The sequence below is a fragment of the Streptomyces griseoloalbus genome, from assembly GCA_014650015.1.
Classification (GTDB): Bacteria; Actinomycetota; Actinomycetes; order Streptomycetales; family Streptomycetaceae; genus Streptomyces; species Streptomyces griseoloalbus.
In genome coordinates, this window is record BMUD01000004.1 from 1 (window position 1) to 57,671 (window position 57,671).

The 57,671-nt window shown below is 73.2% G+C and carries 30 protein-coding genes (1 of these 30 running past the window's edge); 13 read left to right on the forward strand and 17 right to left on the reverse strand.

Annotated elements, in window-relative coordinates:
* The 3 genes from IE178_RS07260 to IE178_RS07270 all read right to left on the reverse strand — a co-directional run.
* Nucleotides 1-21,121, reverse strand: a 21,121-nt coding sequence (locus IE178_RS07260; RefSeq protein WP_193511667.1) for a type I polyketide synthase, incomplete at its 3' end; no start/stop codon positions are given.
* A 379-nt stretch (nt 21,122-21,500) separates the two neighbouring features.
* Nucleotides 21,501-22,538, reverse strand: a complete 1,038-nt coding sequence (locus tag IE178_RS07265) for a GDP-mannose 4,6-dehydratase (protein WP_184762818.1) — start codon at nt 22,536-22,538, stop codon at nt 21,501-21,503.
* 735 nt (nt 22,539-23,273) lie between these two features.
* Nucleotides 23,274-24,119: a GntR family transcriptional regulator gene (locus tag IE178_RS07270; protein WP_193511668.1), complete on the reverse strand. Its 846-nt coding sequence runs from the start codon at nt 24,117-24,119 to the stop codon at nt 23,274-23,276.
* 360 nt (nt 24,120-24,479) lie between these two features.
* Here IE178_RS07270 and IE178_RS07275 point away from each other — a divergent pair, with 360 nt between their 5' ends.
* The 4 genes from IE178_RS07275 (at nt 24,480) to IE178_RS07290 (ending at nt 28,486) form a co-directional block, all read left to right on the forward strand.
* On the forward strand, nt 24,480-25,895 hold the full coding sequence (locus tag IE178_RS07275) for a cellulose binding domain-containing protein (RefSeq protein WP_193511669.1): 1,416 nt from the start codon (nt 24,480-24,482) through the stop codon (nt 25,893-25,895).
* A gap of 93 nt (nt 25,896-25,988) precedes the next feature.
* Entirely contained in the window at nt 25,989-26,225 is a 237-nt protein-coding gene (locus IE178_RS07280; protein ID WP_193511670.1) for a hypothetical protein, read from the forward strand.
* A 103-nt stretch (nt 26,226-26,328) separates the two neighbouring features.
* Nucleotides 26,329-27,081 carry an IclR family transcriptional regulator gene (locus IE178_RS07285; RefSeq protein ID WP_184762814.1) on the forward strand — a complete coding sequence of 251 codons (753 nt, stop codon included), beginning with the start codon at nt 26,329-26,331 and terminating at the stop codon, nt 27,079-27,081.
* A gap of 109 nt (nt 27,082-27,190) precedes the next feature.
* Nucleotides 27,191-28,486, forward strand: coding sequence for a PP2C family protein-serine/threonine phosphatase (locus tag IE178_RS07290; protein WP_193511671.1), 1,296 nt, complete (start codon nt 27,191-27,193; stop codon nt 28,484-28,486).
* Between the two features lie 18 nt (nt 28,487-28,504).
* Here IE178_RS07290 and IE178_RS07295 read toward each other — a convergent pair whose 3' ends face one another.
* The 4 genes from IE178_RS07295 to IE178_RS07310 are packed head-to-tail and all read right to left on the reverse strand — an operon-like array spanning nt 28,505 to nt 32,973.
* Complete coding sequence (locus tag IE178_RS07295) at nt 28,505-29,884, reverse strand: GH1 family beta-glucosidase (protein WP_184762812.1); 1,380 nt, start codon at nt 29,882-29,884, stop codon at nt 28,505-28,507.
* Between the two features lie 31 nt (nt 29,885-29,915).
* On the reverse strand, nt 29,916-30,743 hold the full coding sequence (locus IE178_RS07300; protein ID WP_184762811.1) for a carbohydrate ABC transporter permease: 828 nt from the start codon (nt 30,741-30,743) through the stop codon (nt 29,916-29,918).
* A 5-nt stretch (nt 30,744-30,748) separates the two neighbouring features.
* Entirely contained in the window at nt 30,749-31,702 is a 954-nt protein-coding gene (locus IE178_RS07305; protein ID WP_193511672.1) for a carbohydrate ABC transporter permease, read from the reverse strand.
* A gap of 11 nt (nt 31,703-31,713) precedes the next feature.
* Entirely contained in the window at nt 31,714-32,973 is a 1,260-nt protein-coding gene (locus IE178_RS07310; RefSeq protein ID WP_184762809.1) for an ABC transporter substrate-binding protein, read from the reverse strand.
* Nucleotides 32,974-33,267: 294 nt separating this feature from the next.
* Between IE178_RS07310 and yicI the strand changes: the two genes are divergently transcribed.
* Entirely contained in the window at nt 33,268-35,538 is a 2,271-nt protein-coding gene (gene yicI / locus IE178_RS07315) for an alpha-xylosidase (protein ID WP_184762808.1), read from the forward strand.
* Between the two features lie 14 nt (nt 35,539-35,552).
* Here yicI and ppk2 read toward each other — a convergent pair whose 3' ends face one another.
* Nucleotides 35,553-36,560, reverse strand: coding sequence for a polyphosphate kinase 2 (gene ppk2, locus IE178_RS07320; RefSeq protein WP_373301194.1), 1,008 nt, complete (start codon nt 36,558-36,560; stop codon nt 35,553-35,555).
* 171 nt (nt 36,561-36,731) lie between these two features.
* Here ppk2 and IE178_RS07325 point away from each other — a divergent pair, with 171 nt between their 5' ends.
* Nucleotides 36,732-37,526 carry an SDR family NAD(P)-dependent oxidoreductase gene (locus IE178_RS07325; protein WP_184762807.1) on the forward strand — a complete coding sequence of 265 codons (795 nt, stop codon included), beginning with the start codon at nt 36,732-36,734 and terminating at the stop codon, nt 37,524-37,526.
* A 63-nt stretch (nt 37,527-37,589) separates the two neighbouring features.
* On the opposite strand, the gene IE178_RS07330 is transcribed toward IE178_RS07325, so the two are convergent.
* The 6 genes from IE178_RS07330 to IE178_RS07355 form a co-directional block, all read right to left on the reverse strand.
* The gene (locus IE178_RS07330) at nt 37,590-39,050 is read right to left on the reverse strand and encodes a cellulase family glycosylhydrolase (protein ID WP_193511673.1); all 1,461 of its coding nucleotides are present in this window, start codon (nt 39,048-39,050) and stop codon (nt 37,590-37,592) included.
* 118 nt (nt 39,051-39,168) lie between these two features.
* Complete coding sequence (locus IE178_RS07335; RefSeq protein WP_438874359.1) at nt 39,169-39,921, reverse strand: sulfite exporter TauE/SafE family protein; 753 nt, start codon at nt 39,919-39,921, stop codon at nt 39,169-39,171.
* Between the two features lie 194 nt (nt 39,922-40,115).
* Nucleotides 40,116-40,433 carry an SCO5918 family protein gene (locus IE178_RS07340; RefSeq protein WP_184762804.1) on the reverse strand — a complete coding sequence of 106 codons (318 nt, stop codon included), beginning with the start codon at nt 40,431-40,433 and terminating at the stop codon, nt 40,116-40,118.
* Between the two features lie 245 nt (nt 40,434-40,678).
* Nucleotides 40,679-42,325 carry a DEAD/DEAH box helicase gene (locus IE178_RS07345; RefSeq protein ID WP_184762803.1) on the reverse strand — a complete coding sequence of 549 codons (1,647 nt, stop codon included), beginning with the start codon at nt 42,323-42,325 and terminating at the stop codon, nt 40,679-40,681.
* A gap of 246 nt (nt 42,326-42,571) precedes the next feature.
* Nucleotides 42,572-43,363 (reverse strand): SAM-dependent methyltransferase, encoded by a 792-nt coding sequence (locus IE178_RS07350; RefSeq protein ID WP_184762802.1) that lies wholly within the window; start codon nt 43,361-43,363, stop codon nt 42,572-42,574.
* 92 nt (nt 43,364-43,455) lie between these two features.
* Entirely contained in the window at nt 43,456-44,448 is a 993-nt protein-coding gene (locus tag IE178_RS07355) for a LacI family DNA-binding transcriptional regulator (RefSeq protein ID WP_184762801.1), read from the reverse strand.
* 359 nt (nt 44,449-44,807) lie between these two features.
* On the opposite strand from IE178_RS07355, the gene IE178_RS07360 reads away from it, so the two are divergent.
* The 7 genes from IE178_RS07360 (at nt 44,808) to IE178_RS07390 (ending at nt 54,118) form a co-directional block, all read left to right on the forward strand.
* Entirely contained in the window at nt 44,808-45,737 is a 930-nt protein-coding gene (locus tag IE178_RS07360; RefSeq protein WP_193511675.1) for a carbohydrate ABC transporter permease, read from the forward strand.
* Between the two features lie 7 nt (nt 45,738-45,744).
* Nucleotides 45,745-46,695: a carbohydrate ABC transporter permease gene (locus IE178_RS07365; protein WP_184762799.1), complete on the forward strand. Its 951-nt coding sequence runs from the start codon at nt 45,745-45,747 to the stop codon at nt 46,693-46,695.
* A 131-nt stretch (nt 46,696-46,826) separates the two neighbouring features.
* Nucleotides 46,827-48,170 carry an ABC transporter substrate-binding protein gene (locus IE178_RS07370; RefSeq protein ID WP_193511676.1) on the forward strand — a complete coding sequence of 448 codons (1,344 nt, stop codon included), beginning with the start codon at nt 46,827-46,829 and terminating at the stop codon, nt 48,168-48,170.
* A gap of 74 nt (nt 48,171-48,244) precedes the next feature.
* A complete protein-coding gene (locus IE178_RS07375) occupies nt 48,245-50,287 on the forward strand; it encodes a beta-galactosidase (protein ID WP_193511677.1) in 2,043 nt (680 codons plus the stop codon).
* Nucleotides 50,288-50,407: 120 nt separating this feature from the next.
* Entirely contained in the window at nt 50,408-52,447 is a 2,040-nt protein-coding gene (locus IE178_RS07380) for an RICIN domain-containing protein (protein WP_193511678.1), read from the forward strand.
* A gap of 130 nt (nt 52,448-52,577) precedes the next feature.
* A complete protein-coding gene (locus tag IE178_RS07385) occupies nt 52,578-53,171 on the forward strand; it encodes a sugar O-acetyltransferase (RefSeq protein WP_193511862.1) in 594 nt (197 codons plus the stop codon).
* A 491-nt stretch (nt 53,172-53,662) separates the two neighbouring features.
* Nucleotides 53,663-54,118 carry a phospholipase gene (locus IE178_RS07390; RefSeq protein ID WP_184762795.1) on the forward strand — a complete coding sequence of 152 codons (456 nt, stop codon included), beginning with the start codon at nt 53,663-53,665 and terminating at the stop codon, nt 54,116-54,118.
* 154 nt (nt 54,119-54,272) lie between these two features.
* On the opposite strand, the gene IE178_RS07395 is transcribed toward IE178_RS07390, so the two are convergent.
* The 3 genes in view from IE178_RS07395 to IE178_RS07405 are tightly spaced (at most 4 nt apart) and all read right to left on the reverse strand, a layout consistent with a single transcriptional unit that may run on beyond the window.
* A complete protein-coding gene (locus IE178_RS07395) occupies nt 54,273-56,339 on the reverse strand; it encodes an iron ABC transporter permease (protein WP_193511679.1) in 2,067 nt (688 codons plus the stop codon).
* Between the two features lie 4 nt (nt 56,340-56,343).
* A complete protein-coding gene (locus tag IE178_RS07400) occupies nt 56,344-57,321 on the reverse strand; it encodes an iron-siderophore ABC transporter substrate-binding protein (RefSeq protein WP_184762793.1) in 978 nt (325 codons plus the stop codon).
* Nucleotides 57,318-57,671 carry the end of an ABC transporter ATP-binding protein gene (locus tag IE178_RS07405; protein WP_184762792.1) on the reverse strand. 501 nt of this gene lie beyond the right edge of the window, so the window shows 354 of its 855 coding nt (coding positions 502-855); its start codon lies off the right edge, out of view; its stop codon occupies nt 57,318-57,320. Before IE178_RS07405 ends, IE178_RS07400 begins: the two co-directional genes overlap by 4 nt.

Consider the following 57,671-nt stretch of genomic DNA (forward strand, 5'->3'; position numbering starts at 1 on the left):
GCGCGCAGGCGTCCTCCAGCGACAGCACCCCGGCCACGTGCGCGGCCGAGATCTCACCCACGGAGTGACCGGCCACGAACTCCGGCCGCACACCCCACGACTCGACCAGCCGGAACAACGCCACCTCGACCGCGAACAACGCGGGCTGCGTGAACCCGGTCGTGTCGAGAAGCTCCGCCTCCGGCGTGCCCTCCGCCGCGAACAGCACCTCACGCAGCGGACGCTCCAACTCCACGTCCAGCCGCGCCAGCACGGCATCCAGCGCCTCCGCGAACACCGGGAACCGGGCGTACAGCTCACGCCCCATCCCCGCCCGCTGCGCACCCTGCCCCGAGAACAGCACCGCCAGCGACCGCTCGGCGGCACGGCCACGCGCCACCTCGACCGGCGCCCCGCCCTCCAGGCTCGTGCCCGCGAGCAGCACCGCCCGGTGCTCGAACGCGGTGCGGCCGACGGCCAGGGTGTAGGCGGTGTCGAGGGCCGGGACGTCCGGGTGGGCGGCGGTGAACGACACCAGCCGCTCGGTCTGGTCCGTGAGGGCCTCGGTGGTGCGGGCGGAGACGAGCCACGGCACCTCGGCGGGCACCACCGGTGCCGCGTCGCCGCGGGACCCGGTGTCCGCCGGGGCCTGCTCCAGCAGGACGTGGGCGTTGGTGCCGCTGACGCCGAAGGCGGAGACGCCGGCGCGGCGCGGCCGGCCGGTCTCCGGCCAGGCGCGGCGCTCGCGGAGCAGGGAGACCGTGCCGCCGGACCAGTCGACGTGGGTCGACGGGGTGTCGATGTGGAGGGTGCGGGGCAGTTCGCCGTGGCGCAGGGCGAGGACGGTCTTGATGACGCCGGCGACACCGGCGGCGGCCTGGGTGTGGCCCAGGTTCGACTTGACCGTGCCGAGCAGCAGCGGGCGCTCCGGGTCGCGCTCGGTGCCGTAGGCGGCGATGAGGGCGTGTGCCTCGATGGGGTCGCCGAGGGTGGTGCCGGTGCCGTGCGCCTCGACCATGTCGACGTCGGCCGGGGTGAGGCGGGCGTCGGCGAGGGCGGCGCGGATGACGCGCTGCTGGGCGCGGCCGTTGGGGGCGGTGAGGCCGTTGGAGGCGCCGTCCTGGTTGACGGCCGCGCCGCGGACCACGGCGAGCACGGGGTGCCCGTTGCGGCGGGCGTCGGAGAGGCGTTCCAGGACCAGGACGCCGGCGCCCTCGGACCAGGCGGTGCCGTCGGCGGAGTCCGCGAAGGCCTTGCAGCGGCCGTCGCCGGCGAGGCCGCCCTGGGCGGTGAACTCGACGAAGGCGTCGGGGCTGGACATCACCGAGACGCCGCCGGCCAGGGCCAGGGAGCACTCGCCGGAGCGCAGGGACTGGGCGGCCATGTGCAGGGCGACGAGCGCCGAGGAGCAGGCGGTGTCGACGGTGACGGCGGGGCCCTCCAGGCCGAGGGTGTAGGACAGCCGGCCGGACATGACACTGGCGGTGGTGCCGGTGGCGGCGTGGCCCTGCACGTCGGTGGTGCCGCGGCGCAGCATGGTGGCGTAGTCCTGGCCGTTGGTGCCGACGAAGACGCCGGTGGCGCTGGAGCGCAGGCCCGCCGGGTCGATGCCGGCGCGCTCCAGGGCCTCCCAGGACGTCTCCAGGAGGAGCCGCTGCTGCGGGTCCATGGCGAGGGCCTCGCGCGGGGAGATGCCGAAGAAGGCGGCGTCGAACAGGCCGGCGCCGTCGAGGAAGCCGCCCTCCAGGGTGGCGGAGCCGCCGCGGGCGAGGCGGTCGAGGTCCCAGCCGCGGTCGGCGGGGAAGCCGGTGATGGCGTCACGGCCGTCGTACAGCAGGTCCCACAGGTCGTCGGGTGAGTCGACGCCGCCGGGGAAGCGGCAGCCCATGCCGACGATGACCATGGGGTCGTCGTCGCTCGCGCGGCCGGTGGTGTCCACGGCGGCGCGGCCGCCGGCCGGCTCGGGCAGGGTGCCGAGCAGTTCGGTGAGGAGGTGGGTGGCCAGGTCGCGGGTGGTGGGGTGGTCGTAGACGAGGGTGGCGGGCAGCCTCAGGCCGGTGGTGGCGTTGAGGGTGTTGCGCAGTTCGACGGTGGTCAGCGAGTCGAAGCCGAGGTCGGTGAAGGCCTGGTCGGGTTCGACGGCGGCCGGGTCGGGGTGGCCGAGGACGCCGGCGACCTGGGCGCGCACGAAGTCCAGGACGTACCGCTGCCGGGCGGGTCCGGTGAGCGCGGCGAGTTCCCGGCCGAGCGCCGGACCGGCGGTCGTGGCCGCGGCCGTGGAGTCGGCGGTGGTGGCGCGTAGTTCGGGCAGGTCGCGGACGAGGGGGCGGTTGGCGGTGAAGACCGCCGCGTACCGCTGCCAGTCGAGGTCGGCGACGGTGAGCGCGGTGTCGCCGTGCTCGACGGCGGTGTCGAGGGCGGCGAGCGCGTCCTCGGCGCCCATCGGGGTGAATCCGCCGCGGCGGACGCGGTCCTCCACTCCGGTGCCGTCGCCGGCCATGCCGGTGCCGGCCCAGGGGCCCCAGGCGACGGAGGTGGCGGGCAGGCCGGCGGCGCGGCGGTGTTCGGCGAGGGCGTCCAGGTAGGCGTTGGCGGCCGCGTAGTTGCCCTGGCCGGCGGCGCCGAGGCTGCCGGCGGTGGAGGAGAACAGCACGAAGTCGGTGAGGCCGCTGTCGCGGGTCAGTTCGTGCAGGTGGGCGGCGGAGTGGGCCTTGGCCCGCAGGACGGTATCAAACCGCTGCGGGGTGAGCGTGTCGAGGACGCCGTCGTCGAGCACGCCGGCGGTGTGGACCACCGCGGTGAGCGGGTGGTCGGCGGGTACGGCCGCGAGGACGGCGGCGAGGGCGTCGCGGTCGGCGGTGTCGCAGGCGGCGATCGTCACCTGGGCGCCCAGTTCCCGCAGTTCGGCCGCGAGTTCGCCGGCGCCGGGCGCGTCCGGGCCGCGGCGGCTGACCAGCAGCAGGTGCGGGGTGCCGCGGCCGGCGAGGCGGCGGGCGACGTGGGCGCCGAGGGCGCCGGTGCCGCCGGTGATCAGGGCGGTGCCCTCGGGGGCGAACCGCCGGGGGGCGGGTCCCTCGGGCGCGGGGTGGTGGGTCAGGCGGCGGGCGTAGGTGGCGGAGGCGCGGACGGCGAGGTCGGTCTCGTCGCCGGGTTCGGCCAGGAGGTGGGCCAGGCGGCGCACCGCCTGGGTGTCGAGGTGTTCGGGGAGGTCGACGACGCCGAAGCGGCGCTCGGGGTGTTCCAGGGCGGCGACCCGGACGAGGCCGCGTGCGGCGGCCTGTCCGGGGTGGGCGAGGCGGTCGGCGCGGCCGGTGGTGACGGCCCGGCGGGTGAGGATCCACAGCGGGGCGTGGATTTCCGCGTCCCCGAGGGCCTGTACGGCGGTGGCCGTGGGCAGCACACCGCCGAGGCCGGCGGGGTCGTCGGCGTCGGGGTCGTCCGCGCCGAGGGCGAGCAGGGACAGGACGCCGGTGAAGCCGCCGTCGGGCGCCGGGAGTTCCCGCAGGAGGCCGGCGAGGCCCGTGCGGTCCCGGCCCTCGGTGGTCACGCGTACGGCGTGCAGGCCGAGGGCGTCCGGCAGTTCGGCCGTGTCGGTGTCGGGGCCGGTGGCCGGGAGCAGGACGAGCCAGGTACCACCCGGCCGCGCGGTGGGGGCGCCGTCCAGTGGCTTCCACACGGCGCGGTGACGGCGGGCGTCGGCGGCGGCCCGTTCGGTGCGGCGGCGCCGCCACGCGGACAGGGCGGGCACGAGGGCGGCGAGGGTGTCGTCGTCGAGGCCGAGGTCGGCGCCGAGGGCGGGCAGGTCGGCGCGCTCCACGGCGGACCAGAACGCGGCGTCCGCGCCGTCGGCCGGGCCGGCCGCGGTCGCCGGGGCGGGCCCGTAGGTGGTGTCGGGCCAGTAGCGGCTGTGCTGGAAGGCGTAGGTGGGCAGGTCGACGCGGCGGGCGCCGGTGCCGTGCAGGACGCCGGACCAGTCCACCCGGGTGCCGTGGACGTGGACGCGGGCCAGGGCGGCGGTGAGCGCGGTGACCTCGTCGCGGTCGCGGCGCAGCGCGGGCACCGTGGTCACCTCGGCGTGCGCCGGCGTGTCGTCGGCGGCGTCGAGGGTGTCGCGGGCGGCGGCGGACAGGGTGCCGTCGGGGCCGATCTCCAGGAAGGAGGTGTGGCCCTGCCGGGCGAGGGCGCGCACGGCGTCGGCGAACCGGACGGTGGCGCGGACCTGCCGCACCCAGTAGTCGGGGGTGCGCAGCGCGTCGGTGTCGGCGGGTTCGCCGGTGACGGTGGACACCAGCGGGACGGACGGCAGGTGGTAGGTGAGGCCGCGGGCGACCCGGGCGAAGTCGTCGAGCATGGCGTCCATGCGCGGCGAGTGGAAGGCGTGGCTGACGCGCAGGGCGCGGGTCTTGCGGCCGTCCTCGGCGAGCCGGGCGGCGATCCGGGTGACGGCGTCCTCGTCGCCGGACAGGACGACGGAGCGGGGGCCGTTGACGGCGGCGAGGGAGACCTGGTCCGCCAGGCCGTCCAGCAGCGGCAGCACCTCGTCCTCGGCGGCCTGTACGGCGACCATGGCGCCGCCGGCCGGCAGGGCGGCCATGAGGCGGCCGCGGGCGGCGACGAGGGTGCAGGCGTCGTCCAGGGAGAGGACGCCTGCGACGTGGGCGGCGGCGAGTTCGCCGATGGAGTGGCCGGCGACGCTGTCGGGGACGGTGCCCCAGGACTCGACGAGCCGGTAGAGGGCCACTTCGAGGGCGAACAGGGCGGGCTGGGTGTAGGCGGTGTCGTGCAGGAGGGCCGCGTTCGGGGTGCCCTCCTCGGCGAACAGCACGTCCCTCAGCGGGTGTTCGAGTTCCTGGTCGAAGCGGGTGAGGACGTCGTCCAGGGCGTCCGCGAAGGCCGGGTGGCGGCCGTACAGTTCGCGGCCCATGGCGGCGCGCTGGCTGCCCTGCCCGGTGAACAGGAAGGCGAGGCGGCCCCGGGTGGGGGCGCCGGTGACGAGGGCGCCGTCGGGGGTGCCGTCGCGCAGGGCGGTCAGGGCGCGCAGGACCCCGTCGCGGTCGCCGGCCAGGACGGCGGCGCGGTGTTCCAGGGTGCCGCGGGTGGTGGCCAGGGAGTGGGCCACGTCGAGCAGCGGGACGTCCGGGTGGGCCTCGGTGTGGTCGAGGAGCCGGCCGGCCTGGGCGCGCAGGGCGGGTGCGGTGCGGGCGGACAGGACGAGCGGCACGCCGGCCGGCAGGGTGCCGGGGTCCGCGGCGGGCACGGTCCTCGGCTCCCGCGCGTCGGGGGTGTCCGGGGCCTGTTCGACGACGGTGTGGACGTTGGTGCCGCTGAGGCCGAAGGAGGAGACGGCGGCGCGGCGGGGCCGGCCGGTCTCGGGCCAGGGCACGGTGTCGGTGGCCAGGTCGATGGCGCCGGAGTTCCAGTCGACGTGGCTGGAGGGGGTGTCCACGTGCAGGGTGGGCGGGACCGTGCCGTGGCGCATCGCCATGACCATCTTCATGACGCCGGCGATGCCGGACGCCATCTGGGTGTGGCCGATGTTGGACTTCACCGAGCCGAGCAGCAGCGGCCGGTCGGCGGGCCGGCCCTGGCCGTAGGTGGCGAGAAGGGCCTGCGCCTCGATGGGGTCACCGAGCGCGGTGCCGGTGCCGTGTCCCTCGACCACGTCGACGTCGGCCGGGGTGAGGTTCGCGTTGGTGAGGGCCTGGCGGATCACCCGGGCCTGGGAGGGGCCGTTGGGTGCGGTCAGGCCGTTGGAGGCGCCGTCCTGGTTGACGGCGGAGCCGCGGATCACGGCGAGCACGGGGTGGCCGTTGCGGCGGGCGTCGGAGAGCCGTTCGACCAGGACGAGGCCGACGCCCTCGGCGAGGCTCATGCCGTCGGCGCCCTCGGCGTACGCCTTGCAGCGGCCGTCGGGGGCCATGGCGCGCTGGCGGCTGAAGCCGGTGAAGGCGCTGGGGGTGGCCATGACGCTGACGCCGCCGGCGAGGGCGAGGGTGCTCTCGCCGTTGCGCAGCGACTGGCAGGCCAGGTGCAGTGCGACGAGCGAGGAGGAGCAGGCGGTGTCCAGGGTGACGGCCGGGCCCTCCAGGCCGAAGGTGTAGGCGAGGCGGCCGGACATCACGCTGGAGATGGTGCCGGTGATGAGGTGGCCCTCGGCGCCCTCGGTCGAGGCGCCGCCCGCCGTGTAGTCCTGGTAGCTGGCGCCGATGAAGGTGCCGGTGAGGCTGCCTCGGAGGGTGGCGGGGTCGATGCCGGCGCGTTCCAGGACCTCCCAGCCGGTCTCCAGCAGGAGCCGCTGCTGCGGGTCCATGGCGAGGGCCTCGCGCGGTGAGATCCCGAAGAATCCGGCGTCGAAGTCGGCGACGTCGTGGAGGAAGCCGCCCTGGGTGGAGTAGGTGGTGCCGGGCTTGTCGGGGTCGGGGTCGTACAGGGCGTCGGCGTCCCAGCCGCGGTCGGCAGGGAAGCCGGTGATGGCGTCGCCGCCTGCCGCGACGAGGTCCCACAGGGCCTCGGGGCTGGTGATGCCGCCGGGGTAGCGGCAGCTCATGGCGACGACGGCGATGGGCTCGTCGTCGACGGCGGCGGTGGTGCGCACCGGTCCGGCGTCCTCGGTGCCGGGGCCGCCGATGAGGCCGCGCAGGTGCGCGACGAGGGTGAGCGGGTCCGGGTAGTCGAAGACGAGGGTGCTCGGCAGGGTGAGGCCGGTGACGGCGGCGAGCCGGTTGCGCAGGTCGACGGCGGTGAGCGAGTCGAAGCCGACGTCGCGGAAGGCGCGGCGCTCGGACAGCACCTCGGGGGAGGCGTGGCCGAGGACGGTGGCGGCCTCGGAGCGGACCAGGTCCAGCAGCAGGCGGTCCTGTTCGCCGGCGGGCAGCGCGCGCAGCCGGCCGGCGAACTCGCCGCCGTCGGCGGTGCGGGCGGCCGGCTCCTCGGTGAGCCGCCGTACGTCGGGGACGTCCTCGAAGAGGTCGGTGGGCCGCGAGGAGGTGAACACCGGGTGGTAGCGGTCCCAGTCGACGTCGGCGACGGCGAGGACGCCCTCGTCGGCGTCGAGGGCCCCCCGAAGCCCGGCGAGGGCCAGCTCGGGGTTCATGAAGACCAGTCCGCTGCGGCGGATCTGGCCGGGGTCGACGCGGCCGAGCTTCATGTCGTCGGCCCAGATGCCCCACGAGATCGCGGTGGCGCGGGCTCCGCGGGCGCGGCGGTGCTCGGCGAGCGCGTTGAGGTGGGCGTTGGCGGCGACGTACGCGGCGTGCCGGCCGCTGCCCCACAGGCCGGCGGTGGAGGAGTACAGGACGAACGCGTCGAGCTGGTCGTCGTCGAGGAGTTCGTCGAGGTGGGCGGCGCCGGCGGTCTTGGCGTGCACGACCTTGGCGAAGGCGTCGAGGCTTGTCTCGTCGATCGACTGGAGTTCGATGACGGCGGCGGTGTGGAAGACGCTGCGGACGGTGCGGCCCTCGGCGGCGAGCCGGTCCAGGAGCGCGGCGACGGCGTCCCGGTCGGTGACGTCGCAGGCGGTGACGGTGGCGGTGCAGCCGCGTTCGGCGAGGTCGGCGACGAGTTCGGCCGCGCCGGGGGCGCTGTCGCCGCGGCGGCTGGTGAGCACCAGGTCGCGGGCGCCCTGCTCGGCGAGCCAGCGGGCCAGGTGGGGGCCGAGGGTGCCGGTGCCGCCGGTGACCAGGACGGTGCCGCGCGGGCTCCAGCCGGGGCCGCCGGACGGCGCGGGCGCCGGGGCGACGCGGCGGGCGAGGACGCCGGAGGCGCGGACGGCGAGCTGGTCCTCGCCGGTGCTGCCGGTGAGGACGGCGGCGAGCCGCTGGGCCGCGCGGTGGTCGAGGGTCTCGGGCAGGTCGACGGTGCCGCCCCAGCGCTGCGGATGTTCCAGCGCGGCGGTCCAGCCGAGGCCGTGCACCATGGCCTGCGTGGGCCGGGTGAGCCGGTCGGCGCGGCCGGTGGAGACGGCGCCGCGGGTCAGCGCCCACAGGGGCGCGTCGACGCCGGCGTCGCCGAGGGCCTGGATCAGGGTGACGGAGAGCGCGAGCCCGGCGGGCAGCACGGGGTGGAGGGTGCCGGTGTCCTCGGCGGCGGCCAGCAGCGAGACCACGCCGGTGGGTTCGGGCAGGTCGCGCAGGCGGGCGGCGAGGTGGCCGCGGTCGGTGTCGGAGGCGTCCAGGTGCAGCGGTACCGGGTCGGCGCCGTGCGCGGTGAGCGCCTCCCGTACGGCGGCGGTGTGCTCGGGGTCGGTGCCGTCGGCGGTGACCAGCAGCCAGGTGCCGGTGAGGGCGGCGTCCGGCAGGGCGCCGAGCGGCTTCCAGGTGGCGCGGTAGCGCCAGGAGCCGACGGTGGAGCGGTCACGGCGCTGCCGTCGCCAGGTGGACAGGGCGGGCAGGACGGGGGCGAGGGCGTCGCGGTCCAGGTGCAGGCGGGTGGCGAGGGAGTCGACGTCCTCCTGCTCGACCTCGGTCCAGAACTCGGCGTCGGCGGGATCGCCGTCGCCCGCGGCGCGCGGCGGCGCCGCCTCGGTCCACAGGTGCTCGCGCTGGAAGGCGTAGGTGGGCAGGGGTGTCCTGCGGGCGCCGCATCCGGCGTAGACGGCGGTCCAGTCGGCGCGGCCGCCGCGGACCCACTGCTCGGCGAGGGAGGCCAGGAAGCGGCCGGTGCCGCCCTGTTCGCGGCGCAGGGTGCCGGTGACGGCGACGTGGTCGCCGGTCTCCTCGGCGGTGGCCTGCACCGCCATGGTGAGCACGGGGTGCGGGCTGATCTCGACGAACACGGTGTGTCCGGCGCCGAGGAGGTCGCGTACGGCGTCCTCGAAGCGGACGGTCTGCCGCAGGTTGCGGTACCAGTAGGCGGCGTCCGTGGCGGCGGTGCCGAGGATTTCTCCGGTGACGGTGGAGTGGAACGGCACCCGTGCCTGACGGGGCGTCACGGGGGAAAGTAGTTCGAGGAGTTCGTCGTGGATGCGCTCGACCTGCGGGGAGTGGGAGGCGTAGTCCACGGCGACGCGGCGGGCGCGTACGTCCCGGGCGGTGAACTCGGCGTGCAGGGCGTCGAGCGCGTCGGGGGTGCCGGCGAGGACCACGGAGCGGGGCCCGTTGACGGCGGCGACGGAGACGGCGCCGCCGTGGGCGGCCAGGTACTCCTCGGCCTCGGCGGCGGGCAGCTGTACGGACATCATGCCGCCGGCGCCGGCCAGGACGCGGCCGATGGCCTGGCTGCGCAGGGCGACGACGCGGGCGCCGTCCTCCAGGGACAGGGCGCCGGAGACGACGGCGGCGGCGATCTCGCCCTGGGAGTGGCCGACGACGGCGTCCGGGGTGACGCCGTGGGCGCGCCACAGCGCGGCCAGGGACACCATCACGGCCCAGGTGGCGGGCTGGACGACGTCGACGCGGTCGAAGTCGGGCGCGCCGTCGGCGCCGCGGATCACGTCGACCAGGGACCAGTCGGTGAACGGGGCGAGCGCGGCGGCGCACTCGTGCAGCCGCTCGGCGAACACGGGTGAGGTGTCGAGGAGTTCGGCTCCCATGCCGGCCCACTGGGAGCCCTGGCCGGGGAAGACGAACACGGTGCGTCCGTCGGTGTCGGCGGTGCCGCTCACGACCTGGGCGGTGGACTCGCCGTCGGCGAACGCGGTGAGCGCGTCGGTGAGTTCACCGGCGGTGGTGCCGAGGGCGACGGCGCGGTGCTCCAGCACGGAGCGGGCGGTGATCAGGGTGTGGCCGACGTCGGCGGGGTGCGGCTCGGCGGCGGTGACGTGCGCGGCGAGGTTGCGGGCCTGGCCGCGCAGGGCCGCGGGGGCGGCGGCGGACAGGATCCAGGGCAGGGTGCCGCCGGCCGGGAGGGCGGGTTCGGGGGCCTCGGCGGGCTCCGGGTCGGCGGGCGCCTGCTCCAGGATGGCGTGCGCGTTGGTGCCGCTGATGCCGAAGGAGGAGACGGCGCAGCGCAGCGGGGCGTCGTCCTTGTGCCAGTCGGTGGTCTCGGTGACGAGGCGTACCGCGCCGGACTCCCAGTCGACGTGGCTGGAGGGGCGGTCGGCGTGCAGGGTGCGCGGCAGGGTGCCGTGCCGCATCGCCATGACCATCTTGATGATGCCGGCGACGCCGGCGGCCGACTGGGTGTGGCCGATGTTGGACTTCACCGAGCCGAGCAGCAGGGGGCGTTCGGGGTCGCGGTCCTGGCCGTAGGCGGTGAGCAGGGCCTGCGCCTCGATGGGGTCGCCGAGCGCGGTGCCGGTGCCGTGCGCCTCGACCACGTCGATGTCGTCGGCGGCGAGTCCTGCGGCGCCCAGGGCCTGGCGGATGACGCGGACCTGGGAGGGGCCGTTGGGGGCGGTGAGGCCGTTGGAGGCGCCGTCCTGGTTGATGGCGGAGCCGCGGACGACGGCGAGGATCTCGTGGCCGTTGCGGCGGGCGTCGGAGAGGCGTTCCAGGACGAGGACGCCGATGCCCTCGGCGAGGGTCATGCCGTCGGCGTCGTCGGAGAACGCCTTGCAGCGTCCGTCGCGGGCCAGGGCCCGCTGCCGGCTGAACGCGATGAACGACATCGGGTTGGTCATGACGGTGGCGCCGCCGGCGAGGGCGAGGCTGCTCTCGCCGTTGCGCAGCGACTGGCAGGCCAGGTGCAGCGCGACCAGGGAGGAGGAGCAGGCGGTGTCGACGGTGACCGCCGGGCCCTCCAGTCCGAAGGTGTAGGCGAGGCGGCCGGACAGGACGCTGGGGCTGGAGCCGGTGACGGCGTGCCCGGCGGAGCCGTCGTCCATGGCGACGCCGTAGTCCTGGTAGGTGGAGCCGATGAAGGTGCCGGTGGGCGTGGAGTGCACCGCGGCGGGGTCGATCCCGGCGTGCTCGAACGCCTCCCAGGTGGTCTCCAGGAGCAGCCGCTGCTGCGGGTCCATGGTGACGGCCTCGCGGGGCGAGATGCCGAAGAAGCCGGGGTCGAACTCGCCCGCGTCGTGCAGGAAGCCGCCGAGGGTGGAGTAGGTGGTGCCGGGGTTGTCGGGGTCCGGGTCGTAGAGGGCGTCGGCGTCCCAGCCCCGGTTGACGGGGAACTCGGAGATGGTGTCGGTGCCGTCGGCCACGAGTTGCCAGAACGCGTCGGCGGAGCGGGCGCCGCCGGGGAAGCGGCAGCTCATGCCGATGATGGCGATGGGCTCGTCGGTGGCGGCCGGGCCGGCGGTGGCGACGGACGCGCTGTCGCCGCTGCCGAGGAGTTCGGTCTGGAGGTGGCGGGCGAGGGCGGCCGGGTTGGGGTGGTCGAAGACCAGGGTGGTGGGCAGGGCGAGGCCGGTGAGCGCGGCGAGGCGCTTGCGCAGTTCCACGGCGGTCAGCGAGTCGAAGCCCGCGTCGCGGAAGGCGCGCTTGGCGGGGACGCCGTCGGCCGAGGTGTGGCCGAGGACGACGGCGGCCTCGGAGCGCACCAGGTCCAGGAGCAGCCGCTCCTGCTCGTCGCCGGTCAGTCCGCGCAGCCGCCCGGCGAGTTCGGAGACGGTCGCGGTGGTGTCCGCGGGGGCGGCCAGGGCACGGACGGTGTCGATCTCGTCGAACAGGCGGCTGGCGCGTACGGCGGTGAAGACCGGGTGGTACTGCTCCCAGTCGACGTCGGCGACGGTGACCGCGGTGTCCCGCTGGACGAGGGCGCGACGCAGCTCGGTGACGGCGGTGGCGGGGGGCAGCAGGCGCAGTCCGCTGCGTTCGAGGGCGTCGGAGACGGCGTGGTGCGCGTGCGCCATGCCGGTCTCGGCCCACGGGCCCCAGGCGACGGCGGTGGCGGCCAGGCCGCGGGCGCGCCGGTGCTCGGCGAGGGCGTCGAGGTAGGCGTTGGCGGCGGCGTAGGCGCTCTGCCCGGCGCTGCCCCACACTCCGGCGACGGACGAGTAGAGCAGGAAGAAGTCCAGGTCGTGGCCGTCGAGCAGGGCGTCGAGGTGGGCGGCGCCGAGGGTCTTGGCGGCCATCGCGGCGGCGGTGTCGGCCAGCGGGGTGGCGGACAGGGGGGCGGCCTGGCCGACGCCGGCGGCGTGCACCACACCGGTGAGCGGGGCGTCGTCGGGGACGGCGGCGAGGACGGCCGCGAGGGCGTCGCGGTCGGCGCTGTCGCAGGCGGCGAGGGTGACGCGGGCGCCCGACTCCTGAAGTTCGGCGGCGAGTTCGGCGGCGCCCGGCGCGTCGGGGCCGCGCCGGCTGGTGAGGATCAGGTGGGCGGCGCCGGCGCGGGCCAGCAGACGGGCGGTCTCGGCGCCGAGTCCGCCGGTGCCGCCGGTGATCAGGACGGTGCCGGAGGCGGTGAGGGCGTCCTCGCGGGGCAGATCGGCGCCGGGGTGGCGGACGACGCGGCGGGCGAGCACGCCCCGGGCGCGGACGGCGACCTGGTCGTCGCCGTCGCGGGCGGCGAGCACGCCGGCCAGCCGCTGCGCGGCGGGCGCGTCGAGGACGGCCGGCAGGTCGACGAGGCCGCCGGGCTGCTCGGGGCGTTCCAGGGCGGTGACCCGGCCCAGGCCCCAGTGGGCGGCGCGGGCGGGGTGGGTGAGCGGGTCCGCGGTGCCGGTGGAGACGGCGCCGCGGGTGACGGTCCACAGCGGGGCGGTGATGCCGGTGTCGCCGCAGGCCTGGGCGAGGACGACGCCGAGGGCGAAGCCGGGCGGGAGGCCGCCGGCGGTGTCGTCGGGGGTCGTGCCGGTGGGGTGGGGGCCGTCGGCGAGCGGCAGCAGGTTCAGTACGCCGGTGGCGTCGGCGGCCCCGGCGGCGCGCAGGGCGTCGGCGAGCCGCTCGCGGTCGAGGTGGGAGGCGTCGAGTTCGAGGCGCCGGAGCAGGGCGCCGTGGCCGCGCAGCGCGTCGAGGACCTCGCCGGCCTCGTCGCCGGCGGTGGTGACGGCCAGCCAGGTGCCGTCCAGGACGGGGGCGCCGGTGGTCGTGGCGGGCCGCCAGGCGACCTGGTAGCGGGCGGCGTCCAGGACGGACTTCTCCTGCCGGGCGCGCCGCCAGGACGACAGCGAGGGCAGCAGCGCGTACAGGGAGGCGTGCTCCTCGTCGCGCAGGCCGAGCAGTCCGGCGAGCCCGTCGGCGTCGCCGCGTTCGACGGCGGTCCACAGGGCGGCGTCGGCGGGGTCGGGGGCGGCGCGGCGGGCGCCGGGGGCGGTGGTGTCGGGCCAGTACGTCTCGTGCTGGAAGGCGTAGGTGGGCAGTTCGACGGTGGAGGCGCCGGTGCCGGTGTGCAGTGCGGACCAGTCCACGCGGATCCCGCGCACGTGCAGGCGGGCGAGGGCGGCGAGGGCGCTGACGTCCTCCGGGCGGTCGGTGCGCAGCAGCGGCACGGCGTCGGTGCCGGCGTCGTCGCCGAGGGTGTCCTCGGCGAGCGCGGCGAGGGAGCCGCCGGGGCCGAGTTCGAGGAAGGTGGCGGCGCCCGCCTCGTGGGCGGCGCGCACCGCGTCGGCGAAGCGGACGGTGCCGCGGACGTGGCGCACCCAGTAGTCGGCGGTGCGCAGGTCGTCGCCGGCGGCGGGGCGGCCGGTGAGGTCGGAGACGACCGGCACGGCCGGCTCGTGGTAGGTCAGGCCCTCGGCGACCCGGCGGTAGGCGTCGAGCATGGCGTCCATGCGCGGCGAGTGGAACGCGTGGCTGACCCGCAGCCGGCGGGTGGTGCGGCCCTGGCCGGCGAAGTGGGCGGCGACGCGCTCGGCGGCGTCCTCGTCCCCGGCGACCACGACGGAGCCGGGGCTGTTGACGGCGGCCAGGGAGACCTGGTCCTCCAGGCCGGCCAGCAGCGGCAGCACCTCGTCCTCGGTGGCCTGTACGGAGTACATGGCGCCGCCCCCGGGCAGCGCCTGCATGAGCCGGGCGCGCGCGGCGACCAGGGCGCAGGCGTCGTCCAGGGAGAGGACGCCTGCGGCGTGGGCCGCGGTGATGCCGCCGATGGAGTGTCCGAGGAGCACGCCGGGGCGCACGCCGAGGGAGCGGACCAGGTGGTACAGGGCGGTTTCGAGGGCGAACAGGGCGGGCTGGGTCCAGCCGGTCTCGTAGAGCGCGGCGGCCTCGGGGGTGCCGTCCTCGGCGAACAGGACGTCCTTGAGGGAGCGCGGCGCGGCTTCCGCCCGCGGGTCGGCGAGCAGCGGGTCGAGCTTCGCCACGACCTCGTCGAGCGCCTCGGCGAACTGCGGGTAGCGGGCGTACAGTTCGCGGCCGGTGCCGGGGCGCTGGCTGCCCTGCCCGGTGAACAGCAGGGCGGTGCGGCCGGCGCCGCCGGTCTCGCCGAGGACGAGCGCCGGGTCGGGGCGGTCGGCGGCGAGGGCGGCCAGGGCCCGCCGTACGTCGTCGGGGGTGCCGACGGCGACGGCACGCTGCTCGAACGCGGGCCGGGTGGTGGCCAGGGAGAGGGTCACGTCGGCGGGCGCGAGGGCGGGGCGCTCGTCCAGGTGCGCGAGCAGGCGGGCGGCCTGGGCGCGCAGCGCGGGCCGGGTGCGGCCGGACAGGACCCACGGCAGGACGGCGGGGGCGTCGGCGTCCGTGCCGGTGCTCGCGGGGCGGGGCGCGGGCTGCGGTGCGGGCTGCTCCAGGACGACGTGCGCGTTGGTGCCGCTGATGCCGAAGGAGGAGACGGCGGCGCGGCGGGGGCGGCCCGTCTCGGGCCAGGCGGTGTGCTCCTGGAGGAGGGCGACCGCGCCGGACTCCCAGTCGACGTGGCGGGAGGGACGGCCGGCGTGCAGGGTGCGCGGCAGTTCGCCGTGGCGCATCGCCATGACCATCTTGATGACGCCGGCGACGCCGGCCGCGGCCTGGGTGTGGCCCAGGTTGGACTTCACCGAGCCGAGCAGCAGGGGGCGTTCGGGGTCCCGGTCCTGGCCGTAGGTGGCGAGCAGGGCCTGCGCCTCGATGGGGTCGCCGAGGCCGGTGCCGGTGCCGTGCGCCTCGACGGCGTCCACGTCGGCGGTGGTCAGGCCGGCGGCGCCGAGGGCCTGGCGGATGACGCGCTGCTGGGAGGGGCCGTTGGGGGCGGTCAGGCCGTTGGAGGCGCCGTCCTGGTTGACGGCGGAGCCGCGCACCACGGCGAGGACGCGGTGGCCGTTGCGGCGCGCGTCGGAGAGGCGTTCCAGGACGAGGACGCCGACGCCCTCGGACCAGCCGACGCCGTCGGCGTCGTCGGAGAAGGCCTTGCAGCGGCCGTCGGGCGACAGGCCGCGCTGGCGGGAGAACTCGATCAGGGAGGTCGGCGTGGACATCACGGTGACGCCGCCGGCCAGGGCGAGGGAGCACTCGCCGGAGCGCAGGGCCTGCATCGCCCAGTGCATGGCGACCAGGGAGGAGGAGCAGGCGGTGTCGACGGTGACCGCGGGGCCCTCCAGGCCGAGGGCGTAGGAGACCCGGCCGGAGGCGATGCTGGGCGCGGTGCCGCTGCCCTGGTGGCCCTCGAAGCGCTCGTCGGCGAGGGTGGCGGAGTAGTCGCTGTACATGACGCCGGCGAACACGCCGGTGCGGCTGCCGCGCAGGGAGACCGGGTCGATGCCGGCGTGCTCCACGGCGGTCCAGGACGCCTCCAGGAGCAGCCGCTGCTGGGAGTCGGTGGCCAGCGCCTCGCGGGGGCTCATGCCGAAGAAGCCGGGGTCGAAGTCGCCCGCGTCGTGCAGGAATCCGCCGTAGCGGGTGTACGAGGTGCCGGGGTGGTCGGGGTCCGGGTGGTACAGCGAGTCCAGGTCCCAGCCGCGGTTGACGGGCAGGCCGCCGACCGCGTCGGTGCCCTCGGTGACCAGGCGCCACAGGTCGTCGGGGGAGCTGACGCCGCCGGGGTAGCGGCAGCTCATCCCGACGATGACGATCGGGTCGTCGGCGGTGGCGGCGGCGGTGGCCGCCGGGGCGGCGGCCGCGTCCGCGTCTCCGGTCAGCTCCTCCAGCAGGTGGGCGGCGAGCGCGGAGACCGTGGGGTAGTCGAAGACGACGGTGGCGGAGGTGCGCAGGCCGGTGACGGCGGCGAGCCGGTTGCGCAGCTCGACGGCGGTCAGGGAGTCGAAGCCGAGGTCCTGGAAGGCGCGTTCGGGGTCGATGTCCGCGGCGGAGGCGTGGCCGAGTACGGCGGCCACCTGGGCGCGCACCAGGTCGGTGACGGTCTCGGTGCGGGCCTCGGCGTCGAGCCGGGACAGCCGCTGGGTGAGTCCGAGGGCGGCCTCGGAGCCGGTGCGCACGGTGCGGCGGCGGGCCCGGATCAGGCCCCGCAGCAGCGGCGGCACCTCTCCCTGGCCGCGCAGTGCGGCCAGGTCGAGCCGGACGGGCAGGACGGCCGCGCGGGGCAGGGTGAGTGCGGTGTCGAAGAGGGCGAGGCCGTCCTCGGGGGTGAGCGGGGGCGTGCCGGAGCGGGACAGGCGGCGCAGGTCGTGCTCGGTGAGTTCGCCGGTCATGCCGGTGCCGGGCGTCCAGGGGCCCCAGCCGAGGGACAGTCCGGGCAGCCCGGAGGCGCGCCGGGTCGCGGCGAGGGCGTCGAGGAAGGCGTTGGCGGCGGCGTAGCCGGCCTGGGCGGGGGCGCCGGCGGTGCCGGCGAAGGAGGAGAAGACGACGAACGCGGCGAGGTCGAGGTCGCGCGTGGCCCGGTGCAGGTGCCAGACGGCGTCGGCCTTGGGCCGCAGGACGGCGGTGAGGCGGTCGGCGGTGAAGGACTCCACGAGCCCGTCGTCGAGGACGCCCGCGGTGTGCACCACGGCGGTGACGGGGTGCTCCTCGGGGATCGCGGCGAACAGCGCGGCGACGGCGTCGGGTTCGGCGGCGTCGCAGGCCCGGAGGGTGACCTCGGCGCCGGACTCGCGCAGGGCGTCGGCGAGTTCGGCGGCGCCGGGGGCGTCGGGTCCGCGCCTGCTGGTGAGGAGCAGGTGCCGTACGCCGCGTTCGGCGACGAGGTGGCGGGCGAGGACGGCGCCCAGGCCGCCGGTGCCGCCGGTGATCACGACGGTGCCGTCGGGGTTCCAGGCGGGGGTGTCCCGTTCGGCGGGCGGACGGACGCGGGCGAGGCGGGCGCCGAGGACCTCGCCGTCGCGGACGGCGGTCTGCGGTTCGTCGGCGGTGAGGGCGGCCGGGAGGGCGGTGGCGGGGTCGGCCGTGGACGCCGGGTCGAGGTCGAGGAGGCCGAAGCGGCCGGGGTGTTCGGTCTGCGCGGAGCGGACCAGGCCCCAGACGGCCGCCGCGGCGGGGTCGGTGACACCGCCGCCGTCGGTGGCGACGGCGCCCCGGGTGACGAAGACCAGCCGGGAGCCGGAACGGGCCGGGTCGTCGAGCCAGTCCTTCAGGTGGCCGAGGGCGCGGGAGGTGACCTCGTGCACCGAGGTGAGCACGTGGTCCTCGCCCGCGCCGGCGACGGGGGCGAGCACCAGGTCCGAAGTCCCCTCGCCGCCGTCGGTGACCGTCACGCCGGCGGTGGTCAGGGCGGCGGTGAGGCCGAAGGGGTCGGTGCCGAGCAGACCGGCGGTCGCGGGCAGGGCGGTGCCGTCGGCGGCGGCGGTGATCCGGGTCCAGTCCAGGGCGAACAGCGCGTCCCGCTCCAGGGCGGAGGCCGCGGTGGCGCGCGCGTCCGGGGCGGTGCGCAGCACCAGGGAGGCCACGGAGGCGACGGGCGCGCCGGTGGCGTCGCTGATGGCGATCGACACGGCGTCGTCACCGGCCGGGACGAGCCGGACCCGGGCCTCGGTGGCGCCGCCGGCGTGCAGGGTGACGTCCTGCCAGGAGAACGGCAGGCCGCCGCGCCCTTCCTCGCCGAGCGGGGCGAAGGCGGTGGCGTGCAGGGCCGCGTCGAGGAGCGCGGGGTGGAGGCCGAAGGAGGGCGCGTCACCGGCGGGTCCGGCGTCGAGGGCGACCTCGGCGAAGGTCTCCTCGCCGCGCCGCCACACCGCCCGCAGGCCGCGGAAGGCCGGGCCGTAGCCGAATCCGGTGTCGGCGAGCGCGTCGTAGAAGCCGTCCAGGTCGACCGGCTCGGCGCCGGCCGGGGGCCACACGGCCGCGTCGAAGCCGTCCTCGTGGCGGGCGCCGGGGGCGAGGGTGCCGGTGGCGTGCCGGGTCCAGGGCTGGTCGTCGTCGCCGTCGGGGCGGGCGTAGAGGCTGAGGGTGCGGCGGCCGGTGTCGTCGGGGTTGCCGATCCACACCTGCACCTGGACGCCGCCGTCCTCGGGCAGGGCGAGCGGAGCGGCGAGGGTGAGGTCCTCGACGCGGTCGCAGCCGACCTCGTCGCCGGCCCGTACCGCCAGTTCCAGGAAGGCGGTGCCGGGCAGCAGGACGGTGCCGCGGACCGCGTGGTCGGCGAGCCAGGGGTGGGTGCGCACCGAGAGGCGGCCGGTGAGCAGCAGTCCGTCGGAGTTGGCGAGGGTGACGGCGGCGGCCAGCAGCGGGTGATGGGCGGCGCCGAGGCCGGCGGCGCGTACGTCGCCGGCCATCTGGGTGATGCCCTTGGGCCAGTACCGGCGGTGCTGGAAGGCGTAGGTCGGCAGGTCGGCGCGACGGGCACCGGTGCCGTCGAACCAGCGCTCCCAGCGCAGCGGCACGCCGTGCAGGTGCAGGCCGGCGGCGGTCTCGGTGAGCGCGGTGGACTCGGGGCGGTCCTTGCGCAGCGCGGGCAGGACGGCGGCGTCCTCGTGCCCGGTGGCGTCCAGGCAGGCGCGGCTGAGCGCGGACAGGGTGCCGTCGGGGCCGAGTTCGAGGAAGACGCCGGTGCCGTGGCCGGCCAGCCAGGAGACGCCGTCGGCGAAGCGGACGGTGTGGCGGACGTGGTCGGCCCAGTAGTCGGCGGAGGTCAGCTGCTCGACGGTGGCGGGGGCGCCGGTGAGGTTGGAGACCACGGGGAGCGCGGGGGCCTGCGGGGACAGTCCGGCGACGACGTCCCGGAACTCCGCGAGCATCGGCTCCATCAGCGGCGAGTGGAAGGCGTGCGAGACGCGCAGCCGGCGGGTGCGGCGGCCGAGCCCGCCGAAGTGGGCGGCCACGGCGTCCACGTCGTCGGCGGCGCCCGCGACGACCACGGCAGAGGGCCCGTTGACGGCGGCGACCGACACCCGGCCGGCGCGCTCGGTGACCAGCGGGGCCACCTCGTCCTCGGTGGCCTCCACGGAGACCATGGCGCCGCCCTCGGGCAGCGCCTCCATCAGCCGGCCGCGGGCGGCGACCAGGGTGCAGGCGTCCTCCAGGGAGAAGACGCCCGCGACGTGCGCGGCGGCGATCTCGCCGACGGAGTGGCCGGTGACGTGGTCGGGGGTGAGGCCCCAGGACTCGACCAGCCGGTACAGGGCGACTTCGAGGGCGAAGAGGGCGGGCTGCGCGTATCCGGTGCGGTCGAGCAGGGCGGCCTCGGCGGTGCCCTCCTCGGCCAGCAGGAGGGGGCGCAGCGGGCGGTCGAGTCCGGCGTCGAGGTGGCCGAGGATCTCGTCGAGGGCGCGCGCGAAGACGGGGAAACGGGCGTACAGGTCGCGGCCCATGCCGGGGCGCTGGGAGCCCTGGCCGGAGAAGAGCACGGCGAGCTTGGGCCGGCCGCGGGTCTGGCGGACGGTGAGGCCGGGCGCGTCCTCGCCGGCGGCGAGCGCCGTGAGGGCGGCGAGGGCGGTGTCGCGGTCGGCGGCGGTGAGCGCGGCGCGGTGCTCGAAGGCGGAGCGGGTGGTGGCCAGCGCGTGCGCGGTGTCGAGGGCGGTGAGCGCGGGCCGGTCGCGCAGGTGGGCCAGCAGTCGGCCGGCCTGCTCGCGCAGGGCGTCGGTGGTGCGGCCGGACAGCAGCCACGGCAGGACGCCGGGCTCGACGGCGGGGGCGTCCTGTGCCTGGGGAGCGGCGGACTCCTCGGCGGGGGCTTCCTCGATGATGGTGTGCGCGTTGGTGCCGGACAGGCCGAAGGAGGAGACACCGGCACGGCGCGGGGCGTTCTCGCGGCGCGGCCAGGGCGCGGGCTCGGTGAGGAGCCGGACGGCGCCTTCGGTCCAGTCGACGTGGGTGGACGGCCGGTCCACGTGCAGGGTGCGCGGGAGCAGGTCGTGGCGCATCGCCATGACCATCTTGATGATCCCGGCGACACCGGCGGCGGCCTGGGTATGGCTGATGTTGGACTTCACCGAGCCGAGCAGCAGCGGCCGTTCGGGGTCGCGGCCCTGGCCGTAGGTGGCGAGCAGCGCCTGTGCCTCGACGGGGTCGCCGAGGACGGTGCCGGTGCCGTGCGCCTCGACCGCGTCCACCTCGGCGGCGGAGAGGCGGGCGTTGACCAGGGCGGCCTCGATGACGCGCCGCTGGGAGGGGCCGTTGGGGGCGGTGAGGCCGTTGGAGGCGCCGTCCTGGTTGACGGCGGAGCCACGCACGACGGCGAGCACGTGGTGGCCGTTGCGGCGGGCCTCGGAGAGCCGTTCCAGGACGAGGACGCCGACGCCCTCGGACCAGCCGGTGCCGTTGGCGGCGTCGGCGAAGGACTTGCAGCGGCCGTCGCCCGCGAGGCCGCCCTGGCGGGCGAACTCGACGAAGGTGGTGGGGCTCGCCATCACGGTGACACCGGCCGCCAGCGCCAGCGAGCACTCCCCCGCGCGCAGCGACTGGGCGGCCAGGTGCAGGGCGACCAGGGAGGACGAGCAGGCGGTGTCGACGGTCACGGCGGGGCCGACGGCGCCGTAGAAGTAGGAGAGGCGGCCGGACAGGATGCTGGTGGCGTTGCCGGTCAGCTGGAAGCCCTGGACGTCGTCGTCGGGGCCGGTGCGGTAGTCCTGCGGCATGGCGCCGACGAACATGCCGGTACGGCTGCCGCGCACGCCGGACGGGTCGATGCCGGCGCGCTCGAAGGCCTCCCAGGAGGTCTCCAGGAGCAGGCGCTGCTGCGGGTCCATGGACAGCGCCTCGCGGGGCGAGATGCCGAAGAAGTCCGCGTCGAAGGCGGGCGCGTCGTGCAGGAAGCCGCCGGCGAAGTCGGCGGGCCCGTCGCCGATCGCGACCTCCCAGCCGCGGTCGTCGGGCATGGGGGTGATGCCGTCCTCACCGGCGACCAGCATCCGCCACAGGTCCTCGGGGCTGTTCACGCCGCCCGGGTAGCGGCAGCTCATGCCGACGATCGCGATGGGCTCGGTGGCCGCCGCCTCCAGCTCGCTCACCCGCTGCCGCGAACGCTTCAGATCGGCGCTCGCTCGCTTGAGGTAGTCCCGGAGCTTCTGTTCCTTGTCCATTTCAACGCAACCCATCTGGAAGGAGACCGGCGGACGGCTGGCCATCCGGTGGGGACACCGGGTGTTCGGTGCGGCCGTTCGGCGGGACGACCGGGGTGTCCGGAGGAAGGGGGAGGGCGGGGGCGGGGCGGGCGTGCCCGGCGCGGAACGTCACGCGCCGGGCAGTCCGGGTCGTACGTGGTGCCGGGGTCCGCCTGTCCGCGGCGGATCCCCGGCACGACGCCGGGCGGGGACCGCCGCGGCAACTCCTCCGGAACACGCGCGCAGCGCGCGTGCCGTGCACCCAGTTCCGCAGACCATGGGCCCAGTCTCGGGCGGTACGTCTGCGGAAATCCCTAGTGTGTGAGGCCGGGGCGGACGGCCCGACGGCCGGACGGGCCTACCAGCTGCCGGCGGCCGCCACCAGCCGGCTGTAGTCGCGATCGCGCGAGGCCTGGCGCAGGTCGGACTCGACCATCATGCGCATCAGCTGCTCGAAGTCGACCTCGGGCTCCCAGCCCAGCTCCTTGCGGGCGTTGGTCGAATCGGCGCACAGCGTCTCGACCTCGGCGGGCCGCACCAGTCCGGGGTCGACCACGACGTGGTCGCGCCAGTCCAGGCCCACGTGCTCGAAGGCGATGCGTGCCGCGTCGCGCACGGTGTGCATCCGCCCGGTGCCCACGACGTAGTCGCCGGGCTCCTCCTGCTGGAGCATCAGGTGCATGGCACGCACGTAGTCGCCGGCGAAGCCCCAGTCGCGCTCGGCGTCCAGGTTGCCGAGGCTGACCTTGTCCATCAGGCCCAGCTTGATCTGGGCCACCGCCAGGGTGATCTTCCGGGTCACGAACTCGGCGCCGCGGCGCGGGGACTCGTGGTTGAAGAGGATCCCGGAGACGCCGTACATCCCGAACGACTCGCGGTAGTTGCGGGTGATGTAGTGGCCGAACGTCTTGGCCACGCCGTACGGGCTGCGCGGGTGGAACCGGGTCGTCTCGCTCTGCGGGCTCTCCACGACCTGCCCGAACATCTCCGAGGAGGACGCCTGGTAGAAGCGGATCTGGCCGCGGGAGGCGCCGCCGGAGGACTTGCTCAGTCCGCTGACCATGCGGATGGCCTCGAGCATGCGCAGCACGCCGGTGCCGTTGACCTCGGTGACCAGTTCGGGCTGCTGCCAGGACATGGGGACGAAGGAGATCGCCCCCAGGTTGTAGACCTCGTCGGGCTGGACCAGGTCGACCGCCGAGACCAGGCTCCCCTGGTCCATCAGGTCGCCGTCCACGAAGGACAGACCGGGGATCATCTCGGCGATCCGGTCCTTTCGCGGGTTGGCCTGCCCACGGCAGAGCCCCCACACCGCGTACCCCTGGCTCAGCAGGTGTTCCGCCAGGTACGAGCCGTCCTGTCCGGTGATTCCGGTGATCAGTGCGCGCTTGGACATCTTCTCTCTTTCCACCGCCACGGAGAGGACCGGTCGGCGTGGAGCCGGCACCGCGCCCGCGGACCGGAAGCGGCTTCATCCGAGGCGGGACGCGCGTCCTGAGGCGCACCGGTGCCTGTCCGGTCCTGCCGCATGCCGAGACGCACGGCCTGCGCTGACTCACGAGCCGTCCTCGTGACGGCCATGCAAGCACCGAAAGGCCTAAGGAATTTCCGAGTCTTCGCCGACGCACCGCGACGGGAGCCCGCTCGGGCCCCCACCGGGACCAACCCGCCGAACCCCGGACGCAAGGACGCGGGACGCGGGGCGCCGGTGCGGGCCGTGGGCGCCAAGTCTTCGGAGGTCGGACGCCGAACACCGGGCGGGCCGTGGGCACCCGGTCTTCCGAGACCGGACGCCGAACACCGAGCGCGCCATGGACACCAGGCCTTCCGAGACCGGACGCCGAACACCGGGCGAGCCGTGGGCGTCAGACCGCCGCACGCGGTCGGGCACGGGGAGCCGGGTCGCCGGACGGCCACCGGACGCCGGCCCCTGAGCCGCCGGTCGGGCCGCCGTTCGGGCCGCCGGGGCGGGGACGCCAACTGTCCGTTGCCGGCTGCCGGCTGCCGACTGCCGGCCCGGGACGCCGAGCGCCGCGATCCTGTGACCGGTCCGGGCCCCGGCCCTCGGTCGTGGTTTCCGCGCACCGGCGCGCGGGGGCCGTCGCCGGGGCACCGCGGCGCGTCCGCCGCCTCACCCGTCCCGCTGCACCACTGCCTGCGGGGAGAAGGTCACCGGGCCGCCGGACAGCAAGTCGCCCGGAGGGATGCCCGGCTGGTGTCCCCCCGGTGGCTCCGGCCGGGCGGCGGCCGGGCCGAGGGTGAGCCGGGAGACGATGCGGTACCGGTCCCCCCGGTAGAGCGAGTGGACGTACTCGACCGGCCGGCCGGTGGTGCCGGTGGTGAGGCGCTCGAAGAGCAGGGCCGGCGAGAACTCGGGGACGTCCAGCAGGTCCGCCTCCGCGCGGGTCACCACCGTGGGTTCGATGGACTGCACCGCCTCACCGACCTGCACCCCGTGCCGGTCCCGGAAGTGCTCGTACAGATCGCCCTGTTCCAGTTCCTCCCTGGTCAGCTCCGGCACGAGGTCCGCCGGGACGTGCAGATGCTCGATGGCCATGGGCGAGCCGTCGACCAGCCGGAGACGGGCCACGTAATGGATCCGCGCCGCCGGTGACACGCGCAGCCTGCGCCCCACCCGGGCCCCGGCCGGCAGGGTGCGGAACTCCAGGAGCCTGCTGGTCCACACACCCGTGGCCCGGGGCAGGGTGAAGGAGTTCCGCTGCGACACCAGCTCCTGGGTGATCTTCTCGGCGGCCACGAACATGCCGCGGCCGTGCTCGCGCACCAGCAGTCCCGCCACCACGAGTTCGTCCACCGCGGCGCGCAGCGTCGGGCGTGACACGCCGAGTCGGGCGCACAGACTGCGTTCCGAGGGGATGGCGTCGCCGGGGCGCCGGGCCTCGATGAGTTCGAGGATCGCGTCGCGCACCCGCTCACGCTTGAGCACGGCACCGGAGGCGGCGCGATCGGTCTCCATACGGGACTCCCGTTCGTCGTCGGATCGGCGGGCCGTGTGACCGTCGGGCACTGGTATGGCTTCGACCATAACCGGTCCGCCGGTCGAGGGAATCCGTCCCCGGACGTCAAATCCGCGCTCTGCGGGGAGGGTTGACGGCCACATTGGTCTATGCCACCTTCGTTCGACATCGACTGGTAAAGCCTCGGGGGCCAACTGGTCAACTCCGAGGAGGGTGCGTGCCCGACGCCCGTCCCCGCCGGGACGCGCATCCCGCGAGGGCCCGGGCCGCCGCCACGAGCCCCGCGGCGGGCGGCATCACCCCCGCACGCCGCACAGACGATCCACCGTGCGCCACCCCCCACAGCGAAAGGAACACGGATGAGCACTCGTCCCACCGGCCGCCGCACCCGAGCGGCACTCGCGCTGACCGCCCTGCTCGGCAGCGCCGCCCTGGCCGGCCTTCCCGCCACCACCGCCGCCGCCGCGGACGGCCCCCTCACCGTGCAGTACCGCACCGGATCGGGCGGGGCCACCGCCGACCAGAGCGAGCCCTGGCTCAAGGTCCGCAACACCGGTGCCGGCACCGTCCAGTTGAGCCAGGTGAAGATCCGCTACTACTTCAAGGCCGACGCCCCGGACGCCACGTACCGCTTCGCCTGCTCCTGGGCGGTCAGGGGCTGCTCCGCCATCACCGGCACGTTCGGCACTCTCGCCCACCCCACCGCGACGGCCGACCGCTACCTGGAGATCGGGTTCACCCCGTCCGCCGGTTCACTGGCCCCCGGCGCCGACTCCGGGGACATGCAGCTGCGCTTCCACCGGACGAACTGGCAGACGCTGGCGCAGAGCGACGACTACTCCTTCAACGGCGCCCAGACCTCCTACGCCGACTGGAACAAGGTCACCGCTCGGCTCGCCGGCGCCACGGTGTGGGGCACGGCGCCCGAGGGCGACGACTCGCCCGGTCCGACCGACCCGCCGGGCGGCGGCCAGGCCCTGTTCGACGACTTCGACTACACCTCGCACACCGACCCGGCGATCTCCGCGCACGGCTGGAGCGTGCGCGCCAACTCCGGCGGCCCGGGGGTGCCCGGCGCGACCTGGGACCCGTCCAAGGTCACCTTCAGCGCCTCGGGCGGCAACTCGGTGATGAACCTGGAGACCTCCACCGCCGGCACCGGCGCCTCCACCACGCACACCGAGATCCTCACCAAGAGCATGAAGTTCCGCAACGGCACCTACGCCGCCCGCGTCCGGTTCTCCGACACGCCGAAGTACGGGCCCGACGGCGACCGGATCGTCCAGGCCTTCTTCACCATCAACGACCTCAAGGCCCCCATGGCCGACGACTACGCCGAGTACGACTTCGAGTACCTGCCCAACGGCGGCTGGGGCGAGCCGGCCAACATCCTCTACACGACCTCCTGGGAGACCTTCAATCCGGACCCCTGGCAGGCGGTCAACCAGCACAGCGAGAGCCGGCAGAGCTTCGCCGGCTGGCACGACCTCGTCGTCACCATCGACGACAGCGCCATCACCTACTACATCGACGGACAGCGCTTCGGCACGCACGGCGCCGCGTACCTGCCCGAGCGCCCGATGTCGATCAACTTCAACCAGTGGCTGATCGACCTCCAGGGGCAGACGTCGACCGCGCCCCGCGCCTACGACCAGCAGGTGGACTACGTCCTGCACGTGAAGGACCAGGTGCTCACGCCGGCCCAGGTCAGCGCGAAGATCAACGCCTACCGTGCCGCCGGCACGTCCTTCGTGGACGAGGTTCCGGCCCCCTGACGGCCTGACCGTCGACGGCCCGAACCTCGCACACTCCTCCGACTCACCGGCCGGGGCCCCCTGGACGCGGGCCCCGGCCGCGTTCCCCCGCGCGTGACTTCTCCCGGAGTTCATGATCTTCTCCGAGGAGACGCCGACGCCACCTCCACTCCCGGCCTGACCACCGGCCCGGTGTACACGGTCGCCGTCTCGGGGCCGAAGCACTACGAGCTCGCCCCCGAGGACGACAACGGGTGGACCCGCGACGGGGCGACCCAGGTGGTCCGCGCCGGACACACCTCCACCGTCCACGGGATGCCCGTGCCGCCCGCCCCGGCCACCGGCGACTGACGGCCTCGGCCGCCCGCTGGAAGCCCCCGTCCCGCCCGGATGCGTCCGGGCGGGACGGGGGCCCGCTCTTGCCTGCGGCGGTGGGCCGGGGCAGGCTGGTCCCATGGGTGGCGGCCCGACGCTCATCGGTTCCGTCCAGCGCGCCTTCCGGCTGCTGGAGGCGGCGAGCGCCCATCAGAACGGCGCGCCGGCGAAACAGCTGGCACGGGAGACGGGCCTGCCCCTGGCCACCGCCTACCACCTGCTGCGCACGCTGGTGCACGACGGGTATCTGCGCAAACTGGACGACGGCGCGTTCGTCCTGGGCGACCGGTTGCGGACCCTACACACGGCGGGCCGCGGGCAGGCGCTGCTGAGCCGGGTCCGCCCGGCGCTCACCGCGCTGCGCGACGAGCTCTCCACCGCCGCTTATCTCACCTTCTACGAGGACGGCGAGATCCGTGTCGCCGAGATCGTCGACAGCCCCCGCACCCCGCGGGCCGAACTCTGGGTGGGTTTCGAGGACGCCGGGCACGCCACCGCACTGGGCAAGGCCGTGCTGCGGGAACTGGACGACGAGGCACGCAGGGAGTACCTCTCCCGGCACCCCCTCAACGACCTCACCCCGCGGACGATCACCACGGCCGTGGAGCTGATCCGCCGGATCGAGTCCACCGCCCTGGCGCCGGCCGTCACCGACGTGGAGGAGTACTCCCTCGGCACCGTCTGTGTCGCGGTGCCCGTGTACAGCGGGAACACACTGGGTTCGCTCGGCGTGTCCATGCGCAAGGACCGGCTCTCCCGGCTCGAGAAGGTCCGCGAGCGGCTCCTCCCCGTGGCCGGACGGGTGACCCGGGGACTGTCGCTCACCATTTGAAAAGCACCCCCTTGTGACGTTCGCAACGATCATCTTTCCTGAATAAGCAGAATAAGCAGACATTCGGGACACGCGTACGCCGCGTAAACGTGAGGACAGCGGACGACACATGAGTCATGCCCGTCAGCATGGTCGCGACCAGTGGCCGTTTCGGCACCACAAGCGGGGGGTCGGGCGCGCATCGTCACCACGGACACGCGCCGTCGCACACTGGGCCGCGGGTACCCCCGTCCTGCCCCTGCTGATCGCCTTCGCCGTCGTGTGCGTCGACCTCGTCGGCGGTACCGGCAAGATCTGGCTGCCGCTGCTCGCCGCCGGGCCGGCCCTGGCGGCGGCCACCAGCCGGCCGCTCAAGGTCCTCGGCGTCGGCCTCGTCGCCGCCCTGCTCGGCGCGGCGATCGGCGTCCGGCACGGCATGCCGGCCTCGGAGCTGGGCGTCGTACTCGCCGCGCTGGTGACCGTCACCCTGGCCGGTGCCCTCGCCGGCGCCCTGCGCGGGCGTCGGGAGCGGGTGCTCGCCGCCGTCCGCTCCGTGGCCGAGACCGCGCAGCACGCCCTGCTCAAGCCGGTCCCGGAGACCGTCGGCCCGTTCCAGGCGGCGGTCCACTACACCGCCGCGGCGGCCGAGGCCCGGATCGGCGGTGACCTCTACGCCCTCATCCCCACCCCGCACGGGGTCAGGATGATCGTCGGCGATGTGCGCGGCAAGGGCCTGCCGGCCGTGGGGACGGCCGCCCTCGTGCTCGGTGTCTTCCGGGAGGCGGCCTACGACGAGCCGGATCTGCTGGACGTCGTCTGCCGGATCGAGCGGAGCCTGGCCCGCAATCTCGGGTACGACGACTTCGTCACCGCCGTGGTCGCCGGATACCCGGAGCCCGGGCGTCTGGAGATGGTCAACTGCGGCCACGCGCCTCCGCTGATGATCCGCGGCACCGACGTGGTGACGGTGACCCCCGTCCGCCCGTCGCCGCCCCTGGGGCTGCGCGCCCTGTCGGGCGAGGCCCCCAGCCTCCAGGTGGTGTCCTTCACCGAGGGGGACCAGCTGCTGCTCTACACCGACGGTGTCACGGAGGCCCGGGACGCCGACCGGGAGTTCTACCCGCTGGCCGAAGGCCTGACCCGGCATGTGTGCGACGAGCCGTCCCGTACGCTCGCCGCGCTGCACCAGGAACTGCTGGCCCACGTGGGCGGCCGGCTGCACGACGATGCCGCGCTGCTCCTGCTCCGCAAGCCCGTCGCCGCTTCCGGGACGGACACCCCCCGGGCGGACGCTCCCGGGACGGACGCCTCCGGTGGGCGGCCCGACGGGCTCACCCCGACCGGCACGCCCGTGGTCCGGCCGCTCGCGGAGCAGACGGAGGAGGCCATCGGCGACGCCTTCGACGACCGGGAAGGCGCCGCCTGAGCCGACGGTCCCGTCGCGTCAGGCGCGCTGGGCGGCGATCATCCTCCGGTACCAGTGGTAGCTGTCCTTCGGGGTGCGCTTCTGGGTGGCGTAGTCGACCCGGACGATCCCGAAGCGCTTGTCGTACCCGAAGGCCCACTCGAAGTTGTCGAGCAGTGACCACACGTAGTAGCCGCGGACGTCGACACCGGCCTCGATCGCGGCCCGCAGGGCGATGAGGTGCTCGCGCAGATAGGTCACGCGGTCGCTGTCGTGCACGGCGCCGTCGGCGCTCACCTCGTCGTCCTCGGCCGAGCCGTTCTCGGTGATGTGGATCGGCGGCAGGGCGTCCCCGTACTGCTCCTTCAGATCCACCAGGAGATCGGTGAGGGTGGCAGGGGCCACCGGCCAGCCCATCGCGGTGTGCCGGACGCCGGGCATCGGTGTCTCGGCGTAGCGGTTGTCGGTCGCCACGCGCAGGGCGGGGTCCCCCTCGCGGTGGGGTGCGTCGGCGACGACGATCGGGCGGTAGTAGTTGACGCCGAGGAAGTCCAGCGGCTGGGAGATCAGCTCCAGGTCGCCGTCGCGGCGGAAGTCCTGTCCGGTGATCAGCTCACCCCAGGTGTCCTCCTCGGTGTCCGGGTAGCGCCCGGCGAGGATCGGCTCCGTCCACACCAGGTTGTGCAGGGTGTCGGCGCGTACGACGGCCGCCCGGTCGGCGGCGGAGTCGGTCGCGGGCAGGTGGTGGTCGAGATTGAGGGTGATGCCCACTTCACGGACCCCCGCGGCCCGCAGCGCCCGCACGGCCAGACCGTGGCCGACCAGCAGGTGGTGCGCGGCGGCCAGCGCGCCCCGGCCCTCGCGGGCGCCGGGGGCGTGACGGCCGACGGAGTAGCCGAGGAAGGCGCTGCACCACGGCTCGTTGAGGGTGATCCAGCGCGGTACCCGGTCGCCCAGGTGCTCGGCGACGACGGCCGCGTACTCGGCGAACCGTTCCGCCGTCTCCCGCACCCGCCAGCCGCCCCGGTCTTCCAGGGCCTGCGGGAGGTCCCAGTGGTAGAGGGTGGCGGCCGGCTCGATGCCGGCGGCGAGCAGCTCGTCCACCAGACGCGAGTAGAAGTCCAGGCCCTTGGGGTTCACCGGGCCGGTTCCGTCGGGCACGATGCGGGGCCAGGCGACGGAGAAGCGGTACGAGCCGACGCCGAGGTCGCGCAGCAGCGCCACGTCCTCGGGGTAGCGGTGGTAGTGGTCGCAGGCGACGTCACCCGTGTCACCGTTCACGACCAGGCCGGGGGTGTGGCTGTAGGTGTCCCAGATCGACGGGCCGCGGCCGTCCTCGTACGCCGCGCCCTCGATCTGGTACGAGGCGGTCGCGGCCCCGAAGACGAAGCCGGGCGGGAAACCGGGAAAGTCACTCATGCGGATCGGTCCATCTCGATACGTGCGTTGATCACTTGACGGAGCCCCCGGTGATCCCGGCGGCGATGTACTTCTGGGCGAGGACGAGCAGGATCGCCGCCGGGACGGCGGAGAGCACGGACGCGGCCATCACCGAGCCCCAGTCGCCGACGTGGGCGCCGATGTACTGGTAGATGCCCAGCGTGATCGGCTTGACGTCGTCGGTGGTGTTCAGGGTGAGCGCGAACATGAAGTCGCTCCACGAGAACAGGAACGCGAACAGCCCGGAGGTGATCAGGGAGTTGCGGCTCATCGGCAGCACCACCCGGACGAAGGTCCGTACCGGTCCGGCACCGTCGATCTCGGCGGCCTCGAGGACCTCGCCGGGAATGGACACCATGAAGGAGCGCATCAGCACGATGGAGAACGGGATGCCGAGCGAGGCGTCCGCGAGCATCAGGCCGAAGTAGGAGTTCACCAGGCCCAGATCGACGTACGAGTTGTACAGGGCGTTGGCGATGACGATGCCCGGCACCATCTGCGTGATCAGGGTGCCGAACACGATGGTGCGCGAGCCGCGCAGCCCGAACCGGGCCAGTCCGTACGCCGCCGGCGCGGAGACGGCCAGGCAGATGGCGACGGCGCCGAACGAGACCACCAGCGAGGTCAGCAGGTGACCGCCCTGGTCGCCGAGGGCCTTGGAGAAGCCGGACAGGTCCAGGCCGGCGGGCACCGGGTCGACCTGGAGGAGGCCCGACTCGGGCTGGAGCGCCGTGTTGAGCATCCAGTACAGGGGGAAGAGCATCACGCCGAGGACGAGTACACCGGCGACGGTGGAGCCCCAGCGGCGCCGGGACGCGGTGGGTGCGTGGGCGGCCATGTCGGTCACTTCCCCTCGGTGCGGTTGGCCCGCAGGTAGAACACCGCGAACACCGCGGAGATGAGGATGAGCACGTTGCCGACGACCGCGCCGGCGCCGAAGTCCAGTTCCACGAAGGAGTTCTGGTAGGTGAGCGTGCCGAGCGTCTGGGTGGCGTCGGCGGGACCGCCGTCGGTGAGGGCGAGGATCAGGTCGAGGATCTTGACCGTCGACATGAAGCCGAGCACGAGGACGACCGTGATCACCGGCTTGAGCAGCGGCAGCGTGATGGAGCGGAAGGTCCGCCAGGCCGAGGCACCGTCCAGGGAGGACGCCTCGTACAGCTCCTTCGGGATCTCCTGGAGGCCGCCGTAGAGGATGACCATGTTGAACGGGATGCCGATCCAGATGTTGACCAGGATCACCGAGAGCAGGGCCATGTCGGGACTGGTCAGCCACGGGGTGTTGCCGTCCAGGCCGAGGGTGCCCAGGAAGGTGTTCAGCACGCCGGTGTCCTGGTCGAGGATGCGGCGCCACACGATGCCGGACACCACCATGGGCACCAGCCAGGGCAGCAGGATCAGTGACCGCAGGACGCCGCCGAGGGGGAACCTGCGGTTGAAGAAGACGGCGAGGGCGAGCCCGATGCAGAACTGGCCGAGCAGGGAGCCGACGGTGAAGACGAGGGTGTGCCACAGCGCCTTGCCGAAGAGGACGTCCTGGAAGACGGACGACCAGTTGTCGGTGCCGTTGAAGGGTGCCTCGCCGGTGAAGAACGTCTTCGGTGTGTAGTGCTGGAAGCTCATCAGGACGTTGCGGACGAGCGGGTAGCCGAAGAACAGCAGCATGAAGACGACGGCGGGGGCGACGAAGCCCCACTGGGCGATCCTGCGGCGCAGGCGCGTGCGGGCCGGGTCCGGCGCGAGGGCCTTCCCGGGCGTCGTCGCGGACGCCGGAGCGGTGACGGTGGACGTGGTCATGGGCGCGTACCTCAGTTCCCGCTCGTGGCCCGCTGCTGGGCACGCTTCAGGGCGGCCTCGCTGGACTGGCCGGTCAGGGCGGACTGGAAGGCGCTCTGCAGGGCGAGCGACACGCCCGACCAGCCGGCGCCGAGCTTGGCGGTGCGGGACCGGGCGGCGGCGACCTGGTCGGCCAGCGCGTCCAGTTCGGGCACCTGCTCGCGCCACTCGGCGGCGGCCTTCTCGTTGGCCGGGACCATCCAGCTGTTGCGGGCGTAGGTCAGCTGTTCCTTCTCCCCCGCCAGACAGGCGACGATCCGGCCGGCCGTCTTCTCGCGCTGCGTGTCACCGGTGTTCGGCACGGTGAGCACGGCGCCGCCGAGCGGTCCCACCGACGCGGCGCCGGACTCGGGGACGGGGATCTGCGCGATCCCCCAGTGCAGCGACTTCTTGGTGTTGAGGGTCTCGACCTGCCACGGGCCGTTGATCATCATCGCGGCGTTCCCCGCCATGAACTGGTCGTTCACATCGGCCTGCGTCCAGTTGACCGTGGACTTGGACAGGGACCCGTCCTGGAGCAGCGTCTTCCAGTAGTCGAGCGCCTCGACGACCTCCGGGCTGTCGAGATCCGTCTCGTCACCGCCGTTGGACCACATGAACGGCGTGAACTGGAAGACGCCGTCCTCGGCGCCGCCCGCGCTGAGCGCCAGGCCGTACCGCTTGCCCTGGGTCAGCTGCTTCGCCGTCTCCCGCAGCTCCTCCCAGGTGGTGGGCACCTTCACCCCCGCCTGGTCCAGGATGTCCTTGTTGTAGAAGAGCGCGAGCGTGTTCACGGAGCGGGCCGCGCCGTAGTAGGTGCCCTTGTAGGAGCCGAAGTCGACGATGCCCTCGGGGATGTCGTCGGTGCCCAGGCCCAGGGCGCGCAGGTCGGCGAGGCCGCCGGCCTCGGCGAAGGTCGGCATCTCGGAGGCGTCGAACTGCACGATGTCCGGCAGCGACTTCGAGGAGGCCATGCGCAGCGCCTTGGTCATCACCTGCGCCGCGGGGACGCTCTGCTGCTCGATGGTCACACCCAGCTGCTTGCCGCAGCGGGCCATCGCCTCGGCGTCCCAGCGGTGGTAGGTCTCGTCGGTCGAGGAGTTCATCACGGTGTACACGTCGCTGTCGCGCTGCTGTGCGCAGCCGGTCAGTGCCGCTCCGGAGACGAGGACGGAGACGGCGGCGAACGATGTGACGGCTCTGCGCGAGCGTCCACGCGCGCGGGGTGCGGCAACCGGAGGATGTGCTGTCACGGTGGGTGCCCTTGTGTGGGACCGGCTCGGCGTGTGCCGAGCCGGTGACTCTTTCGGAAAGGGTGGTGAAGCGCTTCGACTGGCGGCGGCTCTTGCCAAGGTGTTGCCTGGCGCTACACCGGGTGTAATTTGTTTGGCCTGATTACTAATACGCCAGCGGGAGCCGCTCGCGCTAGCCCCCCAGCGATACGATCTGCTTGCGCCAGGGCGTGACAGGTTCTGCGGCTCCTGTCATAGTTCCTGGTCAGAGGCTTCCTCCCACACCTCTGCCGCCCTCCCCCTCCGAGGAAGATCATGAAATTCACCGACGGTTTCTGGCGCATCCGCGACGGCGTCCAGATCTCGTACGCCACTGAAGTGCGTGATGTGCGCCCGGAATCGAAGCGCTTCACCGGCTACGCCGCCGTGAAGAAGGTGACACGCAGGGGCGACACCCTGAACGCACCGCTGATCACGGTCGAGTGCTTCTCCCCCGCCGAGGGCGTCATCGGCGTCCGGGTCACCCACCACGCGGGCAAGCACCGCCCCGGTCCCGACTTCGCCCTCACCGGTGAGGCGGACGGCGCGGGGACGGTACGCCGGGACGGCACCGTCACCGAACTGACCAGTGGTCCGCTGACCCTGCGCCTCGACGGGGCGGGCCCCTTCGCCCTCACCTTCCACGACGCGGACGGACGGGAACTGACCCGCGCCGGCGCCAAGAGCACCGCCTTCGCCACCACGGGCGAGGGGGCGCACCATGTGCTGAGCCGGCTGGCGCTGGGCGTCGGCGAGCAGATCTACGGCATGGGCGAGCGCTTCACGCCGTTCGTCAAGAACGGCCAGACCGTCGACATCTGGCAGGCCGACGGCGGCACCAGCAGCGAGCAGGCCTACAAGAACGTCCCGTTCTATCTCTCCTCGCGCGGTTACGGCGTCTTCGTCAACCACCCCGGCGCCGTCTCCTTCGAGGTCGGCTCCGAGTCCGTCGGGCAGGTGCAGTTCAGCGTCGAGGACCAGTCGCTGGAGTACTACGTCGTGGCCGGCCCCACCCCCAAGGAGGTCCTCACCCGCTACACGGGCCTCACCGGCCGCCCGGCCCTCCCGCCGGCCTGGTCCTTCGGCCTGTGGCTGAGCACCTCCTTCACCACGTCCTACGACGAGGAGACGGTGACGTCGTTCGTCGACGGCATGTCCGAGCGCGGCATCCCGCTGTCCGTCTTCCACTTCGACTGCTTCTGGATGCGCGAGTACCAGTGGTGCGACTTCCAGTGGGACCCGGACGTCTTCCCCGATCCGGACGGCATGCTGGCCCGGCTCAAGGAGAAGGGCCTGCGGATCAGCGCCTGGATCAACCCGTACATCGCCCAGAAGTCCCCGCTCTTCGACGAGGCCGCGGCCCTGGGCCACCTGGTGCGCCGCCCCGACGGCGACGTGTGGCAGTGGGACCTGTGGCAGGCCGGCATGGGTCTGGTCGACTTCACCAGCCCGGATGCCCGCGCCTGGTTCCAGTCGAAGCTCAAGCCCCTCCTCGACCAGGGGGTGGACTGCTTCAAGACGGACTTCGGCGAGCGCATCCCCACCGACGTGGTCTGGCACGACGGCTCCGATCCGGAGCGGATGCACAACTACTACACCCACCTGTACAACCGGACGGTGTTCGAGCTCCTGGAGAAGGAGCGCGGGCAGGGTGAGGCGGTGCTCTTCGCCCGGTCCGCGACCGCGGGCGGGCAGCAGTACCCCGTGCACTGGGGCGGCGACTGCTGGTCGTCCTTCGAGGCGATGGCCGAGTCGCTCAGGGGCGGTCTGTCCCTGTCGTTGAGCGGGTTCGGTTTCTGGAGCCACGACATCGGCGGCTTCGAGGGCACCCCCGATCCCGAGGTGTTCAAGCGCTGGCTCGCCTTCGGCCTGCTGTCCTCCCACAGCCGGCTGCACGGCTCCTCGTCCTACCGGGTGCCGTGGGAGTTCGGCGACGAGGCGGTCGACGTCGCCCGGCGGTTCACCCTGCTCAAGCACCGCCTGATGCCGTATCTGTACGGTGCCGCCGTCGAGGCCCACCGCACGGGCGTGCCGATGATGCGGCCCATGGTGCTGGAGTTCCCGCACGACCCGGCGTGCCGTCCGCTCGACCGTCAGTACATGCTGGGCCCCGACCTCCTGGTCGCGCCGGTGTTCGGCGGGGACGGCGAGGTGGAGGTCTATCTGCCGGAGGGCACCTGGACCCATCTGCTCAGCGGCGAACGGGTCGCGGGCCCCGGGTGGCGCACCGAACGGCACGGATACGACAGCCTTCCGCTGTACGTCCGTGAGGGCGCCGTGCTGCCTTTGGCGGGCGACGACTCCCGGCCCGACGGCGACTGGCTGGACGCCCCGGTCCTGCTCGTGCACCCCCCGGCCGCGCCCGACTACACGGCCGAGATCACCGTGCCGGACACGGCGGGACTGCCGGCCGCGACGTTCCGGGTCCGGCGCGACGGCGACGTCCTGCGGGTCACGGCGTCCGGGACCGACCGCCCGTTCACGGTGCGCGTCGCCGGCGGGCCGGAGGCCGCGGGCACGGGTGAGGTGACGGTGTCCTTGGGGTGAGCGGGGCACGCCGATCAGGTGCCCGGGTGACTGCCCGGGCCGTGACCGGGGCCCGCCAGGGGGGTCGGTGAGAGGGCCGCGGGCTCCTCACCGGCTTCCAGCAGGGTGTCCGCCGAGCCCACGATCAGCGGGTCCGGCTTGCCCAGAGCCGCGTGGTCCTTCGCCGGATAGTCGCAGTGGTCGAGGAGGGAGCGCATGGCCTCCAGCCGGCCCCGGCGCTTGTCGTTGTTCTTCACGACCGTCCACGGCGCGTGCGGGGTGTCCGTCGCCCGGAACATCTCGACCTTGGCCGCGGTGTAGTCGTCCCAGAGGTCGAGCGAGGCGAGGTCCATGGGCGACAGCTTCCAGCGCCGCACCGGGTCGACCTGGCGGATGGCGAACCGGGTCCGCTGCTCGGCCCGGGACACGGAGAACCAGAACTTCAGCAGCAGGATGCCGTCGTCGGTGAGCAGCCGCTCGAACATCGGAGTCTGCTCGAGGAACTGGTGGTACTCGCTGTCCGTGCAGAACCCCATGACCCGCTCGACTCCGGCGCGGTTGTACCAGGAGCGGTCGAAGAAGACGATCTCGCCCCGGGCCGGCAGATGGGCCACATAGCGCTGGAAGTACCACTGGCCCGCCTCCCGCTCGGTCGGCTTCTCCAGGGCCACCACGCGGGCACCACGGGGGTTGAGGCGTTCCATGAACCGCTGGATGGTGCCGCCCTTGCCGGCCGCGTCCCGTCCCTCGCAGATCACCACGATCCGCTGGCCGGTGTCCTTCACCCACCGCTGCATCTTCAGCAGTTCGATCTGCAGGATGCGTTTGGTCCTGTCGTACTCCGCTCTGCGGATCCTGCGGTCGTAGGGGTGGTTCTCCCGCCAGGTCTCGATCGGGGTGCCGTCGGCGTCGAGGAGCACGGGCCGCTCCGGGCGCCGGTCGTCCACCTCCAGTCCGTGGAGCAGATCGTCGCCGGTCGTGCCGGGGCGTGTGCCCTCGGCCCGCGTCCGGCCGTCCGGCACGTCCCCATGCTCGGCCGTCACGTCGTCTCCCGCCTCTCGGGGGTGCTGCGTTACAAGAAGCGTATGCCCCCCGTTGCGGTGATTCGACCGTCGCAGTCCGGGGAAGTAGCAGGCTCGAGCGGGTAGTGTGCGTATGCAACTGATTCGCGGGCAGTGCCTTCCGAAGGCATCCAGGCAAAGGGGACGCACGACGTGCAGATCGATCTGAAGGGCCGCACAGCGCTGGTCACCGGCTCCACCCAGGGCATCGGCGCGGCGATCGCCACCGGGCTCGCGCGGGCGGGCGCCCGGGTCGCGGTCAACGGACGCTCCACCGAGCGCGTACGGGAGGCCGCCGCCGCACTCGAGCGGGAGGTGCCCGGGGCCGACGTGGTGCCCGTCGCCGCGGACGTGGCCACCGAGGCCGGCGCCGAGCGGGTGGCCGAGGCGCTGCCCCGGGTGGACATCCTCGTCAACAACCTCGGCATCTTCGGGTCCGCGGACCCGCTGGAGATCACCGACGAGGAGTGGCGGCGCTACTTCGAGGTGAACGTCCTGTCCGCCGTCCGGCTGACCCGGCTCTTCCTGCCCGGGATGACCGACCGCGGCTGGGGGCGCGTCCAGTACATCGCGAGCGACTCGGCGATCGTCACTCCCGCCGAGATGATCCACTACGGGATGTCCAAGACGGCGGTGCTCGCCGTGAGCCGCGGGTTCGCCAAGCAGGCCGCGGGCACGGGTGTCACGGTGAACTCGGTCATCGCCGGTCCGACGCACACCGAAGGGGTGGAGGACTTCGTCTACGAGCTGGTGGACCGCGAGCTTCCGTGGGAGGAGGCGCAACGCGCCTTCATGCGGGAGCACCGCCCGCAGTCGCTGCTGCAACGGCTGATCGAACCGGAGGAGATCGCCAACATGGTCGTCTACCTCAGCTCCGACCAGGCCTCCGCCACCACCGGTGGGGCGCTCCGCGTCGACGGCGGTTACGTCGACTCGATCCTGCCCTGAGGCCGCACCGGCCTGCCCGCCCGGCACGAGCGCCGGACGGGCAGGTCTCCCGTGTGTGCCGGGTCAGTCCGTCGGGAAGCTGTCCGGGGTCCGGATGCGGTCGCGGATCCAGGCACCGGCCGGCTTCAGCGAGGACGTGCCGGTCCAGGGGCCGTTGTCCTGGCAGGTGCCGGTGTCGAACACGGCTCCGGAGCGGTGGTCGTCGGAGAAGTTCCAGTTGGTCCAGCTGATCTTCTTGCTCGCCATCAGGTCGAGGTAGCGCTGGGACATGGCGAAGTCGTCGGCGCCCTCGCCGGCGTAGTCCTGGGTGCCGAACTCGGTGACGAACAGGGGGATCCGGTCCGCGGCACGGGTGAGGGCCGCCAGGTACTCGTCCCGGTGCGAGGCGGCGTAGAAGTGGAAGGTGTACATGATGTTGGAGGCGTCGACCGGGTTGTTCACGACCTCCGACTCGTCGGCGCCCTCGGAGACGCCGAGTGAGGACCAGGCGCGGGTGCCGACGAGGACGGGGGCGTCGGAGTCGACGGCGCGGATGACCGGGATGATCTGCTCCGCGTAGCTCTTGATCCGCGACCAGCTCACCGCGCTGGGCTCGTTGGCGATCTCGTAGAGGATGTTGTCGCGGCCCTTGTTGCGGTTCGCGATCTCGGTGAAGAACCGCCGCGCGTTGTCGAGGTTCAGGTGCGGGTCGCCGGGGTCGAGCATGTGCCAGTCGACGATCACGTACATGCCGCGGTCGCTCGCCTGCCGGATCAGGGAGTCGGCCAGGTCGGTGAAGTGCGCGGGGTCGGTCTCGTAACCGCCTTCCTGCACATACGTGGAGACGCGCAGGATGTCGGCGTTCCAGTCGTGGGCCAGGGCGTCGAGCGAGCCGCCGGTCAGGCACTGGGGGTACCACTGGGTGCCGTGGGTGCTCATGCCGCGCAGCTGGACCGGGTTGCCGTGCTCGTTGCAGAGCTTGGTGCCGCAGACTTCGAGCTGTCCGTTGACGGCCACGGGAGTGCCGGCCGCGGGCGGTTCCGTGGGCGGGTCGGTCGGTGTGGTGCCCCCGCCGTCGCAGGGCAGGCCGTCGACGGTGCAGTTGAGGGGCAGTCCGGTGCCGGCGGTGTTGAAGCCGAAGCTCTGCCGGGCGCCGGGGGCGACGGTGGCGTTGTAGGAGACGTTGGAGAAGCGGTAGTGCTGCCCCTGCCGGGTCTTGGTGGCGGACCAGTGGCTGCTGACCGTCGTTCCGGCGGGCAGGTCGAACTCGATCGTCCAGCCGTCCGCCGTGGTGTCACCGTGGTTGGTGAGGGACACGTCGGCGCCGTATCCGCTGTCCCACACGGACGTTCGCGTGATCTGCGCCGTGAGCCGGGTGTCCGCCGCGGCCGGCCATGCCGTGGTGGGGGCCGGTGCGGCGGGAGCTGCGGGTGCGCTGGTCGGCGCGGCGGGAGCTGCGGGTGCGCTGGTCAGGGTGAGGAGGAGGGCACTGGCGAGGGCCGCGGCGGCCGCGGCGGGGCGTAGCGGGAAGCGTGCCGGTGTCATGGGGGCTCCGTCCGGGACTGCACGGTTAGGAAAGTTTCCTAACCCGACGGAACCAGAGCCGGCCCCGGTTTGCAAGGTGCACGACAAACAGGGTCGGCGACCGGGGCGAAGCGCCCGGTCAGCGGAGCAGCAGCTGGACGAGGGCGATGGTGCCGATCGTGACGATCAGGACGCGGAGGACCGCGGGGCTGGCCTTCCGGCCCGTCCTGGCCCCGAGCTGACCGCCCAGGGCCGAACCCACCGCGATGAGCGCGACGGCAGTCCAGTCGAAGTCGGCGACGAAGAGGAAGAAGGTCGCGGCGACCATGTTGACGATCGCGACGAGCACGTTCTTGACGGCGTTGAGGCGTTGCAGTGGCTCGTCGAGCAGCAGGCCCATCAGGGAGATGTAGATGATGCCCTGCGCGGCGGAGAAATAGCCGCCGTAGACGCTGGCCAGGGTCAGACCGGTGAAGAGCAGCCATCCGCCGTCACGTCGGGAGGGATGCCGCTCCGGCCGGCGGCGGCCACGTACCTTCCTGCTGATCAGGGGCTGGAACGCGACGAGGAGGAGGGCGAGCCCCACCAGGGTCGGCACGATGGTCTCGAACGCCTCGGCGGGCAGGGCCAGCAGCAGCGTGGCGCCCGCCAGACCGCCCAGCGCCGAGCCGACGCCGAGCCTCCGGATGCGCCGTCCCTGGCCGGCGAGTTCTCTGCGGTAACCGATGGCTCCGCTGATGGAGCCGGGGATCAGACCGAGGGCGTTGGAGACCGTGGCGGTGACGGGGGACAGTCCGGTGGCGAGCAGGACGGGGAAGGTGACCAGCGTCCCGGAGCCCACGACGGCGTTCATGGCGCCGGCGCCGACTCCCGCCGCGAAGACGCCGAGCATCTCCGCCGGTGTCACGCCGCTCCCCCGGTCACGTCATCGCCGTCCGGTGACGGACGGCGCCGGCCGGGGTCGGAGAAGACGTTCATGGGACGACGGTAAACCGCGGACCCTTCGGCCCTCGCCGAAGGGTCCGCGTCCCGCTCCACGCCGCCTCCCCGGTGGTCCGGTGGCGGCAGCCGGTCGGTCGCCCCGCCTCAAACCTGCCCGGTGGTCGGGCTGCCCAGCAGCTCCGATGCCGTCTCGAGCGGGGAGAGGTCGCGCACGGGCGGCGCGGCCTCGGGGTGGGCGTGGCAGGTGAAGCCGAGGCGGGCCATGGCCCGGACGACTTCGCCACTCGAGAAGTCGCGGCGGTCCTGTCGGGTGATGACCTGTCCCACCTGCTTGGCGGGGTAGCGGCGGCGGCCGATGGTCACGGACTCACCCGTGATCGGTTCGGGTGTGATCCCCTTCATCGACTCCAGGACTCCGGCCTTGGTCAGGTCGAACGGGTATCGGGCGATGACACAGCGCATGTTGCCTCACAGGAGGAGAAGGAAGACGGGCCGACCCGGGTGGGTGGGTGGTCTGCGGCGGACTGGGGTCGATCGGGGGCGACAGGCGCCACGGCGGCCGGGCCGCCTCCACGGCCGTACCACCAGGACGCCATGTCACCATGTCGCTTTCTCGTCATGTCGTCGTGGACGCGGTGCGTCCCAGGGGTGTCGTTGGGATCGGGCCGGCTCCGGGAAACGGCGCGGCACGATCCGAACGACATCCCCTAGGCCGCGCGGTCCGCGGCCGGCTCCCTCCGTGCCCTGCGGCGCGGAGCCTCACCGGTGCGCCGTCCCTGGGCGGTCCGGCCCTGCGCCGTGCGCTCCGCGGCCGAGCGGCCCCCTTGGGCGGTGCGGCCCTCGGTGGAGCGGGCGGCCTGCGCGTCGCGGCCCTGGGCACTGCGGCCCTCGGCATTACGGCCCTGGGCACTGCGGCCCTCGGCGCCGCGACCCTGGGCGTTACGGCCTCGGCGGCCACGTGACGACGAGGACGCGGCGCGGCGGGGGCGTTCCACGACCGGCGCGGCGATGACGACCGGAACGCCGGAAGGGGCCTGGGCACCCGTGATGCGGCTCAGCTCCGCATCGCCCGACCGCACCTGGGTGATCTGCGGGGTGATGCCCGCCTGGGCCATCAGCCGGCTCATCTCGCGACGCTGGTCGCGCGTCACCAGGGTGATGACGCTGCCGGTCTCGCCGGCGCGGGCCGTGCGTCCGCCGCGGTGCAGGTAGTCCTTGGGATCGCTGGGCGGATCGACGTTGACGACCAGATCGAGGTTGTCGACGTGGATGCCGCGCGCCGCGACGTTCGTCGCCACCAGCACCGTCACCTGCCCGTCCTTGAACTGGGCGAGGGTACGGGTGCGCTGGGGCTGGGACTTGCCGCCGTGCAGGCCCGCTGCGCGGACGCCGCTGTTCAGCAGGTGTTTGGTCAGCTTGTCCACCGCGTGCTTGGTGTCCAGGAACATGATCACTCGGCCGTCTCGCGCCGCGATCTCGGTCGTCGTCCGGCGCTTGTCGGTGTCGTCGATGTGGAGCACGTGGTGTTCCATGGTCGTGACCGCGCCCGCCGAGGGGTCGACGGAGTGGACCACCGGGTCGCTCAGGTAGCGCCGCACCAGCTGGTCGACGTTGCGGTCGAGCGTGGCCGAGAAGAGCATCCGCTGGCCGTCGGCCCGCACCTGGTCCAACAGCCTGGTGACCTGGGGCATGAAGCCCATGTCGGTCATCTGGTCGGCCTCGTCGAGCACGGTGATGGCGACCTCGTCCAGCCGGCAGTCGCCGCGGTCGATGAGGTCCTTGAGCCGCCCGGGGGTGGCGACGACGACCTCGGCGCCCGCCCGCAGGGCCCCGGCCTGCTTGCCGATCGACATCCCGCCCACGACGGTGGCCAGCCGGAGCCTGAGGGAACGGGCGTACGGCGTGAGCGCGTCGGTGACCTGCTGGGCAAGCTCCCGGGTGGGCACGAGGACGAGGGCGAGCGGCTGCCGGGGCTCGGCGCGCCGGCCCGCCGTACGGGCCAGCAGCGCGAGACCGAAGGCGAGGGTCTTGCCGGATCCGGTCCGACCGCGGCCGAGCACGTCACGGCCGGCCAGGGAGTTCGGCAGTGTGGCCGCCTGGATCGGGAACGGGACCGTCACGCCTTCGTGGCCGAGGGTGGCCAGCATCTCCGCCGGCAGGGCGAGTTCGGCGAACTCCCGCACGGCGGGGAGGGCGGGGGTGATCGTCGTCGGCAGAGCGAATTCGCCCTGGACCGAGGGCCCTCTGCCGGCCGGTCCTCGGGAGCGACGAGGAGCACCGGAGCGGCCTGATGCCGTTGCTCCGGTGCGGGTGCGCGTGGGCGCGGAACGATTATTGGTGCGGGCGCGATTCAAGCGGAACCTTCCTTGAAGTGGCACCTGTCAAGGAACGCCCACAGCAAGATGCTTCCGGCAGCGGACGGGGCCTGCATCGATGATGATGCGGGCCCCAGCTGCGAAGTGAACGTTATGAGGGCGAGAGGCGTTTCTGCCACCCCTCGAGCCTTTCGGCTACCACAACTGCAACTGACCTCACAGTACACGCCCGCGCAACCCCCCGGTCCACCCGTGGCACCGTACGGCGGTGATGACGTGCGGGCCTCAGGGTAGCCGGGCCACACCGGCGTAGATGCCGCTGTCCTCGGGCGTCGGCGCCGGGGGCGTCCGGTACCACTGCGGCGCGGTCACCAGACCGGGTTCGACCAGGTCCAGGCCGTCGAAGAAGCGGGCGACCTGCGCGCGGGTGCGAAAGCCCAGGCGTATGCCCGCGCGGGCGTACTCGGCCGTGACCTGCTCCGCCAGCTCGGAGTGGAGATCGGACGCGGCGTGCGACAGCACGAGGTAGCTGCCCGACGGCAGGGCGGCCCGCAGCTCGCCGACGATGCCGAGGGGGTCCTGGTCGTCGGGGAGGAAGTGCATGAGGGCGATCAGGGACAGCCCGATCGGGCGCTCGAAGTCGAGCACGCCGCGAGCGTGCCGGATGATGTCTCCGGGGCTGCGCACGTCCGCCGCGATGTAGTCCGTGGCACCCTCGGGGCTGCTGACCAGCAGGGCCTCGGCGTGCCGCAGCACGATCGGGTCGTTGTCGGTGTAGACGACCTTCGCGGACGGGACGATGCCCTGCACGATCTGGTGCAGGTTCGGCTCCGTGGGGATGCCCGTGCCGATGTCGAGGAACTGGTCGACGCCCTGCCCGGCGAGCCAGGCGGCCGCCCGCTGCATGAACCGGCGGTTCTGGCGGGCGGCGTCCCGCGCCTCGGGCGGCAGCTTCTCCCCCACGGCCTCGTCGACCGGGTAGTTGTCCTTGCCGCCGAGGAGCCAGTCGTAGACCCGCGCCGGATGCGCCTTGCTGGTGTCGATCTGCGGAGGGCTGGAGGGTGTGCCGGTCGACATGGCGGAGTCCGTCCCGAGGAGTGGATCGAGAGTGCCTGACGATCATCAAGTCTGGCACACCAACTGGCACAGCAGGGGGTGGAGTTGGGTCCTCAGACGGAGCTGGGCGGCGGCGCCGTGCTGTCGCGCCGTACCAGTCGCGCCGGGACCAGGGTGGTGCCCCGCTGCGGGCCGACCTGGCGCATCTTGCGCAGCACCGCCTGGACACAGAGCCGTCCCACCTCGGCGAAGTCCTGGTGGACGGTGGTCAGCGGGGGCAGGAAGGAGGACGCCTCGGGGATGTCGTCGAAGCCGATGACGCTGACCTCGTCGGGGACGCGCCGGCCGCGTTCGTGCAGGGCGCGCAACAGGCCCAGGGCCATCTGGTCGTTGGCGGCGAAGACGGCGGTGCACTCGTCGTGGGCCGCGAGTTCGAGGCCGGCCCGGTAGCCCGAGTCGGCCGACCAGTCGCCCCGGACCAGGGGCGGCGGCACGCGTCCGGCCTCGGTGAGGGCGGCACGCCAGGCGTCCGTGCGGCGCTGCGCGGCGAAGGAGCCCTCCGGGCCGCCCAGGTGCCACACCGTGCGGTGGCCGAGGTCGAGCAGGTGCTGCACGGCGGCGCGGGTACCGCCGGCCTGGTCGGTGTCGACGACCGTGTAGTGGTCGCCGGCGTCGGAGTCGACCACCACGACCTGGACGTGCGGGGGCAGGGTGACCGTCGCCGCGTCCAGCAGGTGGACCTCCATGATGACGATCACGGCGTCGACGGCGAGCTCCTCCAGCCGGGAGAACGCGCCGCGCACCTCGTCCTGGGTGGGTACGGCGACCGGCAGCAGCGTCACCGCGTACCCCTCCGCCGCGGCGGAGGTGGCGATCGCCTCCAGCGTGCGCACGTTGCCGGTGGTGGACAGGGTGAAGGTGATGACGCCGATGGTGCGGAACTCGCCGCGCTTGAGGGCGCGGGCCGCGCTGTTGGGCCGGTAGCCGAGTTCCTTCATCGCGGCCAGCACCTGGCGGCGGGTCTCCTCGGTCACCCCGGCGTAGCCGTTGGACACGCGGGAGACGGTCTGGGACGAGACCCCCGCGAGGCGTGCCACATCCGCCATGGACGCCGTGGTACGGGCACGGGTGCGCCTGGGAGCGGGAGTGCCGCCGGCCACCTCCCGCGCGGTCCCGGCCACCTCGGTGACGGGGCCGGGCAGGTTCGCCGACGCTCTCTCAACCGTGTCCACTCGACGTCCGCCGCCTTCCTGTGGTTGCTCACGTCACGGTCCCCGAAGGGACCCTTGACCGTCGTCGTCGGCGCAGTGTAAACATGCCGCCATCGAATGTTTACGTAAACATAACAGCTCCGCACCTCCTCGCGGTGGGTGATGTTTGCGTAAACATCGCGTGCTGGGGCATACGGCCCGGCTCCGGGCCGGGGCAGCCGCCGGTTCCGCAATGGTGACGAGCGAGGAACGACATGACGACGCTGCAACCGCCGGTGGCCGCCGCCGAGCCGCGGCCGGCCCCGCCCCCGCCGAGACGGGAACGCCGCTCCTGGACGGGGTGGGGGTTCATCGGTCCCTTCGTGGCCGTGTTCGCCCTGGTCTTCCTGGCACCGATCGCGTACTCGGTCTATCTGAGCCTCTTCCGCGACCAGCTCATCGGCGGGACCACCTTCGTCGGCTTCGACAACTATCAACAGGCGCTCCAGGACGACCGGTTCTGGGCCGCCCTCGGCCGGGTCTCGCTCTTCCTGTGCGTCCAGGTGCCGGTCATGCTCGGCATCGCCCTGCTGGTGGCCCTGGCACTGGACAGCGGCCGGCTGTACGGCAAGAACTTCTTCCGTATCTCGATCTTCCTGCCGTACGCGGTGCCGGCCGTCGTCGCCACGCTCATGTGGAGCTTCATGTACGGCACCCGCTTCGGCCTCGTCGGCGACATCAACGACGCCATCGGCGTCTCGCTGCCCGACCCGCTCTCCCCCGAGCTGGTGCTGGCCTCGATCGGCAACATCGTCACCTGGGAGTTCGTCGGCTACAACATGCTGATCTTCTACTCGGCGCTGCGCGTCATCCCGAACTCCCTCTACGAGGCGGCCGAGATCGACGGCGCCGGCCAGATCCGCGTGATCACCGCCATCAAACTGCCCGCGATCCGCGGCGCCCTCGTCATCGCGACGATCTTCTCCATCATCGGCAGCTTCCAGCTGTTCAACGAGCCCAACGTCATGCAGAAGCTGGCGCCGAACGCCATCACCACCGACTACACCCCGAACTTCTACACGTACTCGCTGTCCTTCTCCGGCCAGCAGCACAACTACTCCGCGACGGTCGCCATCGTCATGGGGCTGATCACCATGGTCATCGCCTATGTCGTCCAGCTGCGCGGCATGCGCAAGGGAGTGTGAGGCAGCGATGACCCCTACCGTCACCCCCGCCCCCGCCGGTTCCGCGGCCTCGTCGTCACCGTCGTCCGGTTCCGCCGTCCGGCTGCGCACGCCCCGGCGCCGGCACTCCCCCGGGCGGCCGCGCCGCAGTGTCCTGCTGACCGTGCTCACCGGCCTGGTGCTGCTCTACAGCCTCGTTCCGCTGGTGTGGCTGGCCATCAGCGCCACCAAGACCCAGGAGGGGCTGTCCCGTTCGTTCGGCCTGTGGTTCGACGGCGACTTCGCCCTCTGGGACAACATCGCCGAGACGTTCACCTACGCCGACGGCGTCTTCGCCCGATGGCTGCTCAACACCCTGCTGTACGTGGTGGTGGGCGCAGGGGGTGCCACCTTCCTGGCGGTGCTGGGCGGTTACGCGCTCGCCAAGTTCGACTTCCCCGGACGCCGGGCGGTCTTCGCGGTCGTCATCGGCGCGGTGGCCGTGCCGGGGACCGCGCTCGCGGTGCCGACCTTCCTGATGTTCAGCACCATGGGTCTGACCAACACCCCCTGGGCGGTGATCATCCCCTCGCTGATCTCCCCGTTCGGCCTGTATCTGATGTGGGTGTTCGCCAGTGAGGCCATTCCGACCGAGCTGATGGAAGCGGCCAGGATCGACGGCGCCGGCGAGGTGCGCACCTTCTTCCAGGTCGCCCTGCCGCTGCTGGCGCCGGGCATCGTCACCGTCTCGCTGTTCACCATGGTCGCGACCTGGAACAACTACTTCCTGCCGCTGATCATGATCAAGGATCCTGACTGGTATCCGCTCACCCTGGGCCTGAACAGCTGGAACGCCCAGGCCGAGACCGCCGGTGGCCAGCCCGTCTTCCATCTGGTCGTCACCGGTTCACTGATCACCATCGTCCCGCTGATCGCCGCGTTCCTGCTGCTGCAGAAGTACTGGCAGTCCGGACTCGCCGCCGGAAGCGTCAAGGAATAGCGCCCCCGTCGTCCGCCGTCGCGCGGTCCGTCCGCCCTGCCGCCCCGCCCGGACAGGCGGTGTCCGCGAGGTGGTTGTCCCTGCCCCTGTTTTCCCATCGGTTTCGGCCACGAAGAAGTGGAAGCACGACCATGCTCAAGCACTCCCGCCGCCTGCTGCGCGGCATCGGCCTCGTCTGCGCCCTCGCCCTGGGCGCCACCGCCTGCGGCGGATCCGACGACGAGGGGTCCGGCCCCAAGACGGTCTCCGGGTCGGACGTCCAGGCCGCGCTGAAGAAGGGCGGCACGGTCACCGTCTGGGCGTGGGAACCCACGCTGAAGCAGGTGGTCGCCGACTTCGAGAAGGAACACCCGAACGTCGAGGTGAACCTCGTCAACGCGGGCACCGGCAACGACCAGTACAAGGCGCTGCAGAACGCCATGTCCGCGAAGAAGGGCGTCCCGGACGTCGCCCAGGTCGAGTACTACGCCATGGGCCAGTACGCGCTGACGAAGCAGCTCACCGACCTCAAGGGCTTCGGCGCCGATCAGCTCGCCGACCGGTACTCCCCCGGCCCGTGGAACGGCGTGAAGGCCGGCGGCGAGGGCATCTACGGCCTGCCCATGGACTCCGGCCCGATGGCGCTGTTCTACAACAAGAAGGTCTTCGACCAGCACAAGATCGAAGTGCCGACGACGTGGGACGAGTACGTGGACGCGGCCCGCGCCCTGAAGAAGGCGGACCCGAAGGCGTACATCACCAACGACGTCGGCGACGCGGGCCTCACCACCAGCATGCTGTGGCAGGCCGGTTCACGCCCGTACGAGGTCGACGGCACCACGGTGGGGATCGACTTCTCCGACCAGGGCGCCAAGACCTACACCGCCACCTGGCAGAAGCTCATCGACGAGAAGCTGGTCGCCCCCGTCACCAGCTGGTCCGACGACTGGTACAAGGGTCTCGGCGACGGCACCATCGCCACCCTGGCCATCGGCGCCTGGATGCCCGCCAACCTCGCCTCCGGCGTGAAGGACGCCGCCGGTGACTGGCGCGTCGCCCCGCTGCCGCAGTGGCAGGCCGGCGGCAAGGCGAGCGCGGAGAACGGCGGCAGCGCCCTCACCCTGCCCGAGCTCGGCGGGAACGAGGCGCTGGCCTACGCCTTCGTCGAGTACGCCAACGCCGGCAAGGGCGTGGACACGCGGGTGAAGGGCGGCGCCTTCCCGGCGACCACCGCGCAGCTGAACTCCCAGGCGTTCCAGAACACCGAGTTCCCGTACTTCGGCGGGCAGCAGGCCAACAAGATCTTCGCCGAGTCCGCCGCGAACGTCGCCGACGACTGGTCGTACCTGCCGTACCAGGTGTACGCCAACTCGATCTTCAACGACACCGTCGGCAAGGCCTACGTCTCGGGCACCACGCTGACCGAGGGCCTGAAGACCTGGCAGGACGCCTCCGTCAAGTACGGCAACGAGCAGGGCTTCACCGTCGAGAAGTAGCCGTCGAGAAGCAGCACGCCGGGCGGCGCGCACACCCCGCGCCGCCCGACGGCCCCCACACCGGAAGGACCGCCATGATCTCCACCCTCCTGTCCCGCGCCGGCGGGGCGGACGGTGACCCCGCCCCCCGTCTCGTCTACGGCGCCGACTACAACCCCGAGCAGTGGCCCCGCTCCGTGTGGGAGGAGGACGTCCGGCTGATGCGCGAGGCCGGCGTGAACCTCGTGTCCGTGGGGATCTTCTCCTGGGCACGTATCCAACCGGCCGAGGACACCTGGGACTTCGGCTGGCTCGACGAGGTCCTGGACCTGCTGCACCAGGGCGGCATCGGAGTCGACCTGGCCACCGCCACCGCCTCCCCGCCGCCGTGGCTCACCACGGCCCACCCGGAGATCCTCCCCGTCACGGCCACCGGCGAGACGCTGTGGCCGGGGGCGCGCCAGCACTGGCGTCCCACCTCGCCGGTCTTCCGCCGGTACGCGCTGCGCCTGGTGCGGGAGCTGGCGACCCGGTACGCCGGTCACCCGGCACTGGTCGCCTGGCACGTCAACAACGAGCTGGGCTGCCACAACGTCTACGACTACTCCGACGACGCGGCCCGCGCCTTCCGGGACTGGCTGCGCGCCCGTTACACCTCGGTGGACGCGCTCAACAGCGCCTGGGGCACGGCCTTCTGGTCCCAGCGGTACACCGACTGGGACCAGATCCTGCCGCCCCGCCTGGCGGCCTCCCATCCCAACCCCACCCAGCAGCTGGACTTCAAGCGGTTCTCCTCGGACGCGCTCAAGGACCATCTGCGCGCCGAGCGGGAGATCCTGCGGGAGATCACGCCGGGCGTCCCCGTCACCACCAACTTCATGGTGATGGGCGGCACCAAGGGCATGAACTACCCCGACTGGGCCGACGAGATCGACTTCGTCTCCAACGACCACTATGTGCACCCCGGCCCGCACGACCGCGACGAGCTGTCCTTCTCCGCCAACCTCACCAGCGGCATCTCCGGCGGGCGGCCCTGGTTCCTGATGGAGCACTCCACCAGCGCCGTCAACTGGCAGCCCGTCAACGTGCCCAAGCGCCCCGGCGACCTGGCCCGCGACTCGCTGCTGCACGTCGCGCACGGAGCGGACGCGGTCTGCTTCTTCCAGTGGCGGCAGTCGGCGGCGGGCGCCGAGAAGTACCACTCCGCCATGGTCCCGCACGCCGGTGCGGACAGCGACCTGTTCCGCGCCGTGGCCGAGCTCGGCGCCACCCTGAAGTCGCTCGCCCCGGTCGCCGGGTCCGAGCGGGAGCCCGCGCGGATCGGCATCCTCTACGACTGGGAGTCGTGGTGGGCGAGCGAGCAGGACTCGCACCCCACCTCCCTGCTCGACTACCGGCAGGAGGCGCTCGACTGGTACGCGGCCCTCCTCGCCCTCGGCATCCGCGCCGACCTCGTCACCACCCGGGCCGATCTGCACCGCCACCAGGTCCTGATCGCGCCCGTGCTGCACCTGGTCCCCGCCGACCTGGCCAAGACGCTCACCCGGTACGCCGAACAGGGCGGCCACCTCATCACCACGTACTTCTCCGGTGTCGTCGACGAGCACGACCACGTCTGGCTCGGCGGCTACCCGGGCGCCCTGCGGGACCTGCTCGGGATCCGCATCGAGGAGTTCGGCCCGCTGCTCCCCGGCGTCGGCGTGGAACTCGACGACGCCACGACCGGCACGCTGTGGACCGACCGGATCACGGTGACCGCCGCCGACACCGAGGTCGTGGCCCGCTACCGCACCGGCCTCCAGGCCGGCCGGCCCGCGGTCACCCGGCGGCCGACGGGCTCCGGTTCGGCCGCGTACGTCTCCACCCGGCTCGGCGTCGACGGGCTCACCTCCCTGCTGCCCAGGCTGCTGGCGGAGACCGGTGTGGAGAGCGAACTGCCCGCCGAGATCCGCGGGCTGGTCGAGCCCGCCGTACGCCGGGGCGCCGACGGCCGGTTCCTGTTCCTGGTCAACCGGACCGACGAGACCGTTCCGGTGCGGGGCCTCGCCGGAGAGGTACTCGTCGGCACCACCGGCGCCGACGGCGCCCTGACCCTCGGGCCCCGCGCGGTCGCCGTACTGCGGCAGCCGGTCGCCTGAGACCCCCTTCGGCTCCCCGGGACGGCACGCACCCGTCCCGGGGGCCGTCCGCCTCCCGTCGGCGGCGAATCCGGCGGGAGTCCACCAGAGCGCGACCACCTCAACGTTGGGAGCACACCGATGGCACGCCGCACCCGCAGCAGACGGCTCCTCACCGCCGCCGGGCTCACCGCCCTGGCGACCGGGGCCGCCCTGCTGTCCGCCCCGTCCTCCACCGCACAGGTGGCCGCGGACGCCTCCTCCGTCACGGTCCGGCCCGATCCCTCGTACCAGCAGGAGCAGTTCGAGGGCTGGGGCACCAGCCTCGTCTGGTTCGCCAACGCCACCGGCGACTACCCGCCCGAGGTACGCGAGAAGCTCGCGCGGCTCCTCTTCGGCGACGACGGACTGGCCCTGAACATCGCCCGGTACAACGTCGGCGGCGGCAACGCCCCCGACGTGAAGGACTATCTGCGCGCCGGTGGCGCCGTCGAGGGCTGGTGGAAGGCGCCCGCGGGCACAACCCGCGAGGACACCGACTGGTGGGACGCCGAGGACCCCGCCGACTGGAACGAGGACGCCGACGCCACCCAGCGCTGGTGGGTGGACCGCATCAAGAAGGACATCACCCACTGGGAGACCTTCAGCAACTCCCCGCCCTGGTTCATGACGGTCAGCGGGTACGTCTCCGGCGGGTTCGACGCCACCGCCGACCAGCTGAAGACCGAGTCGGTCGACGACTTCGCCGCCTACCTGGCGGGCGCCACCAAGCGGCTGGAGCGGGCGCACGGCATCGAGGTCGACACCGTCGACCCGTTCAACGAGCCGAACACCAACTACTGGAGCACCCGCCTGGGCCCGGACGGCGAACCCGTCGGCGGCCGCCAGGAAGGCGCCCACATCGGCCCCGAACTCCAGGAGAAGGTGCTCCACGCCCTCGCCCCCGCGCTGAAGAAGGCGAGGACCGGGGCGGACATCTCCGCGATGGACGAGACCAACCCGTCCATCTTCGCTCAGAACTGGAACGCCTACTCCCCCGAGGCCCGTGACCTCGTCGACCAGATGAACGTCCACACCTACGGCACCGGTCAGCGCACCACCGTGCGCGACATCGCCAAGGCCGAGGACAAACCGCTGTGGATGAGCGAGGTCGAGGGCGACTGGGGTGACGGGCAGAGTTTCACCGACATGCGCCCCGGTCTCGGCCTCGCCCAGCGCATCGTCGACGACCTGCGCGAACTGGAGCCGCGCGCCTGGGTGTTCTGGCAGCCCGTCGAGGACTACGACAACATGAAGCCCGGCGGCGAGTCCGCCAAGGGCGGCAACTGGGGCGAGATCCAGCTCCCCTTCAGCTGCACCGCCGAGGACACCCTCGAGACCTGCCCCATCCACACGAACACCAAGTTCGACACCGCCCGCAACTTCACCCACTTCATCAAACCCGGTGACCGGCTGATCAAGGTGAACGACACCTCCAGCGCGGCGGCGGTGACGAAGAACGGCAAGGGCGCCTCCCTCGTCCACGTCAACAGCACCACGGCGCCGCGCGAGGTCACCCTCGACCTGTCCGAGTTCCGCCGCGTCAGCCCGGACGCGACCGTGACACCGATCGTGACCAGCGCCGACGGCAAGCTGGCACGGCACGACGCCATCGCGGTCACCGACCGCGCGGCCACCTTCACCGTGCCCGCCCAGTCTGTGACGTCGTTCGTCGTCAAGGGTGTCTCCGGCGTCGCGCAGGACGCCCCGCTGCTGCGCAAGGGCCACACGTACACGCTGACCGGCGCGCAGAGCGGCAAGGCGGTCACCGTCGCGGACGACGGCACGAACCTGGTCATCGGCACCGGCGCCGGCTCGGCCGCCCAGCAGTGGCGGCTGAGCGCCGTGCGTCCCGACGACGGCGTCCGTCAGCGCTACGAGTTCACCAACCCGGTGGACGGCAAGCGGCTGGCCGTGCGTGACGACGCCCCGGTGGCCGAACCGCACACCGGCGAGCGGGAACCGGCCGCCGAGTGGATCATGTCCACCACGGGCGACGACACCTGGACCCTGGTCAACGCGGCCACCGGACGCCTCCTGGAGGTGGGCGGCCAGGCCACGCACGAGGGCGCCGCGGTCACGACCTGGCCGCCCAACTCCGGTGCGAACCAGCGGTGGACGGTCACGGACGTGACGGACTGACCCGACCCCGCTCCACGGCGACGGCCCGGTCGCACCGCCCGTGCGGTGGTGCGGCCGGGCCGCTGCCACGACACCCGAGGGAGAACCAGTGCCGCACGACGACACCGCCGAGCGGGAGGTACGGCGCCGCATGGCGGACCACGAGCTGTACACCGACTCGGCGCCCGGCCTCGAACGACTCGAGGAGGAGCGGTTCCGCGGCAAGGAACTCGCCGCGAAGTACAACGGCACCGGCCCGCGCGACCAGGAGGCCCGCCGCAGTCTCCTCGGCGAACTCCTCGGCTCGGTGGGCCACGGGGTGTGGATCGAACCGCCGTTGCACGTCGCCTACGGCCGTCATGTGCACCTGGGTGACGACGTGTACGTCAACTTCGGTCTCACCCTGGTCGACGACGTCGAGGTCTTCGTCGGCGACCGCGTGATGGTCGCACCGCACGTGACCATCAGCACCACCGGGCATCCCGTCCATCCGGGACTGCGCCGGGACGGCAGCCAGTTCTCGGCTCCGGTGCGCATCGAGGACGACGTGTGGATCGGGGCCGGCGCGGTGATCCTGCCCGGCGTGACCGTCGGGCGGGGATCGGTCGTCGGCGCGGGGAGTGTGGTGACCGCCGACGTGCCGCCGATGACCGTCGTCGCCGGGACGCCGGCCCGCGTGCTGCGGCAGATCACCGACGCGGACCGGGAATGGACGTACCGGCCGCCGGGTACCGCGCGGACCTGAGCGGGTCCCGTCGCCGCTCAGGTCCGCGCTCCGGGTCGGTCGACGGCGCAGCGGTGCCCGGGCGGGAGCAGCCCCGGTGGCGTCGTATCCGTCGCCTCGTGCCGGTCGCCCGTGGGTCGCCCGGCCCCGGACCGGTACCGCAGTTCGTCCGTGCGGCGGGCGTCCCACAGGTGGCGGTGGAGGTCGAGACGGAAGCGCGGGCCGGGACGCGGGTGATGCATAGTCCGTCGCGTCACGGCCTGTCAGCTGCCTTTGTCCCTCACATGCCGGCTACCGGTGGTGGGCCTCCCGTTCGGCGACCGACGTGAAGGTCTGGGTTTCGCCGGTTTCCTCGGACCTGCCTCCGGTTCACCTCCCCCGCGTCCGGTGGATTTGAGGAGTTGACGGTTCATTGGGCGGCACGGGGTGTGCAGGGACATCAGCAACGGGCATGATCTTGTCATGAACCTGCGGTCCGGTGGTCGGGCCGCACTCCTCTTGGAGGTTGTGGGATGCACCGAAAGAGACTCGCCACCGCGCTCGCCGCCCCTGCCCTGGCCCTCGTCAGCGTCCTGGGCACGGCCACGGCCGCCGACGCCGTACCCGCCGACAAGGCCCAGGTCCTCGCGAGCTGGACGCAGACCAGCGCATCGAGCCACAACCTCTGGGCCGCGGCCCGGGCCAACCAAGCCTCCTGGGCCGCCTACCAGTTCAACTGGACGACCGACTACTGCTCCACCTCCCCGGACAACCCGTTCGGCTTCCCCTTCTCGATGTCCTGCGCCCGCCACGACTTCGGCTACCGCAACTACAAGGCCATCGGCCGCTTCGACGCCAACAAGTCACGCCTGGACAGCGCCTTCTACGAGGACCTCAAGCGCGTCTGTGCCCGCTACGGCGGCGGGACGAAGAGCGCCTGCGACAGCACCGCGTGGACGTACTACCAGGCCGTCAAGGCCTTCGGCTGAGCACCCCGTTCACCGGGCCCGGTGCCGTCGGCCGGCCGACGGCACCGGCGGCTTCCGGCGGCTTCCGCTGTCGGCGGCACACGACACCGCGGGCCCCGCGACGAGGTGTTCCCCTCCTCGCCCCCGCGGGGCCCGCGGCACCACCCGGCACGGCCTATCGGCGGCCGCGCATCAGCACGTGGAGGAAGTACGGCGTTCCGATCACGGCCGTCATGAGGCCGGCGCCCAGCTGGGCCGGTGCGATCACCGTGCGGCCCAGCAGGTCCGCCGTGCACACCAGGACGGCGCCGAGGAGCAGCGCGACCGGGAGGACGCGGGTGTGCCGCCGTCCGACGAGGGCGCGCGCCGCGTGCGGCGCCACCAGGCCGACGAAGCCGATGGTGCCCGCGGCGGCCACGGCGGTGGCGCTGAGCAGCACGCTCAGCACGAGGAAGCCCAGCCTCCCGCGCGCCAGGTCGAGTCCGAGCAGCCGGGGGGTGTCCTCGTCGAGGGAGACCAGGTCGAGTTCCCTGTGCCGTACGGCGGCCACCGCGACGGCGACGGCGAGGACGCCGGCGAGGGGCAGCACGTCGGGCAGGGTCCGGCCGTAGGTGGAGCCGGACAGCCAGGTGAGGGCCTTGCCGGCGTTGAACGGGTCGGTGAGCACGATCAGCAGGCTGATCAGGGCCGTCGTCCCGGATGCGACACCCACGCCGACGAGCACCAGCCGGTTCTGCTGGAAGCCGCCGCGCGCGGCGAGGCCGAACACGACGACCGCGGTGACCGCGGACCCCGCGAAGGCGGCTCCGGCGACGCTCCACGCCCCGGCGAGGGGGACCGTCGTCACGAGGACCACGGCCCCGAGCGCGCCACCGCCGGAGACGCCCAGTACGGCGGGTTCCGCGAGCGGGTTGCGGGTGACGGCCTGCACCAGCGTTCCGGCCAGGGCGAGGGCCGCGCCGGCGAGCAGCGCGGCGAACACCCGGGGGGTGCGCGTGTCCAGGACGAAGGAGACGGTCCGGCCGGCCCTGCCCTGCGCCCAGTTGACCACGTCGCCCAGCAGCAGCTTGCTGTCGCCGAGCAGGACGGCGGCGACGGTGATGCCGACCAGGGCGATCGAGAGGACCGTGAGCGTCGTGAGGAAGACGGCACGGCCGCGGATGCGCAGTGTGTCCGGTGCGGCGGCTTGGGCGGTGTCGCGGAGCCGGGCCGCCATCACGACCAGGAACGCCGCGCCGACGAGACTGGTGACCACACCGGTGGGAACGGCGACCGCGGTGTCCGGGTCGACGGACGTACGCAGCAGCACGTCCGCCCCGAGCACCAGCGCCGCACCGACCAGACCGGCGACCGGCACACCCGTGCGCAGCCGCAGGAACCCCCGAAACCGGCGGGCCAGCGGGCGGACGAGGGCCGGCGCGCACAGGCCGACGAAGCCGATCGGGCCGGCGAGGGTGACGGCGGCCGCGGAGAGCAGCGTCGCCAGCACGACCGCCGTGACCCGGGTGGCCCGCACCGGCACGCCGAGCCCGCGGGCCGCGTCGTCGCCGAGGGCGAGGGCGTCGACCCGGCGGGCGATGAGCAGGAGGCCGGCGAGTCCGACGACGGCGGCGGGCAGCATCTGGACGACGCCGTCGAAGCCGTTCTGGCCGATGTTGCCCTGGTTCCACCGGTAGAGGCCCTCGGTCTGCCGGGGGAACAGCAGCAGGAGCCCTTCGGTGACGGCGGTGAGGCCGAGGGCGAGCGCGGTACCGGCGAGCACGAGCCGTACGGTGCCCGCGCCGAGCCCCGACAGTCCGAGGACGACGGCCGCCGCGGCGAGTCCGCCGGCGAAGGCGATGCCCGAGGAGGCGAGCAGCGGCAGCGACACCCCGGTGACGGCGGCGAGGCCGAGGGCGAGGTAGGAGCCCGCGTTGACCGCGAGGGTGTCCGGGGAGGCCAGGACGTTGCGGCTGACGGCCTGCAGCGCGACGCCGGCCATGCCGAGTGCCGCGCCCACGAGGAGCCCGGCGGTCATCCTGGGCAGCCGCGAGGCGATGACGACGGACGCGTCGGCCGGATCGGCCTGTCCGGTGAGGGCCTTGAGCACCTCGGCCGGGCCGACCGCGGCCGTGCCCTGGGTGATGTCGACGACGGCGAGGGCCGCGACCAGGAGCACGAGCGCGGTCGTCACCGCGGCCGCGCCCGCCCGGGACGCGACGGTCGCCGGGCGGGCGGAGGCGGTGGTGGCGGTGACGGCCATCGCGCTACTTCGTCAGCGCCGCGACGAGGGAGTCGGCGTACGCCTCCATCGAGCCGGTGCCGCCGAACATCCAGATGCCGTCGTCGATGCGGTGGACGTCACCGGACTTCACGAACGGCAGCGACGTCCAGACGGAGTTCTTCGCCAGTTCCTTGCCGAAGGGGTCGCTGCTGGGGTCCTGGTCGTTGCCGATGTGGACGAACTGGACCTTCCCCAGGTCGGTCAGTCCCTCGACGTCGGTGGCGGCCAGGCCGTAGGCCTCGTCGCCCTTCTGCTTCCAGGCGTTCCTCAGTCCGAGCCGCTCGTTGACCGCGCCGATGAGCGATCCGGAGGTGTAGGGGCGCAGGGAGACCTGGTTGGAGTTGACGTAGCCGTCGGCGAAGGCGATCTCCGCGCCGTCCAGGCCGGCGTCGGCGAGGGCCTTCCTGCCCGCGGCGAGCTTGGCCTCGAAGTCCTTCTTCAGGGTCGCCGCGCGCTCGGTGGTGCCGGTCGCCTGGGCGATGAGGTCGACGTTCTCCAGCATCCGGCCGATCGGGTCGGAGGCGTCGGCGGACTTCACCTCCAGGACCGGGGCGACCTTGCGCAACTGCTTGACCGCGTTGGGCTGCAGGTCGGTGGTGGTGACGATGAGGTCGGGCTTCAGCGAGGCGATGGCGTCCATGCTGGGTTCGCCGCGGGTGCCGATGTCCTTGGGCTCGTTCTCGAGCGGGACGGCGGTGTCCCAGGTCGTGTAGCCCTTGACGTCGGCCACACCGACCGGGTCGACGCCGAGCGAGATCAGGCTCTCGACGACGTTCCACTCGGTGCCGACGACCTTCTTGGCGGGGCCGTCGAGTTCCACCTTCTCGCCGGAGGCGCCGGTGAGGGTGATGGCCTCGGTGGACTCCTTGACGTCGTCGGCGGCGGGTTCGGTGGTGCCGCAGGCGGTCAGCAGGAGGGCGGTGGCGGTGGCCAGGGGCACGGTGAGCAGGAGGCGTCTCATGAGGTGGTGCTGAGCCTTTCGCTTCGGGTGTGGTGGCGGCCGATGGCGCGGGTGCGCAGCCGGCCGGTCAGGGGGTCGGCGTCGACCTCGATCCGGATGCCGTAGACCTCGGTCAGGCGCTCCGGTGTGAGGACGTCCTCGGGCGGGCCCTCGGCGACGACGCGTCCGGACGCGAGGAGCACGATCCGGTCGGCGACGGCCGCGGCCTGGTCGAGGTCGTGCAGGACGACGCCGACGGCGATGCCGTGCTCGTCGGCCAGGTCCCGCATCAGGTCGAGGAGTTCGACCTGGTAGCGCAAGTCCAGGTAGGTGGTGGGTTCGTCGAGGAGGAGGACGCCGGTCTCCTGGGC

Excerpts from the sequence above, each read along its gene's own strand:
- IE178_RS07265 (WP_184762818.1), bottom strand. The coding sequence starts at position 22,538 with ATGTCCAAGCGCGCACTGATCACCGGAATCACCGGACAGGACGGCTCG.
- IE178_RS07270 (WP_193511668.1), bottom strand. The coding sequence starts at position 24,119 with ATGGAGACCGATCGCGCCGCCTCCGGTGCCGTGCTCAAGCGTGAGCGG.
- IE178_RS07275 (WP_193511669.1), top strand. The coding sequence starts at position 24,480 with ATGAGCACTCGTCCCACCGGCCGCCGCACCCGAGCGGCACTCGCGCTG.
- IE178_RS07285 (WP_184762814.1), top strand. The coding sequence starts at position 26,329 with ATGGGTGGCGGCCCGACGCTCATCGGTTCCGTCCAGCGCGCCTTCCGG.
- IE178_RS07290 (WP_193511671.1), top strand. The coding sequence starts at position 27,191 with ATGAGTCATGCCCGTCAGCATGGTCGCGACCAGTGGCCGTTTCGGCAC.
- IE178_RS07295 (WP_184762812.1), bottom strand. The coding sequence starts at position 29,884 with ATGAGTGACTTTCCCGGTTTCCCGCCCGGCTTCGTCTTCGGGGCCGCG.
- IE178_RS07300 (WP_184762811.1), bottom strand. The coding sequence starts at position 30,743 with ATGGCCGCCCACGCACCCACCGCGTCCCGGCGCCGCTGGGGCTCCACC.
- IE178_RS07305 (WP_193511672.1), bottom strand. The coding sequence starts at position 31,702 with ATGACCACGTCCACCGTCACCGCTCCGGCGTCCGCGACGACGCCCGGG.
- yicI (WP_184762808.1), top strand. The coding sequence starts at position 33,268 with ATGAAATTCACCGACGGTTTCTGGCGCATCCGCGACGGCGTCCAGATC.
- IE178_RS07330 (WP_193511673.1), bottom strand. The coding sequence starts at position 39,050 with ATGACACCGGCACGCTTCCCGCTACGCCCCGCCGCGGCCGCCGCGGCC.
- IE178_RS07335 (WP_438874359.1), bottom strand. The coding sequence starts at position 39,921 with ATGCTCGGCGTCTTCGCGGCGGGAGTCGGCGCCGGCGCCATGAACGCC.
- IE178_RS07340 (WP_184762804.1), bottom strand. The coding sequence starts at position 40,433 with ATGCGCTGTGTCATCGCCCGATACCCGTTCGACCTGACCAAGGCCGGA.
- IE178_RS07350 (WP_184762802.1), bottom strand. The coding sequence starts at position 43,363 with ATGTCGACCGGCACACCCTCCAGCCCTCCGCAGATCGACACCAGCAAG.
- IE178_RS07355 (WP_184762801.1), bottom strand. The coding sequence starts at position 44,448 with ATGGCGGATGTGGCACGCCTCGCGGGGGTCTCGTCCCAGACCGTCTCC.
- IE178_RS07360 (WP_193511675.1), top strand. The coding sequence starts at position 44,808 with ATGACGACGCTGCAACCGCCGGTGGCCGCCGCCGAGCCGCGGCCGGCC.
- IE178_RS07365 (WP_184762799.1), top strand. The coding sequence starts at position 45,745 with ATGACCCCTACCGTCACCCCCGCCCCCGCCGGTTCCGCGGCCTCGTCG.
- IE178_RS07370 (WP_193511676.1), top strand. The coding sequence starts at position 46,827 with ATGCTCAAGCACTCCCGCCGCCTGCTGCGCGGCATCGGCCTCGTCTGC.
- IE178_RS07375 (WP_193511677.1), top strand. The coding sequence starts at position 48,245 with ATGATCTCCACCCTCCTGTCCCGCGCCGGCGGGGCGGACGGTGACCCC.
- IE178_RS07380 (WP_193511678.1), top strand. The coding sequence starts at position 50,408 with ATGGCACGCCGCACCCGCAGCAGACGGCTCCTCACCGCCGCCGGGCTC.
- IE178_RS07385 (WP_193511862.1), top strand. The coding sequence starts at position 52,578 with ATGGCGGACCACGAGCTGTACACCGACTCGGCGCCCGGCCTCGAACGA.
- IE178_RS07390 (WP_184762795.1), top strand. The coding sequence starts at position 53,663 with ATGCACCGAAAGAGACTCGCCACCGCGCTCGCCGCCCCTGCCCTGGCC.
- IE178_RS07395 (WP_193511679.1), bottom strand. The coding sequence starts at position 56,339 with ATGGCCGTCACCGCCACCACCGCCTCCGCCCGCCCGGCGACCGTCGCG.
- IE178_RS07400 (WP_184762793.1), bottom strand. The coding sequence starts at position 57,321 with ATGAGACGCCTCCTGCTCACCGTGCCCCTGGCCACCGCCACCGCCCTC.